The organism is Coleofasciculaceae cyanobacterium (assembly GCA_036703275.1).
GTDB lineage: Bacteria > Cyanobacteriota > Cyanobacteriia > Cyanobacteriales > Xenococcaceae > Waterburya.
Window position 1 is genome coordinate 1 of sequence record DATNPK010000057.1, and the last position, 53,077, is coordinate 53,077.

43 protein-coding genes, 1 pseudogene and 2 riboswitches are annotated in these 53,077 nt (G+C 39.4%); of the genes and pseudogenes, 24 read left to right on the forward strand and 20 right to left on the reverse strand.

Annotated elements, in window-relative coordinates; translation table 11 throughout:
• Positions 1-448, forward strand: a 448-nt coding sequence (locus V6C71_10110) for a zinc ribbon domain-containing protein (protein ID HEY9768834.1), incomplete at its 5' end; no start/stop codon positions are given.
• Positions 449-494: 46 nt separating this feature from the next.
• Positions 495-701, forward strand: a complete 207-nt coding sequence (locus V6C71_10115) for a hypothetical protein (GenBank protein HEY9768835.1) — start codon at positions 495-497, stop codon at positions 699-701.
• A gap of 7 nt (positions 702-708) precedes the next feature.
• On the opposite strand, the gene mutL is transcribed toward V6C71_10115, so the two are convergent.
• The 3 genes from mutL to dxr form a co-directional block, all read right to left on the reverse strand.
• On the reverse strand, positions 709-2,484 hold the full coding sequence (mutL, locus tag V6C71_10120; protein ID HEY9768836.1) for a DNA mismatch repair endonuclease MutL: 1,776 nt from the start codon (positions 2,482-2,484) through the stop codon (positions 709-711).
• A gap of 102 nt (positions 2,485-2,586) precedes the next feature.
• A complete protein-coding gene (locus V6C71_10125; GenBank protein ID HEY9768837.1) occupies positions 2,587-3,330 on the reverse strand; it encodes a hypothetical protein in 744 nt (247 codons plus the stop codon).
• A gap of 233 nt (positions 3,331-3,563) precedes the next feature.
• Positions 3,564-4,754 (reverse strand): 1-deoxy-D-xylulose-5-phosphate reductoisomerase, encoded by a 1,191-nt coding sequence (gene dxr, locus V6C71_10130; protein HEY9768838.1) that lies wholly within the window; start codon positions 4,752-4,754, stop codon positions 3,564-3,566.
• 238 nt (positions 4,755-4,992) lie between these two features.
• Here dxr and V6C71_10135 point away from each other — a divergent pair, with 238 nt between their 5' ends.
• Together V6C71_10135 and V6C71_10140 are read left to right on the forward strand one after the other, a co-directional pair.
• Positions 4,993-5,403 (forward strand): DUF4112 domain-containing protein, encoded by a 411-nt coding sequence (locus V6C71_10135; protein HEY9768839.1) that lies wholly within the window; start codon positions 4,993-4,995, stop codon positions 5,401-5,403.
• A gap of 79 nt (positions 5,404-5,482) precedes the next feature.
• Positions 5,483-5,725, forward strand: coding sequence for a hypothetical protein (locus V6C71_10140; GenBank protein HEY9768840.1), 243 nt, complete (start codon positions 5,483-5,485; stop codon positions 5,723-5,725).
• 87 nt (positions 5,726-5,812) lie between these two features.
• On the opposite strand, the gene V6C71_10145 is transcribed toward V6C71_10140, so the two are convergent.
• Positions 5,813-6,727, reverse strand: a complete 915-nt coding sequence (locus V6C71_10145; protein HEY9768841.1) for a mechanosensitive ion channel family protein — start codon at positions 6,725-6,727, stop codon at positions 5,813-5,815.
• A 533-nt stretch (positions 6,728-7,260) separates the two neighbouring features.
• Here V6C71_10145 and V6C71_10150 point away from each other — a divergent pair.
• The 5 genes from V6C71_10150 (at position 7,261) to trpA (ending at position 15,302) form a co-directional block, all read left to right on the forward strand.
• Positions 7,261-8,058, forward strand: coding sequence for a DUF4079 domain-containing protein (locus tag V6C71_10150; protein HEY9768842.1), 798 nt, complete (start codon positions 7,261-7,263; stop codon positions 8,056-8,058).
• Between the two features lie 737 nt (positions 8,059-8,795).
• Entirely contained in the window at positions 8,796-13,679 is a 4,884-nt protein-coding gene (locus V6C71_10155) for a caspase family protein (protein ID HEY9768843.1), read from the forward strand.
• Between the two features lie 209 nt (positions 13,680-13,888).
• The gene (locus V6C71_10160; GenBank protein HEY9768844.1) at positions 13,889-14,152 is read left to right on the forward strand and encodes an NAD(P)H-quinone oxidoreductase subunit L; all 264 of its coding nucleotides are present in this window, start codon (positions 13,889-13,891) and stop codon (positions 14,150-14,152) included.
• 9 nt (positions 14,153-14,161) lie between these two features.
• Positions 14,162-14,467, forward strand: coding sequence for a DUF3007 family protein (locus V6C71_10165; protein ID HEY9768845.1), 306 nt, complete (start codon positions 14,162-14,164; stop codon positions 14,465-14,467).
• A 40-nt stretch (positions 14,468-14,507) separates the two neighbouring features.
• Positions 14,508-15,302: a tryptophan synthase subunit alpha gene (trpA, locus tag V6C71_10170; protein HEY9768846.1), complete on the forward strand. Its 795-nt coding sequence runs from the start codon at positions 14,508-14,510 to the stop codon at positions 15,300-15,302.
• A 227-nt stretch (positions 15,303-15,529) separates the two neighbouring features.
• Here trpA and V6C71_10175 read toward each other — a convergent pair whose 3' ends face one another.
• Both V6C71_10175 and tpiA read right to left on the reverse strand, forming a co-directional pair.
• Positions 15,530-15,802, reverse strand: coding sequence for a helix-turn-helix transcriptional regulator (locus tag V6C71_10175; protein ID HEY9768847.1), 273 nt, complete (start codon positions 15,800-15,802; stop codon positions 15,530-15,532).
• Between the two features lie 1,381 nt (positions 15,803-17,183).
• Entirely contained in the window at positions 17,184-17,909 is a 726-nt protein-coding gene (gene tpiA, locus V6C71_10180; protein HEY9768848.1) for a triose-phosphate isomerase, read from the reverse strand.
• Positions 17,910-18,423: 514 nt separating this feature from the next.
• On the opposite strand from tpiA, the gene V6C71_10185 reads away from it, so the two are divergent.
• The 7 genes and pseudogenes from V6C71_10185 (at position 18,424) to V6C71_10215 (ending at position 21,984) form a co-directional block, all read left to right on the forward strand.
• Positions 18,424-18,897, forward strand: coding sequence for a phosphate-starvation-inducible PsiE family protein (locus V6C71_10185; GenBank protein ID HEY9768849.1), 474 nt, complete (start codon positions 18,424-18,426; stop codon positions 18,895-18,897).
• A gap of 200 nt (positions 18,898-19,097) precedes the next feature.
• The gene (locus V6C71_10190; GenBank protein HEY9768850.1) at positions 19,098-19,325 is read left to right on the forward strand and encodes a DNA-directed RNA polymerase subunit omega; all 228 of its coding nucleotides are present in this window, start codon (positions 19,098-19,100) and stop codon (positions 19,323-19,325) included.
• A gap of 104 nt (positions 19,326-19,429) precedes the next feature.
• Positions 19,430-19,804: a DUF1818 family protein gene (locus tag V6C71_10195; GenBank protein HEY9768851.1), complete on the forward strand. Its 375-nt coding sequence runs from the start codon at positions 19,430-19,432 to the stop codon at positions 19,802-19,804.
• Positions 19,805-20,082: 278 nt separating this feature from the next.
• Positions 20,083-20,478: pseudogene (locus V6C71_10200) on the forward strand (response regulator).
• Between the two features lie 297 nt (positions 20,479-20,775).
• Positions 20,776-21,396: a diguanylate cyclase gene (locus tag V6C71_10205; protein ID HEY9768852.1), complete on the forward strand. Its 621-nt coding sequence runs from the start codon at positions 20,776-20,778 to the stop codon at positions 21,394-21,396.
• Positions 21,397-21,398: 2 nt separating this feature from the next.
• A complete protein-coding gene (locus V6C71_10210) occupies positions 21,399-21,767 on the forward strand; it encodes an EAL domain-containing protein (protein ID HEY9768853.1) in 369 nt (122 codons plus the stop codon).
• Positions 21,768-21,798: 31 nt separating this feature from the next.
• On the forward strand, positions 21,799-21,984 hold the full coding sequence (locus V6C71_10215) for an EAL domain-containing protein (protein HEY9768854.1): 186 nt from the start codon (positions 21,799-21,801) through the stop codon (positions 21,982-21,984).
• On the opposite strand, the gene V6C71_10220 is transcribed toward V6C71_10215, so the two are convergent.
• On the reverse strand, positions 21,981-22,925 hold the full coding sequence (locus V6C71_10220; GenBank protein ID HEY9768855.1) for an NAD(P)H-dependent glycerol-3-phosphate dehydrogenase: 945 nt from the start codon (positions 22,923-22,925) through the stop codon (positions 21,981-21,983). The genes V6C71_10215 and V6C71_10220 overlap by 4 nt on opposite strands.
• A 194-nt stretch (positions 22,926-23,119) precedes the next feature.
• Positions 23,120-23,374, reverse strand: coding sequence for a SemiSWEET transporter (locus V6C71_10225; GenBank protein HEY9768856.1), 255 nt, complete (start codon positions 23,372-23,374; stop codon positions 23,120-23,122).
• A gap of 321 nt (positions 23,375-23,695) precedes the next feature.
• Here V6C71_10225 and dnaK point away from each other — a divergent pair, with 321 nt between their 5' ends.
• Together dnaK and larB are read left to right on the forward strand one after the other, a co-directional pair.
• Positions 23,696-25,627: a molecular chaperone DnaK gene (dnaK, locus tag V6C71_10230; GenBank protein HEY9768857.1), complete on the forward strand. Its 1,932-nt coding sequence runs from the start codon at positions 23,696-23,698 to the stop codon at positions 25,625-25,627.
• A 103-nt stretch (positions 25,628-25,730) separates the two neighbouring features.
• Positions 25,731-26,519, forward strand: coding sequence for a nickel pincer cofactor biosynthesis protein LarB (gene larB / locus V6C71_10235; protein ID HEY9768858.1), 789 nt, complete (start codon positions 25,731-25,733; stop codon positions 26,517-26,519).
• Between the two features lie 8 nt (positions 26,520-26,527).
• Here larB and V6C71_10240 read toward each other — a convergent pair whose 3' ends face one another.
• Positions 26,528-26,746, reverse strand: coding sequence for a hypothetical protein (locus tag V6C71_10240; GenBank protein HEY9768859.1), 219 nt, complete (start codon positions 26,744-26,746; stop codon positions 26,528-26,530).
• Positions 26,747-26,917: 171 nt separating this feature from the next.
• Here V6C71_10240 and V6C71_10245 point away from each other — a divergent pair, with 171 nt between their 5' ends.
• Entirely contained in the window at positions 26,918-28,567 is a 1,650-nt protein-coding gene (locus V6C71_10245) for an ABC transporter ATP-binding protein (protein HEY9768860.1), read from the forward strand.
• 34 nt (positions 28,568-28,601) lie between these two features.
• On the opposite strand, the gene V6C71_10250 is transcribed toward V6C71_10245, so the two are convergent.
• The 8 genes from V6C71_10250 to V6C71_10285 all read right to left on the reverse strand — a co-directional run bounded on the left by V6C71_10250 (position 28,602) and on the right by V6C71_10285 (position 38,370).
• On the reverse strand, positions 28,602-29,093 hold the full coding sequence (locus V6C71_10250) for a hypothetical protein (protein HEY9768861.1): 492 nt from the start codon (positions 29,091-29,093) through the stop codon (positions 28,602-28,604).
• Between the two features lie 94 nt (positions 29,094-29,187).
• Complete coding sequence (locus V6C71_10255) at positions 29,188-29,901, reverse strand: calcium-binding protein (protein HEY9768862.1); 714 nt, start codon at positions 29,899-29,901, stop codon at positions 29,188-29,190.
• 692 nt (positions 29,902-30,593) lie between these two features.
• Positions 30,594-31,421: an ABC transporter ATP-binding protein gene (locus tag V6C71_10260; protein HEY9768863.1), complete on the reverse strand. Its 828-nt coding sequence runs from the start codon at positions 31,419-31,421 to the stop codon at positions 30,594-30,596.
• A 44-nt stretch (positions 31,422-31,465) separates the two neighbouring features.
• The gene (locus tag V6C71_10265) at positions 31,466-32,866 is read right to left on the reverse strand and encodes a CmpA/NrtA family ABC transporter substrate-binding protein (GenBank protein HEY9768864.1); all 1,401 of its coding nucleotides are present in this window, start codon (positions 32,864-32,866) and stop codon (positions 31,466-31,468) included.
• 37 nt (positions 32,867-32,903) lie between these two features.
• A complete protein-coding gene (ntrB, locus tag V6C71_10270; protein ID HEY9768865.1) occupies positions 32,904-33,737 on the reverse strand; it encodes a nitrate ABC transporter permease in 834 nt (277 codons plus the stop codon).
• An 83-nt stretch (positions 33,738-33,820) separates the two neighbouring features.
• Positions 33,821-33,963, reverse strand: a riboswitch (cyclic di-AMP (ydaO/yuaA leader).
• 346 nt (positions 33,964-34,309) lie between these two features.
• Positions 34,310-34,467: riboswitch (cyclic di-AMP (ydaO/yuaA leader) on the reverse strand.
• A gap of 270 nt (positions 34,468-34,737) precedes the next feature.
• Positions 34,738-36,762, reverse strand: a complete 2,025-nt coding sequence (gene uvrB / locus V6C71_10275) for an excinuclease ABC subunit UvrB (protein ID HEY9768866.1) — start codon at positions 36,760-36,762, stop codon at positions 34,738-34,740.
• A 311-nt stretch (positions 36,763-37,073) separates the two neighbouring features.
• On the reverse strand, positions 37,074-37,526 hold the full coding sequence (locus V6C71_10280) for an MgtC/SapB family protein (protein HEY9768867.1): 453 nt from the start codon (positions 37,524-37,526) through the stop codon (positions 37,074-37,076).
• Positions 37,527-37,671: 145 nt separating this feature from the next.
• The gene (locus V6C71_10285; protein ID HEY9768868.1) at positions 37,672-38,370 is read right to left on the reverse strand and encodes a Crp/Fnr family transcriptional regulator; all 699 of its coding nucleotides are present in this window, start codon (positions 38,368-38,370) and stop codon (positions 37,672-37,674) included.
• A gap of 712 nt (positions 38,371-39,082) precedes the next feature.
• Between V6C71_10285 and V6C71_10290 the strand changes: the two genes are divergently transcribed.
• The gene (locus V6C71_10290; protein HEY9768869.1) at positions 39,083-39,652 is read left to right on the forward strand and encodes a general stress protein; all 570 of its coding nucleotides are present in this window, start codon (positions 39,083-39,085) and stop codon (positions 39,650-39,652) included.
• A 726-nt stretch (positions 39,653-40,378) separates the two neighbouring features.
• Here the strand turns inward: V6C71_10290 and V6C71_10295 are convergent.
• The gene (locus V6C71_10295; protein ID HEY9768870.1) at positions 40,379-40,507 is read right to left on the reverse strand and encodes a hypothetical protein; all 129 of its coding nucleotides are present in this window, start codon (positions 40,505-40,507) and stop codon (positions 40,379-40,381) included.
• A gap of 506 nt (positions 40,508-41,013) precedes the next feature.
• Here V6C71_10295 and V6C71_10300 point away from each other — a divergent pair.
• Both V6C71_10300 and V6C71_10305 read left to right on the forward strand, forming a co-directional pair.
• Positions 41,014-43,857, forward strand: coding sequence for a filamentous hemagglutinin N-terminal domain-containing protein (locus V6C71_10300; protein ID HEY9768871.1), 2,844 nt, complete (start codon positions 41,014-41,016; stop codon positions 43,855-43,857).
• Between the two features lie 59 nt (positions 43,858-43,916).
• Positions 43,917-45,164 carry an HlyD family efflux transporter periplasmic adaptor subunit gene (locus V6C71_10305; protein ID HEY9768872.1) on the forward strand — a complete coding sequence of 416 codons (1,248 nt, stop codon included), beginning with the start codon at positions 43,917-43,919 and terminating at the stop codon, positions 45,162-45,164.
• A 17-nt stretch (positions 45,165-45,181) separates the two neighbouring features.
• On the opposite strand, the gene V6C71_10310 is transcribed toward V6C71_10305, so the two are convergent.
• A complete protein-coding gene (locus tag V6C71_10310; protein ID HEY9768873.1) occupies positions 45,182-47,317 on the reverse strand; it encodes a peptidase domain-containing ABC transporter in 2,136 nt (711 codons plus the stop codon).
• Positions 47,318-47,863: 546 nt separating this feature from the next.
• On the opposite strand from V6C71_10310, the gene V6C71_10315 reads away from it, so the two are divergent.
• Positions 47,864-50,464 carry a CHAT domain-containing protein gene (locus V6C71_10315; GenBank protein HEY9768874.1) on the forward strand — a complete coding sequence of 867 codons (2,601 nt, stop codon included), beginning with the start codon at positions 47,864-47,866 and terminating at the stop codon, positions 50,462-50,464.
• Positions 50,465-50,653: 189 nt separating this feature from the next.
• Here the strand turns inward: V6C71_10315 and stpA are convergent, their stop codons facing one another.
• Positions 50,654-51,940 (reverse strand): glucosylglycerol 3-phosphatase, encoded by a 1,287-nt coding sequence (stpA, locus tag V6C71_10320; protein HEY9768875.1) that lies wholly within the window; start codon positions 51,938-51,940, stop codon positions 50,654-50,656.
• Positions 51,941-52,014: 74 nt separating this feature from the next.
• Between stpA and V6C71_10325 the strand changes: the two genes are divergently transcribed.
• Positions 52,015-52,827, forward strand: coding sequence for a ChaN family lipoprotein (locus tag V6C71_10325; protein HEY9768876.1), 813 nt, complete (start codon positions 52,015-52,017; stop codon positions 52,825-52,827).
• The last annotated feature ends 250 nt before the right edge of the window (positions 52,828-53,077 follow it).

The following is a 53,077-nucleotide window of genomic DNA, read 5'->3' on the forward strand; positions in this document are numbered from 1 at the left end:
TAGTATTAGCGATGCTGCTTGGGGCGAAATGTTTCGTCAGCTTGAATATAAATGTGAATGGTACGGACGCACATTGGTTAAAATTGACCGATTTTTCCCCAGTAGTAAGCGATGCAGCCATTGCGGTTTCGTAATGGATAAGTTGCCTTTGAATGTTCGCAGTTGGGATTGTCCTAGCTGCCAAACCAAAGGCATCGGGCGCGACATTAATGCTGGAAAAAATATACTCGCCGCAGGGCTTGCGGTGATTGTCTGTGGAGCGGACATAAGACCTGATAACCATAGCGTTAAAGCGCGACAACGCGGTCTTGGGGGTTTCCCCGCAGAGGCGAAGCCTCAGATCGTCGTCTTCGACGACTGGCGACGCAGTAGCGTCGCGCAGCGATTGTCGCAAGAAGGGCAGTTGCGAAAAACCCGTAAAGGAAGAAAACAGAAACTTAAGTCGTGAGTCTTAGGAATCCCCCGCTATAATCAAAGATTTAGCGGTTGGGAGGATGTCAATTACCTATCCTGATAGTATGCCAAGTTTTAATATTCCTCGGACACAGCGAGGTAAACCTTATTTGAAACCATTTGACGGTCAGGTTTTTACTCTAGATGAGATCGCTGAAGTTGTTCAAACTTATGGATTACCAGAAGATAGAGGGAAAGTTGAATGGTTTTCTTTTTACTTCGGCGTTTACTTCATCCAACACCTATGACCGATAACTAAATTCCGTGACTCTTGCCAATTACCCAGTGGCGACGAAAAAATCGAGATAGGCTAGATTCTTCGAGAGAAAGATAAATTGGTCTACCATGAGGACAGGTACGGGGGTTGCGCGTAGTTTGCCATAAATTCAACAAATTCTGCATTTCTTCTAAACTTAAATTTGTACCGTTGCGAATCGCACTACGACAAGCTGTTGCTACCTGAGCCGATCGCAAATCTCCGCCCCAACTCAATTCAATTAAAGCATCAGCACAATCATCTCGCTCTACCAGTATTTTCGGGGCATTACGTATCGCCCAAATGTTTTCCCCAAATAGTTCAATATCGATCTTTAATTTTTGTAGCTGCTCTAGCTGTCGTGGCTTGAGATATTCTAAAGTAATTGATGTTTTTAGAGGGACTAATTCCCAACAGTCCTGGAGCTGTTCGTATAATACTCGTTCGTGAGCGATATGCTGTTCCACTAACCATATTCCCGAAGCGTGTTCGGCAACAATATAAGTTTTGTTTGCTTGAGCTACTGCTCTAAGTTTTAATGAGTTAATCGAAATGTTTTGCTTCGTTGTTGTGTCAAGCTGTTTGCTAAGCTCGCGGTCGATATGATATTTTTTAGACGCAGCTTCAGCTACGCGCAGCATCTTACCGATTCGGCGATCGCCTACCGCAGCAGGAAGATTAGCTGTATTCAGTTTTAAAGCATGGGAAATTGCCTGAGTGACTTCTGCTTGCCAATAGGAAAGAGAATGAAGATATATTTCCGACTTAGCGGGATGACGATTCCAATCAACCTGACTCGGACACAGATGAAGATGGAGCAAACAGACTGGAAAGCGATCGCGGGGTAGAGTTTTCGCCATGCTGTTTAAAATAGTCTGCTCTAGTTCAGGCGATCGCACAAAGCGATGATTAACCGACACCCCAACCCAATCTGCTCGATGACGATGACAGCGATCTGGTAGACCGATAACTAGTTCAATTTGAGAGCGATCGATTACTGAAGATTGACGCTTACCGATTGACGAATGAGGATTAATTGCAAACTGTAGTAAGGCTTCAGTTTGCTGGGCGAAGCTGGGTGTTGTTACTTCTACCTGATGATAAGCTAAATCGCTGCTGCTAACTCTTTTAAGAAACTGTGGTAGAACATCTCTAGCCGTCGCACCAGGGCTAATCTTGAACCAAAGACTATTTTTCTGTTTAATTTGCCAGGTGATTTGAGGATGACATAGGGCAATTTGCTGAATTAGTTTTTGAATTGCTTTTAGCTGTTGTGCAGCAGGAGGTAAGCCTCGACGACGAACGGGAATTCTGGCAAATAGGTTAGAAACAGTGACAATTGTGCCAGTGGCGATCGCCACTATTGATTCTTGACTGAGTTTAGCCTCTTGATAGGTCACTTTCCAGCCCACAGGCTCTGTTTGGTGTTTAGCACGGCTACAAATAGTGAGATCTGCTACTTGGGCGATGCTGTGAAGAGCCTCTCCACGAAAGCCCAAGCTAGTAATCTGCCATAAATCTTTTTGAGTGCGAATTTTGCTGGTACTATGGGGTTGGGTACACAGCCGTAAATCTTCCAATAGCATACCCTTGCCATTGTCTGTCACCTGAACCCAGCCTAAATTAAGATCTAAAGCAATAGTAATGCGACTCGCCCCCGCATCAAGAGAATTCTCGACTAGCTCTCTAATTACTGCTGCTAAAGAATCGATCACCTCGCCCGCTGCAATAAGATCGATTACTTCATTTGGTAGAGTCTGTATCTCTGATACCATACAATCCTTGTTTGAGAAATGCTACTTCTCAACTCATCTAATTCAACTGATACCTTTAGGTTATTTATCCTATCGTTTTCAGGCATCAGTTTGATAATTTCTTTAATGACTGTTAATGGTGTTATTCACAGTGTGAGTTGAAGTTGAATCTTTTAAAAAGTTTTGCGAAATAGACCAAGCAGTATTAATTAGCTGCATGGCTCGTTCTGAGCCATCTAAATCTGGATGATATTTAAAGCCCATTTTACGGTAGGAAGATCTGCCAAAAGCAATAAACGCTACGGCATACCAAATTAAATCTAAACCATCTACTATATAATTTTGATAAGTTTTATATTCTTCTAAATATCTAGATACTAGCTGTTGGTAAATCTTTTCCGCATCAGGTAAAGCATCTTTGATTTTTTCGATGCTAAGTGAATATTTAGAATAATCTTGATAGTTAGTTTTGGGTGGTTCTGGCTGGGACTGTGACTGGTTAAAAATTGGCGAATTAAGTAAGGCTTGTTTATTATCTTCAATTGATGCAGTGGAAACAGAAGAATACAAAGTATTGAGTAAATCTTGGTTATCTTGACATTCAGTATGTAATTCCAGAAATTCTTTAGATAGATGAGCAATACGCTTTAATTTAGCTAATTTTTGGTTTAATTCTTCGGCTTGGGTATATAAGCGTAAAGCTTCTTCGTCTAATTGGTTGCGACGCTGCTGCTGTAGCTGTAGCTCTGTTTCTAAATCTAAGATGCGTTGGCTAGTTTTTGCCTGTTCTTGCTGATTAGCTTGCTCTTGCAGCTCAATTTGCTTTAGTAGAGACTGTATTTGAAGCATAGTCTCGATAATTTCCATATTTTGTTAAAGAATAAATATATATATAAGTATATTTATTCGATGCTGAATGTTGGTTAAAAATCGAACGGCTCTCAACCTTTTATTAATTACTTGCTTAATTTATTGTCAGAAAGTATTGATTTACTGCTATATTTTTGGTTTGAGTTGATATTATTGAGCGGGGGAGAAGAAATAGCTGCCTTCTTCCCACTCTAATCTCTAATAATTAGTAATCGATCAATGTATATGAATTACTTTAAGGCAATAACTCGATTAGGGGATACGTCTTCGGCATCAATAATTGCTTGTCTTGCCCAGCGATCGGCAGCTAAAATATCTTCTAAACTGGGTTGAGATGTATTTTGACTAGTAAAGCGATCGCAGACAATCTCAATGAGACGGGGAATATCTAAAAAGCCGATCTTTTCAGTTAAAAATAAGGCTACAGCCTGCTCGTTAGCAGCGTTTAGTACTGCTGGCATCAATCCTCCTTCTTTACCCGCAGCATAAGCTAACTGCATACAGGGATATTTTTGATGGTCTGGTTCGCGGAAAGTCAGATCTCCTGCTTTAACTAGGTCTAACTGCTCCCAATCAGTGTAAATTCGCTCCGGCCAAGACAAAGCATAAAGCAGTGGTAATCGCATATCAGGCCAGCCTAACTGAGCTAACACCGAGGTATCTTGCACTTCTATCAATGAATGAATAATGCTTTGAGGATGAATTACAATATCAATATTTTCGTAGTCAAGATTGAATAAATAATGAGCCTCAATTACTTCTAACCCCTTATTCATTAAGGTTGCCGAATCGATAGTAATTTTTTGTCCCATTGACCAGTTAGGATGTTTAAGGGCATCTTTTACGGTCACCGAGCTTAATTTCTCGACAGGCAAGTCGCGGAACGAACCGCCCGAAGCCGTTAAAATAATGCGTCGTAAGCCATCGGCGGGGACACCCTGAAGACACTGAAAAATTGCTGAATGTTCGGAATCGGCGGGGAGAAGTTTAACTCGATGTTTCTTGACTAAAGGCAATACTACAGGCGCACCTGCAATCAGGGTTTCTTTGTTAGCCAAGGCAATATCTTTTCCAGCTTCAATAGCAGCAATGGTAGGGAGCAAGCCAGCACAACCGACAATTCCTGTAACGACGCTCTGCGCATCACCATAACGAGCCACTTCACAAATACCTGCCTGACCAACTAATATTTGGGGCTGAGCGGAACAATCAGCGATCGCCTCATTTAATTCAGCTAATTTAGCTTCATTTCCCAAGGCAACTATTTCGGGTTTGAAGGTACGTATTTGTTCGGCGAGGAGGGCAACATTGCTTCCTGCTGCTAAACCCACTACTCGAAACCGATCTCGATGATGAGTAACAATATCCAGGGTTTGCGTCCCAATAGAACCAGTCGAACCTAAAATAGTAATTGCTTTCATGATGTCTTTTAATATAGCGATCGATATCTGCTCTTACTATAAATTCTCAGGTGAAATATTGTTAAGGTTTTTTTTGTTTTTGAACTGTTTTGACTCAAAACTAAGAATTAGCAAGATCGAGTTGTCTTGGAATCAAAAAACCACGGTAATCTCTTGAGACTCAATCGACCATTAGGAGGATCGCGCAACTATAACGATCGCTATAGAATTAGAAAACAATATTTGTCTAACTATAATTATGGATCGGATACAACAGCTGAGAACTCTCCAGAAAATTCGCAGGATTGCTAATCTTTTAGACACAGCGATCGGCATACCTGGAACTAAATTTCGCATCGGGCTAGATCCCATTTTGGGTTTAATACCTGGAGGAGGAGATTTAATTACCGCTGGAATTTCTGCTTATATGGTTTTCCTGGCAACTCGTTTTGGATTAGAAAAGCCAGAAATAGCTAAGATGGTCAAAAATATTATGCTGGAAACCACAATTGGTTTTATTCCCATAGCTGGAGATCTTTTTGATGCTTACTTCAAGGCTAATATTCGCAATCTAGAGATTTTAGAACGGCATCTTGCCAAAACAGAAAATCAAGATTTAACTAGCGAAAATCCCGATCCAGTTACGGTTACTACCACGATCAGTCATTAGGAGGATGTAGTTAATTAAAAGTTATGTCACGTTTGAAGATAAAAGTCAGAAATTACTAATCATCTAGAAATTAATCCTAATGCTTCAAGGAATAGAACTAATCGACTGTGCCAAGGCCAATGCTAAACAAGGAGTGGCGATCGCCGCCAAACAATCTGGATACGGTCAAAATATCGGTTTGTTTGTCGAAAATCTGCACAAAGCTTGTCAGCAAATTGGCGTTAATATTGATGAACTTGAGGATTTAATTACCGATCAACAGATCGCTAAAGAGGAGAGAAAGGTAATGGACGTAGCTCCAGAGAGCGTTTCAGACCTATAAAGGGCTTCGCCCTAGCTAATAAGCTATTAGCTTAAATCAAATACTGTTATGTAACTGTAAGGCGAATTATCAGTCACAAATGATAAATTACACATAGTCAGCATAGCGATCGCTTTGGCTATTATTTTCATTGGCCTCAGCAGGCAGATAGTCGTTATACTTGTCCTGATTGTAATGATAAATAGTACGAATCGGATAAGGGATGCTAATGCTGGCCGCATCTAATGCTGACTTGATTGCCATAATCGCCTCAGTCTGCACCTGTCTTACCTGTTGTTGCCTGGGTTTTGTCCAGTAGCGTACAATTAGGTCGATCGAACTATCACCAAATCCAACTAAATCAATTTCGGGAATCGGTTTATTTAGAACTCCCTCTACTCGTTCGATTGTTCTTTGTAAAATCTGTTTAGCTTCGGTTAAAGAAGTATTGTAATCAACTCCAACTGCTAAATCGCTGCGACGCTTACTATATGCAGTACGTACACGAACAGCACTGGTGAACAACTCGGAATTTGGCATTAAGATCCTTTCTCCTGTGTAAGTGCGAATCATCGTAGTCCGAATATCAATCTGTTCTACTGTACCTTCGTAATCGCCAACCACAATCTGATCGTCAATGCGAAATGGTCTTTGAATTAAAATTAGAATTCCTGAAAGAAAATTCTTGAAGATGTCTTGAAAAGCAAAACCAATGGCTACCGAACCTAACCCGAGGGTGGCAATAATATCTCCTAAACGTAAGCCAGGGAAGGCAACCACGCAGGCAAGCACCACTCCAACTATCCAAGTGGTTATGTTGGCAGCTTTATGTAGTAGTGACTGTAAAGATTTACTTTTTAAAGTTTTTTGACCTACTTGATCGGCAACATTTTTGGCAAACTTGGCTGCATAACGAGTCAGCATAACAATTATCAAAGCGGTAATGATGGCGGGAAAAACTTTGACCGCACTGCCCAACAAATCGCGCAAACTGTTAAAGATAGTGTCTAATATTTGACTCATATATTCAGATATTCAGAGGTTAATTTCACTTTTGACTTAAGTTAAGATTGAGCTTCAAAAATCAACAAAAGTACTATTTTAGTTTGAGCGCAATGATTTAAATAATTAAGTGTTTTTGACACATTACACATTACACTAAAATTCACAAAACAAGGCTATCAGAAAGAGCTGAATAAAATATCTTTCAGAGGAAAGAAACTAGAGAAAAAAGTTAAAATATTTTATCTATCCCAGGATAGAGATTTATCCAAATCATCCAGCTTCATTTAAATAGACTAATGCAGAGTACCTTGATGTAATAGCGATCGCCACTAAATTATTCAGGCTTCAAAAACAATTGTTACTTCGTTACATAGAAGAATAATTATCAATACTTTGTCCAAATCGAAATAAGTATCGAAGATTTGACTACTAGGTTGCTGAAACATTTTAAAATCAGCAGAAATTCAGTCTATTTTCATAATTGTGTTTTAACTTGCTGAGAAGACGTTGAAAAATCTCTAAACTCATTAACAAATTATCTTGTAAATACCATGAATATATATGCATGGACTTTAATTGCACAAAAGTATTTAGCTTTTACCTATTTAGGAAGTGAGGATTTAGTTTCTCTGATCCATCCTGCACTAGTGATAATATTCGTCTTTCCTATGGTAGGTATTGTGACCAATTTCGCCTGGCAAACTCGCCAGCGTCGTTTGGAAAGCAAAAAAGGGAAAAGTAAGATTCCTGCGGTAGTAGGGCGAGAACACGTCAAGGTGGGACGTTGGTTGGCTGTGAGTGTTGTGGTTGTATCCCTAATTGCCCTAGCCTACTCTATTGTCTATAAAAGCTTTATTAAAGGCAAACTTTGGTCAAACAATAATCCTCAGGCTATCTTAATTATCTTGATGTTTGTCGCGACGATCGCTTCTCTAGTTTTATTGCTGCGTGCCAAACCCAAATTGTGGCGGGGTATTTTTGCCACTCTGACGGGAATGGGTTTAATTATTATTGGTCAACAGGATGGAGTGTGGCGATTAGCAGATGAATGGTATTGGTCACATTACTACTATGGAATAGCGGTATCTCTGTTGATGATTTTCTCCCTCGCTATCTTAGATGATATATATCGTAGTCTTACTATACGCAATATCCATATAGTGCTTAATTGCTTGGCATTGCTCTTATTTATTGGTCAAGGTGTTACGGGTGCGAGAGATTTGTTAGAAATTCCTCCCATTGGCAAAAAGAAGGCTAAAGCTGCCGTAGAAATGCTATCTCCCCTAAAAACAGCCCAGCTTATGAAGCAAAATACTATTTATCAAGCCCCTGAAATCGATTTTCGCTAGCTGTTTGACTCGAATTTATCCTGAAAAGCGATCGCAATTGCCAGTTTGAGCTGGATTGCGATCGTACCAATAGTTTTATTGATTAAAAATCGAATTAAACTAAAAAAATATTAATTATCTGATTGACGAATAATATCCTAATTTGGTAAAAACTAATGCAGCTACAAAAAAAGATCCATAGTAAATCAGAGAATAAACCATAAATAACCATAAACCCCCTAAATTTAAACAAAAGTTTTTAAAACTGCGTGTTTTCCAAAAATAGATTGGTACGCCAATAATTCCAATTAAAATAATTAAATATCGAATTAGTTTAGGGTTTCTAAAACTACGCGCAAGCGCGTCATAATAAATCCAAAAGTAGATTAAACAAATAGCAATTAGCGCAAAGCAGATCTCGACAAAATTAACTAGATTCTGTTTGTCATAAAAGCAGGCAGTCAAAAATCCATTTAAAGCCCCTGCCGTACCAATTAATCCTAAAATAAAATTACGTTTTTTAAGATTTGAGGCGGCGGAAGCTAAATTTCTCTGGTTCATATTTACAATTGGTAAAAGCAATTGATGCTGATGAGCGAGCGAGTATTGGCATCAAATAAATAATTAACTAATTAACCCTACTTAGTTGAGATCAATAATTATACAATTCAGCAAAACATTAAAAACTATATTGCATAAAGATGAGACATTTAACCTAAAGATATATACTGACCGTTAACTCAAACTGATAAAAAGCGATGTGTCCCCGCGTCAAATCCCGTCCAAAAACAATTCCCAATTTAAACCTCCCCAAACTGTGGATTCTTTTGGTGGGGGTCAATCAGTATCAGGATCGAAAAAATTTATCTTCGCTACAATATTCGGCTTTAGACTGTCAGGGATTGGGGAAAGCACTCAAAGAAGCAACGGCTAGCTTTGCTAACAAGGAGGTTATCATCCATCATGATTTTGTTAACCAACGTCCTTACCTAGCAGAAATCCAGCAAAGCATCCAACAGATTATTAACTCGGCTAGTTCAGAAGATACAATTTTATTCTACTTTTCAGGACACGGTATTTTAGAAACCAATACCCAGCAGGTAGTTTTATGTTTAGCCGATACGAATACAGAAAAACTGTTAACTACAGGTATACCATTAAATTCTTTACTCAAGCAGTTAAGCAATTGTGCCGCTAGTCAACAGCTAGTTTGGTTAGATGCTTGTCACAGTGGCGGGATGACTCTCTGGGGTACAGCAGCATCCTCAGCCGATCCTAGTTCCCAATTAGTTGAAGTATTGCGTCACAAAGCAGCCGAAAGCAAAGGTTTTTATGCTTTATTATCCTGCGATCGCGCGCAACAGTCATGGGAATTTCCCGAATTGGGACATGGAGTGTTTACTTATTATCTAATGCGGGGTTTGCGAGGTGAAGCTGCCGATCCACAAGGCATAATTGAAGCTGATGGTTTATATCAGTATGTTTATCATCAGACTCTAAGATATATTGATAAGACTAATCAACAAATACGCTTAATCAACCAGCAAAAAAGTAGCAGGGGAGAAAGCAAGCTACAGTCAGAATTTCCGCTACAGACTCCCAAACGGATTGTTGAGGGATTTGGCAAGGTTGTCTTAGGCAAACAGTCGCCCTGCAATTTAAAGATTAATCCCCGTCAAGCTTTAGTAGTTAATGGTAGACCTAAAGCCAATAGTAATAGTACTACTCTAGCTTTGAGCCAGGTATTGCAAAGTGCAGGAGATTTTAACCTCAAGTACTTCCCTCAAACTAATGAACCTTGGTCACAGGTCAAAAAAGCGATCGCCACCTGTCTTAATTCTCAACCACAAGCTCAAACAAATTCTGACGGAGCGTACAAGTCCCGCCCTCGCCAGAAGGGGACAGCTCCTTACATTAGCACGGCTTTACTATATTTACGGGCAGAGATTGAAACTACCGATACAGGAGAATCCTGGTTAGTCTTGCAGGATAATATGCGCTTATCTCGTTCTTGGTTAAGAAAAGTGCTGCAAAATTCCCGCGCCTTACAGCAGATTGTGATTTTGGACTGCGGGGGCGAACATTCTTTAGAAGACTGGATCGAAGACTTGCAGCTAGAAACAGAACGAGGACAGTGCTTGATTGCTGCCAATGCACCAGTAGGTTATGGTCAACAGTTTGCCAACACAGTCTTAGAAACGCTGCAAAATGCCGATTTTCAAGCAGGATTACCCATTGCAGCCTGGATTACTCAACTGCAAATTGCTTTAGCAGGAACAGGAATTGTGCCTCAAGTTTGGTTGTCGGGATCTCAGGGGGTAATTGAACTGCTTACGGCTAAAAATGTTGTAGTCAGTGAAGATAAGCAGCAAGTATTAGACTTGGGAATTTGTCCCTATATGGGATTGCAGGCTTTTGATGAAGCTAGTGCCGAATATTTTTATGGTCGAGAAGCATTAGTTCAGAAGTTGCTCAACCAGATTGCCCATAAGACAAGCATTGCGGTAGTTGGTGCTTCTGGTAGCGGTAAATCCTCGGCAGTACAGGCGGGGTTGATGGCGCAACTGAGACAGGGCAAACAAATTCCTGGTAGCGATCGCTGGAGGCTTGGTTGTTTTCGTCCTGGCAACAAACCGATCCAAACTTTGGCTAAATTATTAACTGATTCTAGTGGTAAAGAGTCTCAAGCTCAAGAACAACTGCAAATTGAGGGATTGCTGTATCAAGGAGTTGAAGGATTTGTTTGCTGGTTAAGAACTCGTACTGAACCGATGGTGTTACTGGTAATCGATCAGTTTGAGGAACTATTTACCCTGACAGGAGAAAGTGAACGTCAGGAGTTTCTAAAGTTAATTTTAGGCGCAATTAAATATGCAGGCGATCGCTTTAAGTTAGTTTTGACTATAAGAGCCGATTTTGTGGCTTCTTGTCTAGAAATTGCTGAATTAGCTCAAATATTGCAGAAAGATAGTATTTTAGTGCCGCCTTATTTGACTGATGCTGATTATCGCCAGGCAATAATTAAACCTGCCGAACAGGTTGGTTTGCAGGTTGAGTCGGGTTTAGTCGAAGTATTGTTACAGGATTTGGATCGTTCGGCAGCCGATTTACCCCTCTTACAGTTTGCTTTGCAGCAACTATGGTCACGTCGTGAGAATGGCAAATTAACCCTCAAAGCTTATCAAGAACTAGAAGGAATTAAAGGTGCATTAGAAAGACAAGCACAAACAGTATACGATAGCTTAGATGTTGAATCTCAAGATTGTGTTAGATGGATTTTTCTCAATTTGACTCAATTAGGAGAAGGTACAGAAGATACTCGTCGGCGGATTACTAAAGCGGACTTGGTCGTAGCTAAGTATCCAGAGAAATTAATTGATGAGACTCTGCGCATTCTGACCGATGCTAAATTATTGGTGGTTAATCTCGATGATGGCAGTAAGTTAGGGCAAAGCCGTAGTGCAGAGACTCCTCCAGAAAACGATGAACTATTTCTAGAAGCAATGCGCCAGCAAGCAACTGTGGAAGTCGTTCACGAAATCTTGATCCGTCATTGGTCTACCTTGCGTTGGTGGTTAGAAGAAAATCGCAGTAGATTGCGATCGCAACGTCAAATTGAACAGGCGACAGTCTTATGGTTACAAAAAAATAAACAGCCTGATTTTCTTTTGCGGGGTGTCCGTCTAGCCGAAGCGGAAGAGGTTTATATTAACTATGCCGATGAATTATCGGATACAGCCACGGACTTTGTTGCTGCCTGTATTGATGCCAGACTAGCCGAAGAACAGGAAACTAAGAAACGCTTACGTAAAGCACAACAAGCTGCTACTGCATTAGGTATTTTTGGTTTATCTCTCGCTTTTGCTTGTGTAAATATCTATCAACAAAAGTTAATTACTCAATTGAAAAATATTGCTAGTTTAAATGCTACCGCTGAAGCGCAATTATTAGCGAATCAACAGTTAGAATCCTTAAACACTAGTGTGCAAGCAGGGAAACAAGTCCAACAAATAAATAGCTGGGAAAAAATCCTAGTAAATAAAGATTCTTGGCAAGATGCTGAATTTCAAACAGCAGCTACTTTACAACAGTCTATTTATGGTAGTCAGGAATTAAAACGTCTTGAAGGTCATAGTCAACAAATCAATAGCGTTAGTATTAGTAATGATGGTCAGTTGATTGCAGGAGCTAGCGATGACCAAAGTATCATAATTTGGAATAAACAAGGTAATTTAATTAAAAGTTTAACTGGTACACAAACAAAAATAAATCCTCTTAGTGTCAATATTAATAATATTAGTCAGCAAATAAATAATCCTCTATACCGAGAAGAAGCTAAAATTTACTCGGTATCTACTATAGGTGAAAAAAAAGTTGAACTAAGAGCAAAATATAATCAGCAATTAATTAATTCTTATTCCCATACAGAACCAGTCAATCGGATTAGTATTAGTTCTGATGGCAAGTTGATAGCTACTGCTACTATCGACAGTAAAATTCATATCTGGAGTAAAGAAGGAATTTTACAACAAACTTTGAATGGACATACAGGAGAAGTATTAGATATTAAGTTTATGCCTGGTGAAATTAAAAGCGATTACTATCAACTAATATCTACTGGTGTCGATAAAACTGTAAGAATATGGCAGGTATTTAATCGCTATTCTAATCAAAATGAAACTATTTATAGTATTGCATTTTCTCCGATAATTAATAATACTTTTGCTACTGCTGATTGGAATGGGAAGATTAAAATCTGGCGTAATTATCCTGATGGCACACCAAAGCTAATTCGTACTTTAGCAGGACATCAAGATACTATTTCCCAAATCAAATATAGTCCAGATGGTAAATTAATTGCTTCCGCTAGTTGGGATAAAACAATCAAACTTTGGGATGCGGAAAACGGTAAATTAATTGACAGCTTGATAGGACATCAAGACGGAGTTAACAGCATTGCTTTTAGTCCCGATAGTCAGACTCTAATTTCTGGTAGTGAAGATCGAACTATTAAAATATGGAACATAACTAATCAACCAAAATTAAGCCAAACTCTGACAGGACATACCGATAGTATTAAAGCTGTAACTATTAGTCCTGATGGTAGGTTAATTGCTTCGGCTGGTTACGACAATACAATTAAACTATGGACGTTGGCAGGAAAATTATTACAAACTATTGATGCACATAACCTCGCTATCACTTCCTTAACATTTACTTCTGATAGTCAAACTCTTGCTTCAGCTAGTTGGGACAATACCGTTAAGCTTTGGTCAATACAAGATGCAGGCAAAACCAACCAGTTATTACATATTCTCACAGGACATCAAGACGGCGTAACTACGATCGCCCTTAATGCTGATGGTACATTATTAGCTTCTGGTAGTGGCGATCGCACTATCAGGCTTTGGGATACTCAAACAGGAGAGTTAATTAAAAGCCTACGGGGACATACCAGCCAAATCAATAGTCTGACTTTTAGTAGCAACGATCAATTTATGATTAGTGCCGAAGAACAACAAGGCTTATTCTGGTGGAATTTAGATTTAGATAATCTTTTAACTCAAGGGTGCGATCGCCTGTCTGATTATCTCTCGACTAATCCCAAGGTCAAACAAAATGAGCAAGAATTATGTCAGTAAAATAAATCGCTCGCAGTTAAAAAGATCGAAGATTAGTAGAACTTGAGGTTTTTGAACTTAAAAGAAAGGCTCAAGAAGTTGAAGCAATCATAAGGGATAGACAATCCCAGTTGAATAATTTACTTCAAAAATATCAGCAATCAAACTAGTTTTATCAGCTACAAGTAAGAAACTTAGAAAATCTGTGCGTTTGCCCTGGTAGAATAACAATGTCAGAAATTTCCTCACAGTTAAACGCTATTATGCTACTTACAGAGACTAACTTAGTTGCCTTATTATATTTGGTTCTCAGTGGCACATATCTTTTGGTGTTACCAGCATTGGTCTATTTCTATCTCAGCAAGCGTTGGTACGTTGCTGGTTCGATTGAACGATTAATTATGTATCTTTTTGTGTTCTTGAGCTTTCCTGGGATGATCTTGCTCAGCCCTTTTCTTAATTTTCGTCCTAAACGTCGCAATTTAAAAGCTTAAAATAATAATATGCGTAGAATCGATGCTCTTGGTATTGCTCTGGGTGTATTTATTGGGGCTGGATTGGTTTATGTTGCGCTGCGAATATTTGGTCTAGATGGTATAAAGGCAGGAATCTGGACTCAAACAGCTTTGGTTATTGGTTTAGTTGGCTGGTCTTTAACCTATTTAATACGGGTTGGGAGCAAACGCATGACTTATAATCAACAGCTCAAAGATTATGAGGAGGCTGTGATGCAAAAACGTCTAGAAGAGATGTCTCCTGAAGAATTAGCTCAACTACAGCAAGAGATTGAGCAGGGAAAAGAATCCTAGATATTTCAATTATTGTAAGTTTTAATCAAATTAATTTTATATGATGAATGTTGCTCGTTGCTTTCAAGATCTCAAACAAAATTCTCAATGTGCTTTAATTCCCTTTGTCACGGCGGGAGATCCAGATTTAGAAACGACGGCTAAAGCACTAGAAGTCTTAGCCGATAATGGAGCAGATCTGATTGAATTAGGCGTTCCCTATTCCGATCCTCTGGCTGATGGTCCTACTATTCAAGCAGCAGCAACTAGAGCTTTACAAAAAGGTGTCCAGTTAGAAGATGTTTTGGCAGTAGTTACCAAGGTAACAAGCAAAATAAATGTCCCAATTATTTTATTTACCTACTACAATCCAATCTATTACCGTGGCATTGAGTCTTTTCTGCGGCAAGTAAAGGAGGCAGGAGTTAGTGGTTTGGTTGTCCCCGATCTTCCTTTAGAAGAAGCGGAAGTCTTGCTTAAGCCAGCAGCCGAAATTGGCATTGAAGTAACGTTGTTGGTTGCCCCTACTAGTTCTCAATCAAGAATTGAGGCGATCGCCGCTAAATCTCAAGGCTTCATTTATTTGGTTTCGGTAACTGGTGTGACGGGAGTTCGCACCCAAATGGCAACAGAGGTCAAAGATCTGCTAGCAAATTTGCATAGCGCCACCGATAAACCCATCGGAGTCGGTTTTGGTATTTCTGACCCTGAACAGGCAAAGCAGGTCAAAGACTGGGGGGCAGATGCCATAATTGTCGGCAGTGCCATCGTCAAACGTTTAGCAGAAGGAACTCCAGAATCAGGACTAAAGGCGATCGGCGAATTTTGTCATTCCCTTAAACAAGCGATTTCCTAAAGCAATAATTCTGGAGTTACTAATTAAGACCTAAACAACAAGTCGTGTAAACAAATTAGCCACTTATTTTAATTCTTAATTGAACTATCTTGTTGTTGAGGATGGTAGTTGGCGATTTTTCGCTATTGCATCAATAACGAAGTCATTTATAGATGCATTAGCCTATTTACATTCTACAAAAAAAAGAATAATACAATTAACTCAATAAACTAAATTGTAACTTTAAATCAGGCTCTGCCATAGCTGCTACTTTTAGGACTATCTGGTGGTAGGAGAGAATTAGGCAAATCGTCAAAATTTTTCTGGACTGCTTTACAAAATTCTTTCATCTGAGCAACCGTCATCGTTGGTTCAGCCTGTCCTTTTTCCCAGCGACGAATAGTAGATACTGCTACACCAATTTCTCTGGCTAGTTGTTCTTGGGACAATTTAACGTTTAGTCTTAACCTTTTAAAAGGTGAATTTGTTTCTTGACGCTGAGATTTTTTAGGTCTTGTCATAATATTTAGATAATTTTTAGTAACTATAGAATAGTGGATAGTAATTATTTAGACAGCATAAACACCAGAAATGTTTATCTTGAAATTGAATTTTATTGCTGTCATTAGCAATAAAAAATCAACATATGCAAAAAAACATTACCAGTTATTAATCGGTAATCTATTTGCTATCAGCTAAATAGATAGTATCGGACAGCCATAAAAACTCGCATTGGTGTATAAATAAAATAAGAGTAATTACTGAATTAGAAAATATAGAATAGATTGGTAGTAATCCCGTAATAATATAAATGTTATTTTATAAAGCAATAACATCATATTTTGGAGACCAATACGCTCGATTTATACGCTCAATTTTGTCCTATACTAACAAATAAAAAATATAAGACTATTCGCAAAAACACCGAATTTTGCAATTAACCAAAAAAGAACTTTTAAGCATATTTAGCTTGTTTAATATTCCAATTATTAATTATTTGTTAAATAATTAATAATTCAATAAAGGTTGATTATTTCGGTGATTATGCTGAAGCTAATCTTGTGCTTTACTGATAAAAATAATTAGAGATAAGCTGGGAAATACTATGCCAAATCTAGGCTTACCACTAAACCTATCGCTGCTAAACAAATAAATATGTTGTCCGAAAATTTTGCCACCAAGAACATCTAATAGAGCTTATCAATCTCTAAGCTCGTGAAGTGTTATTTTAGAATGTTAAAGTTAAACTGTAAAAGTCGAATTTTCAGCTTATTTAGACAAAAAGCAAGTATAAGTGGTAAAAAAGGCTATCTCTTCGGAACTTCCGAAGAGATAATAAGCTGTAGTGACTTCTCTCATCCTAAATCAAAGATTTAGAACGAGCTTCATAACCTCGCGATTAGGCTTTACTGCCCGATGCCACTTGTCTAGACAAGATGATTTGCTCACAATGTCCCCGACAGCCCGACTTGACAGTCAATTTATTCCCCCGTAGACCACGGGTACTAACGGAATATGAATAATCAAATTACTAATACTCCTAATTACGCTTGGTATTTTACCGACACAACTCTTGTGTCGAACCCATTACCAAATTGTCAAGGTGCGTCTTGAAACAATAGCTCTATGAGGGAAACCTTCAAGACCGCTTTGTTTCGCAAATAGTATCAACTTACAGCAACATAGGCTAGATTTGTGATACTTGAACAAGTATACAATGCCTAAGACTATTGATATATAAAGAGTTCGTGAATTGCTATTTAACCGCTTAGTTTGATTCATCTCTCACTAAGTTCTTCAAACTTAGAGAAAGAATTCTCTTACGCCAAAGTTAAATACCAGAGCTATTTGTCCTAATCCTTTTAAGTGTTAACTATTAATAAGATGCTTCAAAGGCGTTGATTACTCGTAGTTAACAATTCGAGCAAAGCTGCTGGCAGATAAACTTGCGCCGCCAACCAAAGCTCCATCGATTTCAGACTGAGCCATAATTTCAGCCACATTACTAGGCTTTACCGAACCACCATATTGAATAGATACATCTTGGTTATCTAATTGTTGGCGAATAATACCGATAACGCGGTTTGCTTCTTTAGATTCACAAGTATCACCTGTCCCAATTGCCCAGATTGGCTCATAGGCAATTACTAAGTTGTTTTGATCTACTCCGACTAAATCCTTTTTTAGCTGACTTATAATAACGTTTTCTGTTTCTTCAGCATCTCTTTGTTCTTTAGTTTCACCAACGCAAAGAATCGGTTTCAATCCATATTGTTGGGCTGCCTTTAATCGCAGATTTACCGTTTCGTCTGTTTCCCCAAAATACTGTCTTCTCTCGCTATGACCAACAATCACATAATCAACGCCGATTTCTGTCAGCATTTCTCCAGAAATTTCTCCAGTATATGCACCTTCAGTTTCCCAATGGATGTTTTGAGACCCTAACATGATCCTGCTACCATGCAGATTTTTTGACATTACAGTCAGGGAAGTAAACGGGGCGCACAAAACAATCTCTCGTTCTTCTCTCGTTTCTTCAATCTCAGATTTGAACGTCTGTACAAAAGCCAAGGACTCTGCCTGATTTTTGTGCATCTTCCAATTACCAGCAATTATTATTTTTCGCACAATCTAAAAAACAACCTAAATTCTCTGCAAATCTAAGTTTAAGGCTTCGTGGGGGGTTAAGGCTAGATTATCAAAAGTACTGTCAATTTTGTATTGCCAGATCACACAATGCCAGATAAAAAACTTAATTTCTTTAAAAAACTTAACTTTTCTTATAAAAAATGGCTATATTTTAATATACAGTCACAAAATTTGCTCGGTCTATTTCTGTTAAAGATGTTTGCTCTGATTAGCGTGACGGTTTCAAAATAGCAATTATTACTTTGCTCATATTGTTTAAATTTTGTAACTACTTATTGTTTTAAAACTTAATAATATTGTCAGCAAGTAGATAGCGCTACATTTTTAATTGGCTGTTAGTTTACTGAATCTTGTTGGTGAGTGATCGATAAAATATCAAAAATGCGATCGCCTTACTTAGTTTACTTAAGTTTTGGCGGTCGTTTCTTTTTCTGTATTATGGATTGGAAGATGAATCATCGGCGAGTTACTCAAAATTAGAAGACTTAATCGGATGACCAAGCCAAAAAGAGGAGTATGGGGTTTATTAAAGCAAGCGACTACAGACGAGAGTTATCTTAAATTAATTCACTGGATTGAAAACTTTGTCGCCAAAACCTTGTCTTTGACCTTATCAGTGGTAATCCTGATTGCTTTAGGAGATTTAATTTTCTTTCTCATCGAAGATGTAATTAATGACCCCAAAGGCTTCTATAACAAAAGCTTGATTGAACTCTTTGGCTCATTTCTGAATATTTTGATTGCCTTAGAATTACTAGAAAATATTACTGCCTATCTTAAAAAACATATTGTTCAGTTGGAATTGGTGATTGTTACGTCCTTAATTGCGGTTGCGCGTAAGATAATTATTTTTGACCTGCAAAAGTATACCAACTCAGATTTAATCGCTTTGGGTATAGCGATTATCTGTTTATCTGCTAGCTATTGGCTAATTAAAACGGTAAACGAAAGAAACAAATCTAATTAACATATATTGCGCTTTTGATCGAGGTAGAAACAATGAATTTTGTCTTGAAGACCAAGAATCATGAGAAATTGTGTTTAAATTGCCTATCAATACTGCTAATAGCGGTAAGTTAGCATTTGACTTTCCTAATATTTGTTAAAATGTTATTTTGCAGTTAATTCTGCATTTATCAAATAATTAGCTAAGAGGCATCGCCATCAATGCAAAGAAAAAGTTCTTTTAACTCTTCCCACATTATGTATCGTTCCGAAGAACTAGTGAGCGCAGCTTCTAATCGATATCGCATTACCGTTCAGGTTGCTAATCGGGCTAAACGCCGTCGTTATGAAGAACTAGAAAATTTTGATGACCCGACAATGAAGCCTGTAATTCGCGCCATTATTGAAATGTCTGATGAGTTAACTCAACCAGAAATCATTGGCGATTAAAGAAGATTATTTTTATTACTCATTAACAGGCTTATAGCTGCGTATAGTAATGCAGTTCTAACAAATTTATTACTGAGAATTAATAACGTCAAAAATTGTCACGTATGATGCAAACTGGGGATGGGTGGCGTATTGGCTGGCATCCTCACAACTCTAAATATCAAGGTTTAGTGGGAGCAAATGATTGGGCGATCGAGCTAACTGAAGCTGAGCTGGCAGATTTTTACCGTTTGTTAACTCAGCTTGTGGAAACCATGAGCCAAATGTCAGCCGAGCTAATGGATCGAGAGAAAATTAACTGCGAAGCAGAAACTGCTCTGCTGTGGCTAGAAGTAGAAGGTTATCCCCATAGTTATTCTCTACGTCTTATTTTAAGTTGCGATCGCCGTTGCGAAGGAAATTGGACAGAAGGTGTCGCTCCGATGTTAGTTAATGCTTTTAATTCCTTGGGTTTTAATCAAAGGGGTAATAAAAGTTGAGCTGCGATCGGGAAATAACTTTAGTTATTTTCGCTTCTATATAATCAACAGAGTGTAATAGTTTGGCATTGGCTCATTGTTTTTAGCATCAGCCTGTTTTGTAGTGAATATCAAAAAAGACTATTTATAGCCAATTGATAGTTGCTGAACTTAATAATTAATTTGTTTTAGAACAATCAGATCACACCAACTTTCGATAGTAACATCTTATCAAAGAAATCTACTTTAATTTTTTTTAATAACTTAACTATATAGCATTAAAGTCTAAGCTATATCCGATGACTAACGCAACATTAATTACTCAAGAAGATCGACTATCTGCCAATAATATTTTGAGCGTAGATGATACCCCTAATAATTTGCGTTTATTGTCCAAAACTTTAATTAAAGAAGGTTATCAAGTTCGTTGTGCTACCAATGGTGCGATGACATTATTAACTATCAAAACCAAGATACTAGATTTAATTTTATTGGATATAAATATGCCAGATATAGATGGCTTTTAAATTTGTCAACAGTTAAAAAAGTCTGAGTTGACTAAAGATATTCTAATTATTTTTGTTAGTGCTTTAGATAATATTTTTGATAAAGTTAAAGCATTTGAGGCAGGAGCAGTAGACTATATTAGTAAACCATTTCCAATTCCTAAAGTTCTTTCAAGAGTTAATAATTAGTTAAATTTACCGAATTTAAGAAGACAGCTAGTTCAAAAAAATCAGCTATTGCAAATATAAATTTATAGTCGAATTGCTGCGGAGACTGAGATACGTCAACTTAATTTCGATCTTGAGTGTAAACTTCTTGAAATAACAACTCAATTACAAGTAGAGATTGATCAAATAAAAATTCAAAAAAAATTAGAATATTTGGCATGGAATAACTCTTGAACAGGATTACCAGATCGATTGTGATTAGTTAGAAAGCTGGAAAAATTATTATCAGTTGATCATTAAAAATTAGACCAAAAATTCATCACACTTATTTTAGACTGTAATCGATTTAAGATTATTAATTATTCTCTATGTTGCCAAGCAGGAGATCGATTATTGACCATGATGAGTAAAAGATTAAAGTCAGAAATCTCGGCAGAAAATATTCAAAATATTCAACTAGCTCATTTTGGCGAAGATAAGTTTGCTATCTTGCTAGAAGAAACATCAGAAACAAACAAGGCGATCGCTCTGGTTCAAAAAATTCAACAGTGTTTAGCTTCAGCATTTATTGTTGGACAAAGAAAAATTTTCCTAACTTTCAATATGGGAATTGTGGTTTGCGATGCTAATTATTTAGACCCAGAGGAAATTTTTGGAGATGCAGATTTGGCAATTCAAAAAGCTAAAAAATTTAGTAGTAATTACTATCAAGTTTTCAATGGTACAATTCAAAACACGACTCTAGAAATTTTAGAAATTGAAACCGATTTACGTATCGCACTTCAGCGTAAAGAATTTTATCTCAAGTATCAACCAATAATTTGCTTAAATACTGGAAAAATTAGCGGATTTGAGACTTTAGTACGCTGGCATTATCCCAAAAAAGGCTTTATATCTCCAGATAAATTTATATTCCGATCGCCGAACAGACTAATCTAATTTTGCTGTTAGGCAGATGGATTCTTCAAGAAGCTTGTCAACAAATTAGTCATTGGCAAAATCAATTGTCTAATCAGCAGAAGATTTTTACCGTGAGCGTTAATATTTCTGCTAAACAGTTTGAAGAAGATTTTATTACGGAATTAGAGCGAATAATTGACAGTAATGGAATCGAAATTAAACACCTCAAATTAGAAATTACTGAATCACTGCTGATGAATAATGCAACTGTAGCCGATCGCGTTTTTAATCAGCTAAAAGCACGTCAAATTAAACTGGCGATCGATGATTTTGGGACTGGTTACTCTTGTTTGAGCTATTTAAATCGGTTTTCTGTAGATACTCTCAAAATAGATCGCTTTGTTTGTTAATCGCTTAAATTAAAATAGTTAGGCCTCTACTATTGTTAAAGCAATCTTAGATTTAGCGCACAATCTGGGATTTGATGTTATCGCTGAAGGAGTAAAAACTATGCAACAGAGTCAGCAACTCAAAGATTGGGGTTGTGAATTTGCTCAGGGATATTTTTATGCCAAACCTTTAAATAAAGACTTGGCGTGGCAGTTTCTAGACAATCTTCAAGGTTAAAAATCTAGATCGCAAAATTCTGGTTTAAGATCTCGCTCCATTAGAGCCTGAATTGCTTCTTCTGGGTTAATTTTTCCCCTCAACAGTCTGTGTACCTGTCTGGTAATGGGAACAGCGATCGCCTCCAAATCAGCAATTTTTATCACTACGTTAGTAGTATTAATTCCTTCTGCTGTCCCTTCTAAATTTGCCAAAATTTGTGCCAAAGTTTTACCTTGAGCTAATCCATAACCTACCTGATAGTTACGAGACAAAGAGCTATCGCAAGTGGCAATTAAGTCTCCCAAACCCGATAAACCAAAAAAGGTTTCTCCAGACGCACCTAAATGAGTACCGATGCGAATCATTTCAGGTAAGGCGCGAGTCAGCAAAGCAGCTTTAGCGTTTGTGCCTAGTTTCATGCCATCACAGACTCCCGAGGCGATCGCCATCACATTTTTAATCGTCCCCCCTAACTCCGTGCCGATCGGATCTTCGTTGACGTAGGCGCGGAAAGTATCAGAGCCAAAAATTGACTGTACCTGTTCGGCAGCAGTTAAATTACTACTAGCCAACACCGTTGCTGCTGGTAGACCTTGGGCTATTTCCTTAGAGAGATTCGGGCCAGAAAGTACTACTACAGGATTATTAGGAAAAGCGCGCTGCCAAATTTGAGAAGGAGTGCGGGTAGTTTCTGGATCTAGTCCCTTAGTCGCAGTAACTATAATCTTGTCTGATGGTAAGTTAAGCGATCGCAACTTGTTAGCAGTAGGAATTACTCCTTTCATCGAAACCGCAGACACGATGATCGCTGCATCTTTGACTACAGATTCTAAAGCAATATTACCGCGATGTGACCAAAAACATACATCATGATGGTTATTCTTCTCGGCAATCTTACCTAATGCCGAACCCCAGACTCCTGTTCCCAAAATAGCGACAATATTAGGTGGAATATTCACAAATATAATCCCAGAATAATATTTTCAATTCATCTCCTTTACTTTAGAAGAGATTTCGCGCTTTATTACCCTAGCGTACAAAAATAAACATCATTGCTAATTTGACGATGCAGCAGTATGCAGCAGTATCATGGCAAAGAAAACTCTCAGACCACAACAAAAGAATCTACAGCTACCTGCTACTTTTAACTCCATTAGCCATATTTCAACTTACAGACCAGAATAGAAAACGCCAGGACAAAAGTAGCGAAGTTAGCCAAAAACACAGGTAGGTTATTAGTATAAAAGCCATAAAGTACCCATAATATAACCCCAAAACAGAAACAGAGAAACATTGCCAAGGAAATATCTTTAGTCGATTTAGTTTGCCAGGTTTTAATCGCTTGAGGCAAAAAAGAAATAGTCGTTAAAATTCCGGCGACAAGACCCACATAAGTCATTGGTTCCATAGGACAATAGTTGAGCTTCCGTTATTAGATAGTAATTTAGACTCAACTATTCTATCGAGATTAATATTGAGGGTCTAATTATTGGGCAACTTCTTTACAACCGTCACCTCAAGGTTCGGAAAACTACACTACCTAAGACCTATCATCAGCTTGCACTATGTATAAAGATGAAGTGAAAACTGAAGGGAGTCTAGCAAACCATTAAGAGTCACGAATCATCTACAGCGCATTGTATATTGCATGACGTAATGCGATGCAACGTTGACTGCCTAAAAAAAAAATTTAGTTTTTGTTGTTAAATTCGGAGTATTTAATTAGAGTATGGCAAAAGTTGTTGGTATTGACTTAGGAACTACTAACTCTTGTGTAGCAGTGATGGAAGGGGGAAAACCCACTGTTATCGCTAACGCGGAAGGTTTTAGAACTACTCCCTCAGTTGTTGCTTATGCTAAAAATGGCGATCTTTTAGTTGGTCAGATTGCTAAACGCCAGGCTGTGATGAACACTGGTAACACTTTTTATTCGGTTAAACGTTTTATTGGACGTAAATCTGATGAAGTAACTAACGAAACCAAAGAAGTAGCTTACGGAGTAGTTAAAGATAATAACGGTAACGTTAAGCTTAACTGTCCCGCACAAAATAAGCAGTTTGCACCAGAAGAAATCTCGGCTCAAGTATTACGCAAACTAATTGAAGACGCTAGCAAATATCTGGGAGAAAAAGTCACTCAAGCGGTTATTACCGTTCCTGCTTACTTCAACGATTCTCAGCGTCAAGCAACCAAAGATGCTGGTAAAATTGCTGGGGTTGAAGTATTGCGGATTATTAACGAGCCTACCGCAGCGTCTCTAGCTTACGGCTTAGATAAGAAAAGTAATGAAACTATCCTGGTATTTGACTTAGGGGGTGGTACATTTGACGTTTCTATTCTGGAAGTAGGCGATGGCGTATTTGAAGTACTCGCTACTGCTGGAGATACGCACCTGGGTGGTGACGATTTCGATAAAAAAATTGTTGATTACCTAGCGAGCGAGTTTCAGAAAAACGAAGGTATCGATTTACGTAAAGACAATCAAGCTTTACAGCGTTTGACTGAAGCAGCAGAAAAAGCCAAAATAGAGCTTTCTAGTGCAACCCAGACCGATATTAACTTACCCTTCATTACAGCGACTCAGGATGGACCTAAACACTTAGATGTTTCTCTAACTAGAGCTAAGTTTGAAGAACTCTGTTCCGATCTAATCGATCGCTGTCGTATTCCTGTAGAGCAAGCTCTCAAGGATTCTAAACTAGCGAAAGAAGCTATTGATGAAGTAGTTATGGTGGGTGGTTCAACTCGTATTCCAGCGATTGTTGATATCACTAAAAAGGTTTTGGGTAAAGATCCTAACCAAACTGTTAACCCTGACGAAGTAGTGGCAGTTGGTGCAGCTATTCAAGCTGGTGTCCTAGCAGGTGAAGTAAAAGACATCCTGTTGCTAGACGTTACTCCTCTCTCTCTTGGTGTAGAAACCTTGGGCGGCGTAATGACTAAAATAATTCCTCGCAACACCACTATTCCGACTAAAAAGTCTGAAACCTTTTCTACCGCCGTTGACGGTCAAACTAACGTAGAAATTCATGTTCTACAGGGGGAAAGGGAATTTGGTAAAGATAATAAAAGCTTGGGAACTTTCCGTTTAGACGGTATTCCTCCTGCACCCCGTGGCGTACCTCAAATCGAAGTTACTTTTGATATCGACGCTAACGGTATCTTAAACGTAACCGCGAAGGATAAAGGTACAGGTAAAGAACAGTCAATTAGTATTACTGGAGCATCTACTCTTCCCGATGATGAAGTAGAACGCATGGTACAAGAAGCAGAATCTAATGCTAGTGCGGATAAAGAACGTCGTGAAGCAATCGATCGCAAAAACCAGGCTGACTCTTTAGTCTATCAAGCAGAAAAACAGCTTACTGAGTTGGGCGATAAAGTGTCTGCTGATGATAAAACCAAAGCTGAAGGTTTGATTAAAGACCTCAAAGAAGCTGTAGCATCAGAAGATGATGAGAAAATAAAAACTCTCTTACCTGAGTTGCAACAGACTCTCTACACTATTGGTAGCAACATCTATCAGCAAGGTAGTGACGGCGCAACTGATGCAGCAGGTGGTGCGCCTGGGGCAGAACCCCCTACAGGAGATGCTGATGGTGGTAGTAGTAGTAATGGTGGCGATGATGTCATCGATGCTGAGTTTTCTGAAACTAAGTAATCTTCATAGTTAGGTAAATACTTCTAACTATATAATTTAGATTAATCAAGAGGCATATCCACTAAGATATGTCTCTGTTTTTTTGCTCAAATTTTTTCCCGCTATGACTCAACCAGAAGCAATAAAGCAATTACTCCAAGCGATCGCCAGAGGCGATATTAGCCCAGAAACTGCCCTCGAAAAGCTTAAACATTTACCCTTTGAAACTCTAGATGAATTCGCCAAAATAGACCATCATCGGCAGTTGAGAACGGGCTTTCCCGAAGTTATCTGGGGTGCAGACAAAACCCCAAAACAAATTATCAAGATTATTACTGCCATGAGACAAGATGCTACAGTAGTTATGGCAACTCGCATTGAGGCAGAAGTCTACCAACAGTTAAAAATAGCCATTCCCGAGTTGATTTACTATCCTGATGCCCATATTTGCGCCCTATCTTCACCTCAAACTCCCAGTCAATTAGGCACAATTTCCATTCTGACTGCTGGCACTGCGGATATTCCCGTAGCAGAAGAAGCTGCTATTACCGCTGAACTTTGCGGTTTTGCCGTAATTCGTCTTTGGGATGTAGGAGTTGCAGGAATTCATCGCCTGTTAAGTAATAGCCAGGTTGTTTATAATGCGGATGTCTTAATCGTCGTAGCAGGAATGGAAGGAGCATTACCTAGCGTAGTGGCAGGGATGGCAGATTGTCCCGTAATTGCCGTACCAACTAGCGTGGGCTATGGGGCAAGCTTTGGCGGTGTTGCGCCTCTATTGACCATGTTGAATTCCTGCGCTGCGGGGATTGGCGTAGTGAATATAGATAATGGTTTCGGGGCAGCTATTTTAGCTGGGCAAATATTACGTACTGCCAAGAAGATTAATCAGACTGGCAACCCAGTAAATTAGTATACAATCTAGCTTTTGGCGTTATGGACAAATCTAATTCCAGTTCGATCTATTCGATCGCGGGCATAAACAAGGAGAATTGGCGACTGTGATGAATATCCTTCGGTTAACTGCATTTTACATTTAAGTGCATCTTCCACTTCTTCTAGTGTTTTTACTTCTAGTTGTAACTGATGTAATTTGCTTTGCTGAACCGTAGGCAAAACGGAGAGTGATATTTGATTCATGGCCGAACCTATAGATATTGGGCAATGTCAAACCTTAATTCGACAATGTTCGATCGGCTATCATAACCTAGAGATTTTTTACTTGCCTGGTAAATTAAGAAACTATAGCCAATTTGATCGATAGCTGATTACAATGCGATAAATTAATCGTTCAGAAAATTGCTAAGTACCATGACTCAGATTATGACTCAAGCTCTATTGTCAGTCGCCAATCTCAGAGTTGCTTATCCCCGCCGTTCCCCAAAAGATAATACTATTTGGGCGGTAGATGATGTTTCTTTTGAGCTTAAGCCTGGGGAAAAAATGGGGCTAGTGGGAGAGTCTGGTTGTGGTAAGTCTACATTAGGACGGGCAATTATGCGCCTGTTGCCAGAAGGTAGCCAGGTATCAGGAAGAGCTATTTTTCAAGATAAATCGGTTTTTGAGTTAAATAAAACCCAATTACGTCAGTTTCGGGGTGAAGTAGTCGCTTTAATATTTCAAGATCCCATGACGCGGTTAGATCCTTTGATGACTATTGGAGATCATTGTTTAGAGACGATTAAAGCCCATCAACCGCAGTTGTCCAACTCTGCCGCTAAGAAATTAGCTGTTGAAACCTTAGGGACAGTCAAAATACCTGCCAATCGCTGGGGGCAGTATCCCCATGAATTTAGTGGCGGGATGCGCCAACGAGTTGCGATCGCTTTAGCCCTGCTGCTTAATCCTAAAGTAATTGTGGCAGATGAACCTACCACCAGTTTAGACGTTACGGTTTCGGCGGAAATTCTCAATGAATTAACGCGACTATGCAGTGAAAGAGATATGGCATTGCTGTTGATTTCTCATGACTTAGCGCTGGTAGGAGAATATTGCGATCGCCTTGGGGTCATGTATCAAGGCAAAATGGTCGAAACAGGAGCTGTAAAATCGATTCTCGAGCGGCCGCAGCACGAATACACTAAGTCTTTATTAAATGCAGCACTCCATTTACAGGCAGTAGATGAATCAAAAGCGATCGATAGCAAAAAGTATCCTATCCTACGGCTCAAAAACCTGAAACAGTACTTTACCCTGGAAGCCAATTTAATCCAGCAATTATTTTCTCAAGCAAAAGCATCAGTCATTAAAGCTGTTGATGATATCAGCTTCGATCTATATCCAGGGGAAATATTAGGATTGGTAGGAGAATCAGGCTGTGGCAAAAGTACCCTTTCACGAACGATTCTCCAGTTACTCAAACCCACATCGGGACAGGTTGAATTTCTCGGACAAGACTTAACTACTCTTTCAGCTTCAGCAATGCGGAGTCAAAGGCGACAGCTACAAATGGTGTTTCAAGATCCTCATGCTTGTCTTAATCCTTTGATGACGGTAGGGGAAAGTATTGGCGATCCGCTATTGATTCATAAATTAGCTACGTCCCCTCAAGCTCAACAGCAAGTTCATGCCATGCTAGAAAAAGTTGGTTTAATCCCCACGACAGAATACTATCAACGCTATCCCAAAGAACTTTCGGGAGGACAACAGCAAAGAGTTGCGATCGCCCGTGCCTTAATTACCAAGCCAAAGCTAGTAATTTGTGATGAGCCTGTGAGTATGCTAGATGCTACGGTGCAAACCCAAGTATTAGAGCTGATGCTGGCGTTAAAAGCAGAATTTGACTTGACTTATCTGTTTATTACCCACGATCTTTGGGTAGCTAGGTTCTTTTGCGATCGCATTGCCGTGATGAATGGAGGTAAAATTGTGGAGATCGACAGCACCGAAAAAATCTTTACCCAAGCACAACATCCCTATACTCAAAAGCTACTTTCTGCTGCACCACTATTGGCAACTTAACCGCAATTTTTGCTATAAGTCTGTCTAATTAAGTTTAATGTCGATAGTACCCCGATCTTCTGTAGTCTATTCTAGAGCGATCTTGCCTGTAATCTATTGATGGTTGAGGTTGAATATATTCGCCTTCACTTCTTCTGCGTTGCTCGGCATCGCGATAAATTCTGTCTCTATCTTCGTCATCATATTCACCTTCTTGTCTATAGCAGTCGGCATCGCGATAAATTCTGTCTCTATCTTCGTCATCATATTCACCTTCTCGTCTATAGCAATCGGCATCGCGATAAATTCTGTCTCTATCTCTATCTTGGTTTCTTATTTCATTTAGCTCTCTATCTCTGTCTGCGTCTCTTCTATATTCAGATTCATAAGGTTTACCTTTAGCTAGCCATTCTCGATTTGAAGTAATATCTTGTTGGATAACGTTTGATATTTTTACCTTTTCCAGAGACGCAAAATCAAATGATTCTCTACCCTGGCAAACATTAATCGACCAAGCCAAAGAACCAGCACAAATGATTTCTAACATGATTTTTAGTTAAATATGAAAAAAACAGACATTTTGATTTGATCGATGTCTGTATAATGTTTCGTAGCAAATAAGCGATTAAGCTCGTTTTAATTTAGACAATATCAATGTCTTGCGAGGGAATAAAATCGACATCATTTACGATAACTGCAAAAGTTTCTCCATCAAATGAAAGTTCTCTAGAGCCTGGATCGAAAGCAAAGCGATCGATTTCATCCGTATCAATATCAAAACCCTCAGCTAATACTTCAATTTTGTCACCTTCATCATAAAAGAAGTCTTCGATGGTATCTATTCCTGTGTCTAAAATAGTGGAAAAGACAAAAGTATCTGCACCCAACCCTCCATTAAGGATGTCGTCGCCTTGTTCTCCTTCTAAAATATCCTCGCCATCTCCACCAGATAAAGTATCTATTCCCGTACTACCAAGTAAGGTATCATTGCCGATCTCGCCAAACAGTTCATCATCGCCATCTCCACCATCCAAGGTATCATCACCATCTTCCCCACCGAAAAGAAGATCGTTGTGGGCTTCACCATACAGTTTGTCGTCGCCATATCCTCCGAACAATGTATCATAACCATCAAAGCCCAGTAACACATCGTCACCTACTTCTCCTGATATATTGTCCTCGTTTTCTCCGCCATTAATTGTGTCATCACCATCAAAACCTAAAAGGACATCATTACCCAAATAGCCATCAATAATATCGTTTCCTTCGCGCCCATCTATGGTGTCATCCTCTGGACTTAGAGGGAAAATAACTCTGAAGTCTTCGCTTTCTGGAGTACCAATATATTCAGCCATATTAAATATTTTTTCCTTTAATTGATGATGATTTTAAAGTTCGGCTCGATCGTGCCAGCAAATATAAAATTACTTTGCCTGATTTAAACATTAGGAAATGAAAATAAAAAAGTTGATAAAGCAAAAAATACGTTTTTTTACTAGATTTTAACTTTTTAGCTCGTTAGTAAAATTTTGATGATGGCGTATAAATAAACAAATTGTTCCTCAGCAATAAAGCTTGCTATAAATTTAGAAATCAATAGTTTGTAAATAACAGTTAAACAATAAAAGTAATTTTATCTTGATTAATTTTATAATCAAAATAAAGGCGATCGCTTAATAAAAGTACAATTAATCTTTGTCTATTTTATTATCTATGTATTGGTTCAAGCTTTTCAATTTTTGCTCTAGAAAAATTGGAAAATTACAATAGTTTTTAGTAATTTGGCAGTTATTGTATCTAATAAGATTAAATCATTGATAAATAGAAATTTCACCCGCCAAAGGATATCAAAGAATCAAGAAGATTGATTTGGCGAGCGAATGCCTGCGCAGCAATTATCGTAAGAAGAGTTAAAGACCGATTAACAAACAGCCCAATAGCTTAACTTGTCACAGTTGGCTATTAGCTTTTAGCTAACTTAGTAATCACGATCGCACCCTTGATGCAATCGGATTTTTCGATTTCAGGTGGCATTGGCATAATGGCTCTATTGATATTGTTCCAGAAAATTTAAAGCCTGATTTCGTAAATCATAATACACTTGTGACTTAAGAATTTGCTTGCGATCGCGGGGATGAGGAAAAGGTACTTTTAAAATTTCGCCGATATTCGCTTCAGGGCCATTAGTCATAAGTATAATGCGATCGGACATATAAATTGCCTCGTCTACATCATGGGTAATCATCATTACTGCTTGTCGATGACTCTCCCAAATTTCTAAAACTTGTGCCTGTAGCTTTCTTTTGGTTAAAGCATCTAATGCTCCAAACGGTTCATCCATTAGTAACATTTTCGGGCGAGTAATTAGAGCGCGGGCAATTCCCACTCGTTGCTTCATCCCCCCAGAAATTTCATCGGGATATTTATCGGCAGCTTCGGTTAAATTTACCATTGCCAAATGTTCGTTGATTGAATCTACTTTTTCGGCACGAGTAGCTTTTTTATACACTTCATCTACCGCTAAACGAATATTTTCTTTGACTGTTAGCCAAGGCAGAAGAGCATAATTTTGAAACACCATCATTCTTTCTGCACCTGGTTGACGAATTTCTTTACCTTCTAGAGTAATTATTCCCGAAGTTGCTTTATCCAAACCTGCGATAATTCTGAGCATGGTTGATTTACCGCAACCAGAGTGACCAATTACTGAAATATATTCTTCTGCCCCAATAGTTAAATTAATGCCGTCGAGAATTACCGTTCGACCACCATTAGGTTTGGGAAAAGCTTTAATCAAATTTTCGATGACCAAAAATTCATCTTGGCTGCGATCAACCATAGTGTTGCTCATATCAGTGCTAGTAGAATTAAACATTTAATAACTCCTTTAAAAACTAAAGTACTTGCCCAGAAATAAATTTAAGACATAAAAATTGAGCGGGGTGCATTTGCCCGAATCTTAAAGCTGTTGAGATAACCGACTGGATCGCTGGGATCGAAAGCTTTATTGTCAATAAATGCCTCAGCCGACTCAACTTTAAAATCTTCTGTTGGACACTTAATTCCCATTTCGCTAGCAATTTCGCGATACAAATCAGTACGCCAAGCTGTTCGCGCAATTTTATCGGCATTTTTCGGAAACTTGGCAATTTGTTGCCAACGTGTTGCCTGAGTCATTAACCATAGGTTTTGTGATTGCCACAAAAAAGTAGAATGATCGTTGGGAACAGTCGAAACTTCCGCAGGCAAATCGTAGAATATAGTAGTCGCTATACTGTCAACAATTCGTTTTTGGTTGTCAAAACCACCATAATTGTAATTTCCGATAATTCCTGCACCAGTTATATTTGGCTTTGCCCCAGTATAAGAACGCTCCGAGACAATTTGAGCTACTTCTGTGCGATTTTCAGGCTTACTGCAATACTGACAAGCTTCAATCATTGCTTTAACTAAAGAACGGTAAGTTTTGGGATTCTCATTGATAAAAGATTCCATTACCGCCAAAACGCGATCGGGATGTCCGCGCCAGATTTCTCTACCTTGGGCAAAGGTAAAGCCAATACCCTCATTACCAGAAATTGCTCTGGTATTCCAAGGTTCTGCCACCATATAGGCTTGCATTGCGCCAATGCGCATATTAGTTACCATTTGAGGTGGAGCAGTAATCATAATGCGAAAGCCTGTCACCGGGTCTAAACCCGCAGCTGCGATCAAATAACGCATAAAGTATTCATAAATCGCCGAACTTAAAACTACGGCTAAAGACCTCTTTTCTGGAGGAGCATTACGAAAATAACCATCAAAATCTCGCCCAAATTGCTCTAAATTTCCTTGATAATCTTGCCAAGGGCGAATACCAGCATCCCAAAGTTCTTTACTCATGGTCATGGCATTTCCGTGACGATGAATAGTCATCGCAGCACACAAGGGAGCATGACGCGCGCCTTCTGCACCTGCTCTCGCGTTCATAACTGCACCAGAAACTACGGGAGAGGCATCTAGGCGACCAAATATGACACCATCACGAGAGTTTGCCCAACTAGCCTCACGACTTAAAGTTACATTCAAGCCATACTTGCGAAAAAAACCTTTCTGCCAAGCTACAGCAAAGGGCGCACAGTCATTAACGGGAACATAACCAATAGTTAAATTGGGTTTTTCTAAACTTTCAGGCTTGACAATTGGTTCGACGGCTAAGGCTGCTTTGGTTAAGCTTTTGGGGGCTTTACTACCACTAATAGCACAACTTGACAAGGCGATCGCGGACGCACTCGTTCCTAAGCCTTGTAGAAAGGCTCTTCGTTTTATTTTGTTATTCATTTCAATACTCCTGATTATTTATTGAGCTATTTGGCAACTAAGAACGGGCAGGACGATGAGTTACCCAGGTTTCTACTAAGCCCAAAATATAGTCAAGAATTAAACCAGTTATACCTATGACAAATACTGCCAAAAATACGGAACTAAGGTTGAGGCGACTCCATTCATCCCAGACAAAAAAGCCAATGCCGATTCCACCTGTCAACATTTCTACTGCCACAATTACCAACCAGGCAACCCCTAAACTAATCCGCAAGCCAGTAAAAATATAAGGCAGACTTGCAGGTAAAATAATCTTGAGAATTTTTTTCCAAGCTGGCATTTCTAGCATTTGCGCTACGTCTTGATAGTCTTTGGGGACGCTAGATACCCCCATGGCTGTGTTAATAATAGTTGACCAAAGAGAAGTAATAAAAATTACGAAAATAGCTGAAGGATCGGCAACATTAAAAATAGCTAAAGCGATCGGCAACCAAGCTAACGGAGAGACGGGTTTAAGAACTTGAATTATTGGATTGATCGCTAACATTGCAGGTCTTGACATTCCAATCAAAAAGCCTACAGGGATAGCCACCGCAGCCCCAATTAAAAAGCCGATGATTACCCGTCGCAAGCTAGCTAACAACAACCAACCCAGACCTAAATCTCCTGGTCCTCGACGATAAAAAGGATTAAAAATATAATCTAAATTTTCCGTCAATGCTTGTGGAGGAGTGGGCATTAGTTCAGGACGAAATAAGGCGATCGCCCACCAAACAGCAATCAATCCGACAAAACCTGCTAATGGTAATAAAAATGTGTCTCTAACAACTAGTGGTTTTGCCTTTTTCCAGGCAAACTGCCCAGCTACGGCAAACGTAGATAAATTCATATGTATAATCCTTATGGTTGAAATTGATCGAAGTATCAAAGATAAGGAATACTGATAAAAAATTGTTTAAATATTTTTCTTCAGTTTCCTCTCAAAGCCGACGAGGTTAGCTGACGGGCTAGGACTGAGAGATGTCCTTCTCTATCTATCGAGATTCGCCCCAAATTTGGGTCCCCCGTTTCTGAGTTAATTATTTAAATCAACTTGAATTAGGCTTAGCAATAAAATATGTGCTTTATTTCTGAGAATGCATATATACCATAAGATAGATTTTGACCGCGGAGGGCGGAGTACCGTTCACTCTAAACATCTAGGTAAAAATAATTACATTTCCACATATTTGTGTTGTAAATTAAATTCTTTCAGTTAAAGCACACTTATGGCGATCGCTGTTAATTGAACATACTTTTAGTTTTCCTTTAGTTAGCTACGTGCCTCAAGAGCTATGAAACCTTTAAGATTTATGATTAGCACTGTAATGTAGGCACAATATTACGTAAAGAGCAGTTAGTAACCAAGGATACTGATGAGAACAATTAAGTATTAAATATATTTTAATACCGTCTTTCCCTTCAATCTCCTCTCAAAGCCGACGAGGTTAGCTGACGGGCTAGGACTGAGAGATGTCCCTTTCTATTTTCCGTAGAAATAAGCCCCAATATTGGATCCCCCGTTCTCATAGTCTTGCTTGTGATTCAAGCTTGACTGTAAGATTTGGCTGACTGAACTTCATTATTTGTTTTTTAGAAATTAAACTATTGATTTGTCTTTTGGGTGTCTTTTTGATGTCAATTTTGACAAATTATCACCAGAAAGTCTAGGGCATAGTTACACAATTTAAAGTCCTGGTGACTTTCGATTATATTTTAGCGATCGCGATAGTAATTAGTATTGTCAGCAGCAATGAACACAAATGATTTATCTGTTTACCGACTAATTCTAGGTTTTTGCTCGATCATTAATCGTGAAGCTTGACGAATTTGACGATTTATCTCTCCAGCTATTTTTGAGAATTGGTATTATTTCTGCTTCTCCCTAATAATTTATCCCGCAACTTAAGAATGCGATCGCGATATTTAGCTGCTTCTTCAAACTCAAGATCTTTGGCTGCTTGTTTCATTTTGGCTTCTAGCTGTTCGATAAGGGCGGGAATTTTCTCTAGAGATAGTTCAGCCGATTTCTCGTAAACTTCCTCTAGCTGTTCGGAGTTTAAACGGCGAGAAATATCTAAGAAAGCCAGAATCGAATTCTCTTCATTTTTAATAATTGGCTTGGGAGTAATGTTGTGGCGTTTGTTGTAAGCAATTTGAATATTACGTCTTCTTTCAGTTTCTTCAATTGCCTTTGCCATACTTTTAGTCAGATTATCGGCATACAAAATTGCCTGTCCCTGCACGTGACGGGCAGCCCTACCAATAGTTTGAATAATCGAACTTGCCGAACGTAAAAAGCCTTCTTTATCCGCATCAAGAATTGCTACCAAAGATACTTCTGGCAAATCTAAACCTTCCCGCAATAGGTTGACCCCGATTAAAACATCAACATCGCCCCTGCGTAGAGACTGTAAAATTTCGATTCGTTCAATTGATTTAATTTCCGAGTGCAAATATTGAACTTTGATATCTCGTTCGGCAAAATATTCGCTTAAGTCTTCTGACATTTTTTTCGTCAGGGTGGTAATTAAAACCCGTTCTCCTTTGGCAATGCGATCGTGAATTTCGCCAAATAAATCGTCTACTTGTCCCTCTGTGGGGCGAACTAAAATTTCGGGATCGATTACTCCTGTAGGTCGAATAATCTGCTGGGCAACCCGATCTTCTGACTGTTCCAATTCCCATGTTGCAGGAGTTGCCGAAACAAAGACACACTGATTTACCTTGGACCAAAACTCATCAGCTTTTAACGGGCGATTATCCGCAGCAGAGGGCAGTCTAAAGCCATGCTCGATTAAAACCTTCTTCCTAGCGCGATCGCCATTATACATCCCTCGCAGTTGGGGTACGGTAACGTGAGATTCATCAATTACCAATAGCCAATCATCAGGAAAATAATCGATCAAACATTCTGGTGGTGAACCTGGTTTTTTCCCTGCTAAATGTCGAGAATAGTTTTCTACGCCGTTACAATAGCCAACTTCTTCTAAGAGTTCTAGATCGTAGCGACAACGCTGTTCTAATCTTTGGGCTTCGAGTAGCTTATTTTCACTTTCGAGTTCAATTAAACGGGCTTCTAATTCCTGTCTAATATTTAAACAAGCTATTTCTAATCTTGACTGGGGTGTAACAAAGTGACGGGCGGGATAGATATTAATCCCATTCAGACTTTGTAAAATCTCTCCTGTAACTGGATCGACGTAACGCAAGGCTTCGATCTCATCGCCAAAAAACTCGATCCGAATTATCCGATCTTCATAAGCAGGAACAATTTCTAATACATCTCCCTTGACTCGAAATCTTCCCCGTTCAAGTTCAATATCGTTACGGGAATACTGAACAGTCACTAAATCTCGCAATAATTCCCGTTGATTAACTTCCATACCCAGTTTAAGCGGTACGGCGGCATTGAGATACTCGGCGGGCATTCCCAAACCATAAATACAGCTAATCGAGGCGACAACAATTACATCTCGACGTTCAAAAAGCGATCGCGTTGCTGAGTGACGCAACATATCAATCTCATCGTTAATTGAAGCCGTTTTCTCAATATAAGTATCGCTGACGGGAATGTAAGCCTCAGGCTGATAGTAATCGTAATAACTGACAAAATATTCTACTGCATTGTCCGGGAAAAACAAGCGTAACTCATTGCACAACTGGGCTGCTAAGGTTTTATTGTGCGCCAATACCAAAGTTGGCTTTTGCACATTGGTAATCAGGTTGGCTACGGAAAAAGTTTTACCTGTACCTGTTGCCCCTAGTAAGGTTTGAAAGCGGTTTCCTTGCTGTAATGAGTCGGTTAATTGGGCGATCGCTTCAGGCTGATCTCCCCCTGGTTCAAAGGGTGATTGCAGGTTAAATAAGCTCATTTAAATAAATATTTATCTAATCATCTTTAAAAATAGCGCAGATTGCCAGATTAGTTCATTTGTTTTATCGATATATATTACAACGAAGATAGTATCTTGGACCACGATTTCGATTTTAAGTTGAGGGGATGGAGAAAAAGAAACGATAATAATTAAATCGATGGCGTTGCTGATTTAAGTAATGACATATTTGCGTAGCTTATCCTTTAGGACAAAATAATACTGTTTGAAGCTCTTAGCTCTTAGCTTTGCGTCAATAGCTTTCCTGACTTATTAATTTCTTTAACCCAAGCTAACGTTAAATTTCCAACCTAGAGATATTCTTCCCATTTCTCAAATAGCCGCAAGATTATCCAGGTAACTACTGCTACCACTAACCCTAGAATCCACAATCCGCAGCCGACAGTAATTCCTAAAGCAGCAGAAACCCAAATGGCGGCTGCGGAAGTTAAACCTTTTCCTTTAGACTCGCGTAAAATTGTTCCACCGCCAATAAATCCAACTCCACTAATAACACCAGAAATAGCTCTGCCTAAGACATCTAAATTCTGTTCTGCTGCACCTATTTCAATCGGGACAAGTACCACTAACGCAGAACCAAAACTAACCAGCATAATGGTTCTCAGCCCTGCTGGTTTCTTTTTAGTTTCTCTTTCCAAGCCAATAATTGCACCAGCTAAGAGAGCAACACCTAAGCGCAATAAAACACCTTGCCAACCAAGAGGAGAAAAAGAAGAAGTTTGTAACAATTTTTTTGCAACCAAATGTTATTAAATATATTTTCATCATTGAACTTACTGGCACAATCAGTAATAAGATACAAATCTTTTTTAAGGCGGTTAAATATTTTGGTAGACAAAGCGCGATCGCTATTAATCATTTAGCGAAGAGCTCTTCGCTAAATGATAGTTATCGCCGACAAGATTTTTGACGCAAAAGCTGATAGCATTCGCAAGCATTGTCTTCTAAAGCTTCCCGATTTAAAATAGTAATTTTGCCACGGGAATAACAAATACATCTTTTTTGCTGAAGAATACCTGCTGCTAAGGTTACGGTCGAACGACGAACTCCTATTATATTACTGATCAACTCCTGAGTCAGAGGCAGTTCATCAGATTGACTTAAATCTTGAACCATCAGCAGCCAACGAGCTAGACGTTCTTCAATTATATGATGACGGTTACAAGCTGCTAGTTGAGCAACCTCTTTTAGTCTGGTGTCGGCGTAGGTAAGCAATAGCCTCTGCAATTCTCCTCCTCGCTCGAACTCGCGTTTTAAAACCCGAGCAGAAATTTTCATAGCACTATCTGCTACTAAAACAAGAACCTGACTACAACTATAATTATTGCCAAAAATAGCTGGAAGACCAATCATTCCCGTAGCGCCGATTAAACCAATTTCAACAGTCGAACCATTACTCAATTTAAAAGATGAAGAAAACACTGCATTTTTGGGAAAATAAACAGTTTCCATCCTTTGTGAAGTCTCATAGAGAATTGTTTCCGCAGCCAAAGAAACAGACGTTAAATGAGGCTTTAAACGTTGATATTCAGCTTCTGGCAAAGCTGCTAAAAAATGATTAAGCGATCGCGAAACAATTTGTGACATAGGAAACCTCTTTTTATCGTGCAGATATTGAAAAAAATGTTGAATAAACTATTGATAAAATCTACGAACAAAAATCATCAAATAGTCTTATGGAAAGCTGACCGCAGAAGTTGTATTACCGTTTATTTAGAGAATAGATATTCCTCAAGTTCGTTTGAAGTTTTCTTTGATGATTGCTTCTTAATTAAGAAAAATTTAGATCAGCACAAAAGTTAAATAAAAAGGCTTGTTCCCTAACAAGCCTTTTTATTTTCGAATATTTTTCAGGTTATTTGTGTACGTAATCGAACACAAGCGAATTTTTAATTAATAATTTAAAGCGAAAAATAATTATTTATATCTTTAGTTAGATGAAATTATTTTTTACTGCTAAATAAACTCAAATACTGTTGATTAATTGCTCTTTAAACTATTGAATCTAGATAATTAAACGTAATTTAAATTAATTGTAATATTTCTGACTTTAAAATATTATCTATTTTTAAAATAAAGACTTAATTTTTATCAGACTAAAGATATAATTTTTGCTCAAAAATTAAAATATAATTTTCAATACCCAACAAATTAATCTAGACGCGCTACTAGCAAGTCTATTATATTTTTGAGAAATAGTATAATTAATAATATTTAATATTTTTCCTTCCTAAGTTAGATAAATTTCTCAAGTAACTTTAGCACAATAAAAATGTAGAACTATAAGATAATTAACTATATGACTACTAATAAACTTCAACGCGCCGTTGGCACTTTTGCTACCCGCCAAGATGCTGAATCTGCGCTACGGGAACTACGAGATGCAGGATTCAATATGGATCGAGTTTCGGTAATTGCCAAAGACGTTGAACCACAAGAACAGATGGGCGGTGCAGAAGTGAAACCCGCTAGCGATCAAGCTCAAGGTGGTGCAGCAGCAGGAGCAACCGCAGGAGCAGCAACTGGCGGACTAATGGGGTTGATTGGCGGGTTAGGTGTAATCGCTCTTCCAGGCGTTGGTGTAGTAGCAGAATTGGGAATAATTTTAGCTAATACTTTACTCGGTAGCGGTATCGGCGCAGCAGGCGGCGGTTTAGTCGGAGCTTTAATTGGTTGGGGAATTCCCGAAGATCAAGCTAGGTATTATGACGACATGATTTCTCAAGGCAAATATATAGTTTTGATGGAAGGGACACAAGCTGAAATCAGTGGTGCAGAAGCTATCCTGACAAACAGACGCATTCAAGATTGGAGTATTTATAATACGATGGGAGGTACTTATCCTAATACTGGAATGGGTATTTTTTAAAACTTTACGGGTAGGTTCAATAATACTAAAGCCTTCAGTAGATCACTTTAACATGATGTAAGTTAACCATGATAAAGGTTTTGCTATAATAATACGCTCAAAAATGGGGATAAGAATTACAACTCTATTCCCACAAAAGACAAATAGATTAACGGCGTTGGTGAATTGAGGTATATTTTTTTAAGCTCATAACATTTTATTGAATTAAAAAACCTCCGTTGTAGGAATCGAACCCGAAGGGCTACGAACAAAAAAATTTGCTACGTTATACTTTAAATCACTAACGCCAGATAACAAATATATTATCTGTAAATCAGCGAAATCACTTAAATCATTGCTTCAACGACGGGATGGACAAAGAAAGCGATCGCATTATCTTCATGCTGCGATTGAGTTGACTTTTATAGATATATTCATTAAAAGCAAGTGAGTTGCCTCAAAAAGATTAGACTTCCTCGTTTTAGTCCTGCATTATACCTAGACCAGTTGCCAATGCGGTATTCATTCTTCATTGATAGGTTTTGGTTGTGGTCAACTTCAATCTAGCATTTTCGAGTTTCTACTCTTGGCAAGTTTATTTATGCAACAACGCCGTTTGAAACTAAAAGCATTAAAAAAACAGCTTCCTCTCCGCTGAAAATAAAGCTGTTGATGAATTTATGATTTTAGCTCAATAATTGCTAGCTATTCTCTATGTAACTCAAAGCTTGAGCATAATCAATAATCTTAACCACCTACAGAAGGAGGCGAAGGTCTGAATCCACCAGATAGCTGCTGTTGCTCTTTTTTGCTTAAAGGAACAAATAACTCGTTGGATTTAGCCTGCTTTTTAGCGTTCGCTGTGATTTTTTGCATCTGTCTAAGTATATATAAAGTCTACAAAACTAATATACTCGATTAATTTATTTTGCGTAAGTGCTTTGGCTTGTATTTACAATATCTTTATATTTTATGCTTTGTTGTTAATCCAAAATATGTCAGTTACAGGTAAAAACGCAGTAAGTATAAATATAAACTTTTTCAGAAATATTACTTAGAATTTAGCTTTTATCAATTCCCCTTGAGTATTAACTGCTTCATTGAGAATTTGTATTTATAACTTAAACAGCAGCTTCTTTCTGTAGCGAACTATAATTAAACTTTTAAAAAAGTAGGTGTTTTTTAACTCAAATTAAGCTCAAATATAAGTTAAAAGTAATGTTTGCTTCAGATTTTTCCTATTTTTGTAGCTTGAACCTTTCATAAGGTTACTAAATTGCCAGTAAGAAGGAATCAAATACTAATCTTTTTCCGCCTGCTGTTTTTTTCGGCACCGTTTGGGGAAACATAGGCATAAATCTTCCTGTTATGGGCTAGTTTGCATGAAATTCTCTCTCGCCACTCAAAAGAACTATCGCTACTGTTGGACTATTTTTCCTGCTAGTTTTTATGTCTGCTGTGGTGCAGTCTCAGCGCAAATAGTCCCCGACGGTACTTTGCCCAACAATACGCAGGTGCTAAACAACGGTGACCTAATCGAGATTACTGGTGGCACAACCGCAGGCAGTAATTTGTTTCATAGCTTTAGCCAGTTTTCTATACCTACAGACCATACTGCTTTGTTTAATAACGCGGTAACTATCGAGAATATTATCAGTCGCGTAACTGGTAGTTCGATCTCAGAAATTGACGGCTTGATTCAAGCTAACGGCACTGCCAACCTGTTTCTAATTAATCCTAACGGTATCATCTTTGGCGAAAATGCAGCCTTAGATTTGGGTGGTTCATTTATCGGCAGCACTGCTGCAAGTATTAAGTTTGCTGATGATAGTGAGTTTAATGCCGTTAATCCTCAAGCATCGCCTTTACTAACGGTCAATATTCCTATTGGTTTACAGTACGGTGCAGATAGCGGCAATATTATCGTACAGGGAAGCGGTCACAACGCTTTCTTAGATTACAATACTTTTACGGTCAACCGATTTGAACGTAGCTTAGGTTTAGCGGTAGCCGAAGGCAAGACTTTGGGGTTAGGGGGTCACAATATCTTCCTTGAAGGAGGCAATCTTACTGCTGCGGGGGGCAATATCGAACTGGGAAGTATTGCCGAAGCAGAAACAGTTAAGCTAATCGGCAACGAATCTGGCTGGAGCTTTGACTATAGTGAGATAGATCTTAAGACAGGGGAGATTACTCTTAAGGATGCAGCATCAATTGATGTTAGCGGTGCAGGTAGTGGCAATGTTAACCTACAGGGTGATGTCGTCAGTCTGACTGATGGCTCGGCCATTTTTGCCGAAACTGAGGGAGATGTTGCGGGAGGATTGACTCAGATCGAGGCTAATCAGCTAAATATCATTGGGACTGACCCCGATCTTTTATTGCCTAGCTCAATTTGGAGCGATGTCTATCTTGATGCTACAGGTAATGGGGGAGATGTGCTGATTGAAACGGATAGTTTGTTATTGGAAGGTGGGGGACAGGTTAACGTTAATACCTTTAGTTTTGGTAATGCAGGAACATTAACCGTTAATGCTAAAGATATTAAAGTCATCGGTGGATCAGATGGTGGCGACTTTATTAGTGCTTTATCTGCTCAGGCTGATATTTTCCTGACCGGTAGGGGTGGAGATATTCTGCTGAAAACCGACAATTTATTGATTAGCGATGGAGCGCAGGTAAGTATCGGCACCTTCGGAGAGGGAGATGCAGGAAATTTAACGATCCAAGCTAAAGATATCAACTTAACTGGTACTTCAGAATTTTTTTCTGGTGGTTTGTTTGCTTCCACTGTGGGAGAAGGTAATGGGGGAACTTTAAGTATAAAAACTGACACTCTGTCGATCGGTGATGGCGCACAGATTGCCACAACTGCTTTTTCCTCTGGAGATGCAGGAAAGCTAGATATTACGGCAAATGACCTTGAAATTGTCGGTAATTTTAAAATTTTCCCCAGCGGTATATTTGCCTCCACCCAAGCACGAGGAAATGGCGGTAATTTGACCATAAACACTGATTCTTTATTTGTTGCCCATGGCGCACAGATCAATGTAGGTACTTTTGGTAGCTATGGAGACGCAGGAAAGCTGGATATTACAGCCAAAACAGTTAAATTAGTTGGCAGTTCTGAGTTTGGGGCAAGCGGGATTTTTGGCAATGCCGTGGTTGGTACGGGAAACGGAGGCAATATCAACTTGAATAGCGATCGCCTTTCGATTCAAGACGGTGCAACTATCAACGTGAGTAATTTTCGCAGTCGAGGCGAAGATAGCGGAGATGGAGTAGCAGGCAGCATCAATATTACGGCTAATTCATTAAAATTAGATAGTTCCGATCCCGAATCATCTAGCAGCATTACCGCTTCGACTAGTAATGGTGGTGGGGGCAATATCAACCTCAATATTGCTGGCAATATTGCTCTAAATAATAACAGCGAAGTTAGTGCCATAACGATGGGAAACGCTAAAGGAGGTGACATCACCGTCAATGCTAACAATTTTTTGATTGATCGAAGTCGAGTTGCGGTTAATAGTTCTCAACTGGGAGATGCGGGCAATATTGAGATTATGGTTAACAATCTCAATGTCAATCGCGGATCGATCAATGCTACTTCTCTTCGCACAGGTGGTGGAAATATAACTTTATCAACCGACTTGCTCTTTTTGAAAAATACTAGTCCGATTAGTACCAGCGTCTTTGATAGTACTGGTGGTGGAGGTGATATCACAATTAATAGTAATTATGTCATCGCCAGAGACAACAGCGATATTCGCGCCAATGCCTTTAGAGGAGATGGCGGAAACATTAACATTACCACCAACGTTATTTTACTTACCCGCGATGTAGATATTGATGCCTCTTCAGAATTTGGTTTGGATGGCGTAGTAGAAATTAACAGTCTCGATAATCAAGATCGCTTTGAATTTAGCAAACTACCAGAAAATGTGACCGATCCTGCTTCTCTGATTGTTTCTTTTTGTACAAGAGATCCAAAAGAGACTTTTATCGCTACAGGGAAAGGCGGAATAGCCGAAAATCCGGGGGAAAATTTGCAGGGAGAAGCAGTCTGGGAAGACTTCCGCGATCTAGCTAGTGTCTCATCCGCTACTGCCGCACCTAATATCCTAGAAGCAAAAGCCTGGAATATTAATGCCAATGGCAATGTTGAATTATTAAGTTATGTACCTCAAGATCTTGAGGCAATGTTTAATCACTGTCAAGAATAGCTCATAACGCCGAGGTCGAGATTAAGTATACCCCTCATCCAGACTATTTACGCCCCTCTTTGCCCAGTGACTTCTTACCTCCTGTCAGTCGTTGGATAACTTTGGGCGGCGTATTTTTGAGTACCGCCGTCGGTGCAGTGGTAGTTTTGGCTGCCGTTACTCCCTATCGGGCGACGATTAAAGCGACTGGCAAAATTCGTCCAGAAGGTGGAGTCAGGGTGATTCAGTCGGCGATCGCTGGAAAAGTTAAAAGTATTACCGTCAAGAATTATCAGACAGTTCAAACGGGAGATATTATTGCCTATTTGAATGATGCTCAATTACTTATTCAACAACGCCAGCTACAGACAAATAAGCAGCAAAATCTCAGACAGCTAACTCAACTTGAAGCCCAGATAGCAGCGGTTGAACGCAAGCTAATAGCTGAAACCAAGCGCATCAATAGCACCATCAACTCTGCTCGCGCCGAACTAAAACAGCAACAACGCCAACATCAAGATCGGCAAATTACCGCCCAAGCAGAAGTCAAAGAAGCCAAGGCAGCCTTAAACTTTGCCCAAGATGAATATAGCCGATATCGACAATTAGTCAATACGGGAGCAACTTCGAGCCTCCAACTCAAGGAAAAAGAAGCTGCATTAGAAACTGCCGTTGCCAGATTGGACAAAATAAAAACGGCTCTCAATCCTAGCCTGTCTGCAATCGAGATTGCTCAACAGGGCATCGCACAAGAACAGGCTGAAAGAGAAGCTGCGATCGCCAGCCTGACGGGAGAACAAGAACAATTAATCCAGCAGCAAACGCAAGTAGAACAAAGCCTGAGTCAAAATAGAGAGGGATTAGAACAAGTAGCTTTTCAACTAGAAAACACGGCTATTCGTACCCCCATAACAGGAACGATTCAACAACTAAATCTGCGTAATAGTTCCCAAGTATTGCAACCTGGGGATCTGGTGGCGCAAATTATTCCCAATGATGCTTTTCTAACTGTAAAAGCTTTGGTAGCCCCGCAGCATATTGAAAAAATTGAGTTGGGGCAAACCGCACTGATGCGGATCTCGGCTTGTCCCTATCCCGACTATGGTGTGCTGGCTGGTAAAGTTACTGCCTTGTCTCCCGATAGCCAAATTGAAGCTAATCGTGCTGCTAACTACGAGGTAATTGTTCAGCCTCATGACACATTTTTAAACGGCAAAAAAGGTAAGTGTCAAATTAAAGCAGGTATGGAAAGCCAGGTAGATATTGTTCTTAGAGAAGAAACAGTTCTAACTCTTCTACTACGTAAAGCCAGATTACTAGTTGATTAGCGATCGCATTTAACTATTTAAACTACGTAATCCTGATACTGCTCAATTCTTTTTAAACCATCAGGATGTCCGGCAAATTCCACTTGTCCCGCCTCGAGCAATACAACCCAATCAGATTTAACAATAACGCGGGGTCGATGGCTGATCGAGATAGTTGTTTTCCCGTGTCTAGCCGCTAGAAGTTGACTCAAAACTAAGTTTTCAGTCGTAGGATCGAGAGCGTTAGTCGCCTCATCTAAAATCAGCACTGGCGGATCGCCAACAATCGCCCTCGCTAAGGCTAACCTTTGTCTTTGCCCCCCAGAAATATTTGCCCCAAACTCGCCTAAGATGGTGTTGTACTTATCTGGTAATTCACTAATAAATTCATCGGCAACGGCAATTTGACAAGCCCGAACAATGTCTTCAAAGCTAACATGGGGATTACTCCAGCGAAAGTTATCCACAATAGTACGACTCCAAAAAAAGGCTTCTTGTGGCACTAAAACAACTTGCGATCGCAAACATTCTATGGCCAGATCTTGGAGATTATATTTACCCAGGCGAATATTGCCCGACTCAGGAGGATAAAGTCCAGCTAATAGTTTTATGAGAGTGCTTTTGCCACAGCCAGACTGACCGATAATCGTGGTTACCTTGCCTCCAGGAATGGTTAAAGAAAAATTTTCAAACAAATTATAGTTACCAGGATGAGCAAAGACCAGATTAGCGCAGCTTAGATCTTCCTCTCCAGATATCTCTGCCCAATGATAGTCTTTGTCATCAGCAATCTCGGCAGGAGTATTGATTACTTCGGCCAAACGTTCGGCAGCAATTCTAGCTAAAGCAAATTCTTCGATCCAACTGACAAGATAAATTCCTAGATTAATTACATTGGTGTTGAGGCTATTAAAAGCTACCAACTGACCCAGAGTTAGCTGCTGTTTAATTACCAAAGTCCCGCCATACCACAACACAAAAATCTTACCCAACCCCGAAAATAATCGAGAAGAAACTAGATTAACAATTCCCAGTTGAATCGTACTAAAGCTAAGACTGGAAAAGCGAGCAAAACGGTTTTGAGTCTCAGACCAAGCCTGGGGCGCGGCATTAGCAGCCTTGAGAGTCAACGCACCTTTAAAAGATTCCAATAAAAAACCTTGATTTTCCGCATCAGCCACAATTACCTGTCTCGTTTTTTGCTGCATTACGGGGAAAAATAAAATTGTCGTGACAAACATCAACACGACGATCGCTGCCACACTTGCTGTTAGCTGCCAACTATATAACAGCATCAGACCGAGAGAACAAGCTGCGGTAAATAACCAGACTGGAAGTTGCAGCAGAATTTGCGACAGCAACTGATTTAATTCTCGAATATCCTTTAAACGGCTAACCACCTCATTACTGCGATGGGTTTCATAATAATCTAGGGGTAAGCGTAAAATTTGCCGTCCAAACTCCAAGGCAATGCCTAATTCTAAACGTTGGCTAAAGTGGGTAATCAAAATAGCCTGTACCCACTCTAAAGCACTGGCAATCATCGTCATCACCGCCATGGCGATCGCAATTCGCACCAGCAGTTGACTATCTCCCCTAACTAAGACATCATCCGTCAAGATTTGAATTAAAATTGGTGTCGCCAGTAGCAACAGCCCAATAATTAAATTCAGCAGCAATGCCTCTAACAAAATTAAGCGATAGGGGCGCAAACTTTTAACCAGCTGCCAAATTCCCCCAATCTGGTCATCTTGAAGCTGAAAAAACGTTTCCTGTGGCTCTAACAGCAGCATTACGCCATTTTTCCAACCCTCTAACAGTTGTTGGAGACTCAGACGGCGTATACCAATCGCTGGATCGGCAATTATATATTGTTTTTGTTGCTTACCGTATAAGACTACCCAATGCTCACCTTTCCAATGAATAATCGCAGGTAAGGGAGCTTCATTTAACCGTTCAATTAGTTCATCTGTGGCGCGAACTGCATAAGCATCAAACCCGATCGCTTCTGCACCCTTATTTAACCCCAGCATATTTGTTCCTAACTGTCCCGTCCCCACTACCTGTCTAATATGACTCAGACTAAAATTACGTCCGTGGTGCTTAGCAATGGTTGCCAGACAAGCTGCTCCACAATCCTCTTCATTGTGTTGACGCACACATTTATATAACATCAATGATCTAAAGTGTTGAGCAATCTAGAAAATACGACTATTCAGTTTCACCAGTCAAAGCTACATCATTACTCAGGATAAAGCAATTCACGCAAAGTTTTACATAAGTTCATTAGGCGTTGCTAATTCATAATACGAAACCAATGATGATACTTTTTTTGGCTATTAGCTGCGCAAATCGAAGATTTGCCAGTCCTAAAGGATATATCGAAGTGTATCCCTTTAGGGACACCTTCGGATATCGTCGTAAGACTCGTCGGCTTTTGGGTAAGAATATTCTTACCCAAAACACGACGGGACGATCTGCCCTAAAGGATTAGTGCCTGGAGGCACGTCCGCGTACGCGCTGCGCTCTTAGCTTTTAGCTTTCGAAAATAGATTGAAGATCTCAATCCAATTGTTTATGTCTCACTTCAACAACGCCGTTTATTAGCATTGCCTTGTCTTAACCGTCTAAAAAATGGTTGTTTAAGCTTAATTTTGGGAATCATGGAATTAAAGCTATATTTCTCATCTAATAGAAGCTTGATTAATTAAAAAAGTTCTATGTCAACTTACTCGAATCAGCGAAAACCTAGACCAATCAGTTATTATTTCTTGTTGTTGTGTGCAGGAGCGATCGCCGAGTTAGTTATCAATATTGCTGCCAGCACAGTATTAATCCAGCCTAGTATCGCTGCTACCAACTCAGAATTATCATCTCAGGCAAATTTATTACCCGCAGGTCGATTGGCTTATCAGGCAGGAAGATATCAAGAGGCAAAAATACTATGGCAAAAAGCATACAGACAGTTTGTCGCAGCTGGTAACATCATTGCTCAAGCTCAAAGTCTCAATTATTTAGCTTTAACCTGCCACAAATTAGGGGAATGGCAACTTGCCGAACAATATCTGGCTCAAAGTCTTCAACTGCTCCCAAGGCATGATTCGGATGTAAACGGGCTAAAAATTACCGCCCAAACCTTAAATACTCAAGGCAGATTAGAGCTAGCCAAGGGCAAAACAGAGGCAGCTTTAGCAAGTTGGCAACAGGCAGCAGTAATTTATCAGCAAATTGGCGATGAAGAAGGATTATTAGGAGTTACAATCAACCAAATTCAAGCATGGCAGAGTTTTGGGCTATACCGTCGCGCACAGAAAAGATTAAAGCAGATTGCGCCTAAATTTGCCGCACAAAGCGACCTTAGTTTAAAAATTATCGGTCTACGCAGCCTGGGTACTGCCTTGAGAGTAACGGGAGATTTAGAAGCTGCATATAAGACGTTACACCAGAGTGTTACTTTGGCTCAAAAATTGAATTTACCTGAAGAAGCCAGTGCCTCACTTTTTAGTTTGGGTAACACCGCTGTATCTTTAAAAGATTATGAACCAGCAATTGACTTCTATCAACAGGCTGCTGCGCTCACGGCTCGACCGCTACTCAAGATAGAAGCACAGCTCAACCAGCTAAATCTATTTGTTTTGACTGCACAATGGCAACAGGCAGAAGATTTGCGTAATCAGATCCAAGCTGACCTAGCCAACTTGAGCGTCAATCCCAGTCGTAAAGTAGTCTATGCCCGCGTTAATCTAGCTAAACGTTCGATAGAGCTAAACGATCGCACTAAGAACCCCAAATATTTCAATCAAACTAAAGACTTATTACAAGTGGCAATGCAGCAGGCTCAAGAGCTAGAGGATCTCCAAGCAGAGTCCTATGCTTTGGGCGTACTGGGGCATCTCTATGAAAAAAATCAGCAGCCAGCAGAGGGCAGCAAATACACCAAACGCGCAGTCTATCTGGCTCAACAAATCAGCAATGATGATTTAACCTATCAGTGGCAATGGCAATTAGGCAGATTATATCGGACTTTAGATAATCATCAAGGTGCGATCGCTTCTTATAGTGAAGCCGTCAATGCTTTGGAATCGCTGCGGGGCGATTTAGTAGTAACCAATAGAGATGCTCAGTTTTCTTTCCGCAACAACATTGAACCTGTTTATCGCGATCTGGTCGATCTGTTACTTACTGTCAGAAACGGTCGTCCCGTCAGTCAAAGCTACTTATCACAGGCAAGACAAACTATTGAATATCTTCAGCTAGCCGAATTAAATGACTTCTTCCGAGAGGCTTGTATTGATGCTACCCCAACCAATATTGATCGCGTCGATCTTGAGGCTGCGGTGATCTATCCAATTATTTTAAGCGATCGCCTTGAGGTAGTAGTCAGCTTACCCGATAAATCTCTACGCCACTATACCCATGTCATTGCTCAAACAAAATTAGAATCGATTATCGAAAGGCTACGTCAAACTCTACAAATTAGAAGTCGTCGTCAATTTTATGCCCCAGCCCAAAAGCTTTATCGCTGGTTAATTACCCCTGTTTTAAAAGACTTAGCAGACAACAACATCAAAACTATTGTCTTTGTCCCCGACGGTACTTTTCGGAATATTCCTCTAGCTGCGCTTCATGATGGCAAGCAATATTTAATTGAACAATATAATGTCGCTCTGACTTCAGGACTACAGCTTCTTGCCCCTGTACCTCTTGAAGAAGTGAAACTCAGAACTCTGGCAGCGGGTATTACCCAACAAAGACGGGGTTTTTCGGCTTTGCAGTACGTCGATCGAGAATTAACTAATATTCAAAATCAAACTGACAGTAAGGTGTTGCGGGACGATCGCTTTACTCAAAAGATTCTGCGCGAAAATGTTGCCACTGACCAGTTTCGCATTGTTCATATTGCTACCCACGGCCAATTTAGCTCTAATCTAGAAGATACTTTTCTCCTTGCCTGGGATAGTAACATTGGCATTAAGGAACTCGAAAACATCCTCAAAAGTGTCGATCCCAAGCAAAAAAAAGCGATCGAGCTATTAGTCCTTAGTGCTTGCGAAACTGCATCAGGTGATAAGAGAGCTACTTTAGGTTTAGCAGGGATAGCAGTGCGGGCAGGAGCTAGAACTACTTTGGCTACTCTCTGGACAGTATATGATGAGTCTACCGCTATGACTATGAGTGATTTTTATCAGCAAATTACTCAACCACAACGATTAAATAAAGCTCATGCTCTACGCCAAGCTCAGTTAAGTCTACTCCACTCTCGCGATTTCAAACATCCCTACTATTGGGCGGCTTTTGTCATGCTGGGCAATTGGCTATAGATTGGGGATCGGCAATTACTGAGCTAATACTTCTCGTTTAACAAGTGTTGATTAATTACAGCGGCTTTTATCAGGCGACTTACCTGCGTAACTTACAAAACTAATTGGCTTGCGCAATCCCCGAAGCTAAGAGCTAAAAGCTAATAACCAATAACTAATAACTAAAAAGGGTTAACCGAGAAGTATTGATTACTGAGCTAAATTTCTGGCTTTAGCTACCTGACCAAAAAAGTCTAAATATTGTAAATGTCCCCCAGGAAAAACGAAATTTAAGGTTAGAGGATCTGTTGTATCTCCAGAGTCGCCTGGGCCTTGGATGACTTTAACTGCTTGAGGATCGCTATGGTCTAGCTTGAGTGCCTGACGGTTTTTGACCTCTCCGCCACTGCTGTCTACATAAATAACTACATTATCGGTATCAAACTCTCTACCCAAGGCTTGGATTAGTTCCAAAAATCCGCGATCGCTTCCGCCCCGCTTAAACTCAATCTGACCGTCTTTTTTTACTGCTTTGCTGGTTACCGTATCCCCTACCCCAACTATAGTTGGCATGATTTCAGTCGCAAAGTTGTCTCTAACTAATTTAAGCAAATCTTGCTGTTTACTAGGAGCTTCTCTGGCATTAAACTCTTTTCCTAAAGGATATTCACCAGTTTGTAAGTAATAGTAATGGTTGAGAATAACTAATACTCCCACTTCCTTAATTGCTCCCCGCAGCATAAACTGAAAGTCGGTAGTCCCCGAATCATTACCTTGGGCTGGCTGCATAATTTCTACTCCATGCTCATCTCTGCCTAAATTGGGAGCATAATGCACAAAAAAGGAATCTGCTAAACCCTGTTCTTTTGCTTCTTGCAGCAAACGATCTGTTAGTCTTTTCATTTCTTGTTGAAGCTCGGCATATAGCTCAGGGCGATCGCTAAATATTTCATGAAAAACGTTGAGATTTGCTGTAGGCGAGACTTGATTATCTAATACCGTCGCTTGGATATATTCTGCTAATTGAGCTTGGTTAAGACTATATTTCGGCTGCTGACCTAATTGTCGTAGATAATCGGCTACTTTATCTGGTATTGATTTTAAAAACGCCATTTCTGGATCACTTACCCCTGGATGCTCGACTTTGCCATAACAATCTTGCCACTGTACCCCCCCTCCAGCTAAACCTGGCAAATACATCCCTTGTTCACTGACTAAACTGTTACCATCCAAAGTTCGTTCAACAATACCGTTAACTCCTCGCTGACCTATATGTTCACCATTAGTTAAGACAAAAAAATGATTGCCCAAAGCTTTGACTGATTCGAGATATCGAGCTTCCATCACCCGCGTTAATGGGTCTTTGACCAACCCCATACATACACCGTCAAGGTCTTGAATAATTAGCATATTCTCTCGCTCAATCAGCATTTGACTGAGACTTTGATGATCTAAGGATAGCGATCGCGAGGACAGAGAAGCATCTTTAACAGTCATAATATTTAGTATGTTCCATGATTAATTACAGGTAGGCACACATAAAATTAATACCATTAATTCAACCGCACAGAATGAATTTTTATCCCGTCCTAGTCTATTTTATAGGAGCGTTTTTAGCAGGATTTTTATTACTTCAAAATCCTAATAACTCAATTGCTATTGCCGAAGTTACCGAAATCAGTCAGATCGAACAAAATGATGTCATTTACTTAGGAGAAAATCACGATAGTCTAGCCAATCACCAAGCGCAGTTAGAAATTATTACTCAACTGTATCAAAATCAAGCTAACTCTAATGCAGAATTAGCGATCGCCTTGGAGATGTTCCAGCGTCCATTTCAAGCCATATTAGATCGTTACGTTGAATCAAAAATCAGCGAGACGGAACTGATCGAACAGACTGAATATAACTCACGCTGGGGTTTTGACTGGAATTTTTATGCACCCATACTGCATTTTGCCCAAGACAAGCAAATTTCTTTAATTGCTTTAAATACTCCGACTGAAATTACTCGCAAGGTAGCCGAATTGGGACTAAACAGCCTTAAAGGAAACGACTTTCGCTATATTCCACCCCTAAAAGATATCAAGCTTAATAACAAAGCATATCGCCAAAGGTTGAGCGAAGTTTATCAACAGCATATTGAGTCGGGTCAAGGAAACAGCAATGATGCAGAGAATTTCTTTGCAGCACAGGTACTATGGGACGAAACTATGGCAGAAGAGATCGCCCTCTACTATCAAAACCATCCTCATGCACAGATAGCTGTTTTAGTTGGCAAAGCTCATATTATGAATGATTACGCTATTCCAGATCGCGTAGCCAGACGCATAAGTAACCCAGCATTTACGCAAATATCTCTCCAGTTAGGTGAAGCTGAATAGAAATTAGCAATTATTGCCTTGTTGTTGATGAGGCGATCGCTTTTAATAATTTACATCGTATTGCGCTTGGTTTATCGGCAATGGCTTTAACTCAGGTGAAGGAGATCTTGCTTCTGGAGGAACAAAACCTAACGGCAACAACGGTTTTACTTCTAGATATATGTGGCGCGAAGGTGGCAAAGCTACTGTGTATTTATATCACATGGATCAACCTGGAACTTATGGCGAAGACATCTTACTCAAAGGAGGA

What these genes read in the sequence shown, in the direction of transcription:
- V6C71_10115 (HEY9768835.1), top strand. Translation starts at nt 495, where the DNA reads ATGTCAATTACCTATCCTGATAGTATGCCAAGTTTTAATATTCCTCGG.
- mutL (HEY9768836.1), bottom strand. Translation starts at nt 2,484, where the DNA reads ATGGTATCAGAGATACAGACTCTACCAAATGAAGTAATCGATCTTATT.
- V6C71_10125 (HEY9768837.1), bottom strand. Translation starts at nt 3,330, where the DNA reads ATGGAAATTATCGAGACTATGCTTCAAATACAGTCTCTACTAAAGCAA.
- dxr (HEY9768838.1), bottom strand. Translation starts at nt 4,754, where the DNA reads ATGAAAGCAATTACTATTTTAGGTTCGACTGGTTCTATTGGGACGCAA.
- V6C71_10135 (HEY9768839.1), top strand. Translation starts at nt 4,993, where the DNA reads ATGGATCGGATACAACAGCTGAGAACTCTCCAGAAAATTCGCAGGATT.
- V6C71_10140 (HEY9768840.1), top strand. Translation starts at nt 5,483, where the DNA reads ATGCTTCAAGGAATAGAACTAATCGACTGTGCCAAGGCCAATGCTAAA.
- V6C71_10145 (HEY9768841.1), bottom strand. Translation starts at nt 6,727, where the DNA reads ATGAGTCAAATATTAGACACTATCTTTAACAGTTTGCGCGATTTGTTG.
- V6C71_10150 (HEY9768842.1), top strand. Translation starts at nt 7,261, where the DNA reads ATGAATATATATGCATGGACTTTAATTGCACAAAAGTATTTAGCTTTT.
- V6C71_10155 (HEY9768843.1), top strand. Translation starts at nt 8,796, where the DNA reads ATGTGTCCCCGCGTCAAATCCCGTCCAAAAACAATTCCCAATTTAAAC.
- V6C71_10160 (HEY9768844.1), top strand. Translation starts at nt 13,889, where the DNA reads ATGTCAGAAATTTCCTCACAGTTAAACGCTATTATGCTACTTACAGAG.
- V6C71_10165 (HEY9768845.1), top strand. Translation starts at nt 14,162, where the DNA reads ATGCGTAGAATCGATGCTCTTGGTATTGCTCTGGGTGTATTTATTGGG.
- trpA (HEY9768846.1), top strand. Translation starts at nt 14,508, where the DNA reads ATGATGAATGTTGCTCGTTGCTTTCAAGATCTCAAACAAAATTCTCAA.
- V6C71_10175 (HEY9768847.1), bottom strand. Translation starts at nt 15,802, where the DNA reads ATGACAAGACCTAAAAAATCTCAGCGTCAAGAAACAAATTCACCTTTT.
- V6C71_10185 (HEY9768849.1), top strand. Translation starts at nt 18,424, where the DNA reads ATGACCAAGCCAAAAAGAGGAGTATGGGGTTTATTAAAGCAAGCGACT.
- V6C71_10190 (HEY9768850.1), top strand. Translation starts at nt 19,098, where the DNA reads ATGCAAAGAAAAAGTTCTTTTAACTCTTCCCACATTATGTATCGTTCC.
- V6C71_10195 (HEY9768851.1), top strand. Translation starts at nt 19,430, where the DNA reads ATGATGCAAACTGGGGATGGGTGGCGTATTGGCTGGCATCCTCACAAC.
- V6C71_10225 (HEY9768856.1), bottom strand. Translation starts at nt 23,374, where the DNA reads ATGGAACCAATGACTTATGTGGGTCTTGTCGCCGGAATTTTAACGACT.
- dnaK (HEY9768857.1), top strand. Translation starts at nt 23,696, where the DNA reads ATGGCAAAAGTTGTTGGTATTGACTTAGGAACTACTAACTCTTGTGTA.
- larB (HEY9768858.1), top strand. Translation starts at nt 25,731, where the DNA reads ATGACTCAACCAGAAGCAATAAAGCAATTACTCCAAGCGATCGCCAGA.
- V6C71_10240 (HEY9768859.1), bottom strand. Translation starts at nt 26,746, where the DNA reads ATGAATCAAATATCACTCTCCGTTTTGCCTACGGTTCAGCAAAGCAAA.
- V6C71_10245 (HEY9768860.1), top strand. Translation starts at nt 26,918, where the DNA reads ATGACTCAGATTATGACTCAAGCTCTATTGTCAGTCGCCAATCTCAGA.
- V6C71_10250 (HEY9768861.1), bottom strand. Translation starts at nt 29,093, where the DNA reads ATGTTAGAAATCATTTGTGCTGGTTCTTTGGCTTGGTCGATTAATGTT.
- V6C71_10255 (HEY9768862.1), bottom strand. Translation starts at nt 29,901, where the DNA reads ATGGCTGAATATATTGGTACTCCAGAAAGCGAAGACTTCAGAGTTATT.
- V6C71_10260 (HEY9768863.1), bottom strand. Translation starts at nt 31,421, where the DNA reads ATGTTTAATTCTACTAGCACTGATATGAGCAACACTATGGTTGATCGC.
- V6C71_10265 (HEY9768864.1), bottom strand. Translation starts at nt 32,866, where the DNA reads ATGAATAACAAAATAAAACGAAGAGCCTTTCTACAAGGCTTAGGAACG.
- ntrB (HEY9768865.1), bottom strand. Translation starts at nt 33,737, where the DNA reads ATGAATTTATCTACGTTTGCCGTAGCTGGGCAGTTTGCCTGGAAAAAG.
- uvrB (HEY9768866.1), bottom strand. Translation starts at nt 36,762, where the DNA reads ATGAGCTTATTTAACCTGCAATCACCCTTTGAACCAGGGGGAGATCAG.
- V6C71_10285 (HEY9768868.1), bottom strand. Translation starts at nt 38,370, where the DNA reads ATGTCACAAATTGTTTCGCGATCGCTTAATCATTTTTTAGCAGCTTTG.
- V6C71_10290 (HEY9768869.1), top strand. Translation starts at nt 39,083, where the DNA reads ATGACTACTAATAAACTTCAACGCGCCGTTGGCACTTTTGCTACCCGC.
- V6C71_10295 (HEY9768870.1), bottom strand. Translation starts at nt 40,507, where the DNA reads ATGCAAAAAATCACAGCGAACGCTAAAAAGCAGGCTAAATCCAACGAG.
- V6C71_10300 (HEY9768871.1), top strand. Translation starts at nt 41,014, where the DNA reads ATGAAATTCTCTCTCGCCACTCAAAAGAACTATCGCTACTGTTGGACT.
- V6C71_10310 (HEY9768873.1), bottom strand. Translation starts at nt 47,317, where the DNA reads ATGTTATATAAATGTGTGCGTCAACACAATGAAGAGGATTGTGGAGCA.
- V6C71_10315 (HEY9768874.1), top strand. Translation starts at nt 47,864, where the DNA reads ATGTCAACTTACTCGAATCAGCGAAAACCTAGACCAATCAGTTATTAT.
- stpA (HEY9768875.1), bottom strand. Translation starts at nt 51,940, where the DNA reads ATGACTGTTAAAGATGCTTCTCTGTCCTCGCGATCGCTATCCTTAGAT.
- V6C71_10325 (HEY9768876.1), top strand. Translation starts at nt 52,015, where the DNA reads ATGAATTTTTATCCCGTCCTAGTCTATTTTATAGGAGCGTTTTTAGCA.